Origin of the sequence: Polynucleobacter sp. 78F-HAINBA, assembly GCF_018882325.1 — a bacterium.
GTDB lineage: Bacteria > Pseudomonadota > Gammaproteobacteria > Burkholderiales > Burkholderiaceae > Polynucleobacter.
Genome location: NZ_JACVOQ010000006.1, coordinates 1 through 56,854, shown reverse-complemented (window position 1 = coordinate 56,854; position 56,854 = coordinate 1). Strand labels below are relative to the sequence as shown.

The 56,854-nt window shown below is 47.2% G+C and carries 59 protein-coding genes and 1 pseudogene (1 of these 60 cut by a window edge); 24 read left to right on the top strand and 36 right to left on the bottom strand.

All coding sequences use genetic code 11. The annotated features are described in order from the left end of the window. On the bottom strand, nt 1-343 hold the 5' portion of the coding sequence (locus ICN11_RS07855; protein WP_216229891.1) for a CoxG family protein. 134 nt of this gene lie to the left of the window's left edge; only the first 343 of its 477 coding nucleotides appear in the window; it begins with the start codon at nt 341-343; its stop codon lies off the left edge, out of view. A 105-nt stretch (nt 344-448) separates the two neighbouring features. On the opposite strand from ICN11_RS07855, the gene ICN11_RS07850 reads away from it, so the two are divergent. The 8 genes from ICN11_RS07850 (at nt 449) to ICN11_RS07815 (ending at nt 7,623) form a co-directional block, all read left to right on the top strand. Next, nucleotides 449-1,159, top strand: a complete 711-nt coding sequence (locus ICN11_RS07850; RefSeq protein ID WP_255539915.1) for a TetR/AcrR family transcriptional regulator — start codon at nt 449-451, stop codon at nt 1,157-1,159. A 1-nt stretch (nt 1,160) separates the two neighbouring features. Further along, nucleotides 1,161-1,619: a VOC family protein gene (locus ICN11_RS07845; RefSeq protein WP_216229890.1), complete on the top strand. Its 459-nt coding sequence runs from the start codon at nt 1,161-1,163 to the stop codon at nt 1,617-1,619. A gap of 6 nt (nt 1,620-1,625) precedes the next feature. After that, nucleotides 1,626-2,864, top strand: coding sequence for an FAD binding domain-containing protein (locus tag ICN11_RS07840; RefSeq protein WP_216229889.1), 1,239 nt, complete (start codon nt 1,626-1,628; stop codon nt 2,862-2,864). A gap of 103 nt (nt 2,865-2,967) precedes the next feature. After that, entirely contained in the window at nt 2,968-4,203 is a 1,236-nt protein-coding gene (locus ICN11_RS07835; protein ID WP_255539914.1) for an ABC transporter substrate-binding protein, read from the top strand. A 118-nt stretch (nt 4,204-4,321) separates the two neighbouring features. Next, a complete protein-coding gene (locus tag ICN11_RS07830; RefSeq protein WP_255539913.1) occupies nt 4,322-5,176 on the top strand; it encodes a branched-chain amino acid ABC transporter permease in 855 nt (284 codons plus the stop codon). Between the two features lie 14 nt (nt 5,177-5,190). Next, on the top strand, nt 5,191-6,150 hold the full coding sequence (locus ICN11_RS07825) for a branched-chain amino acid ABC transporter permease (RefSeq protein WP_216229887.1): 960 nt from the start codon (nt 5,191-5,193) through the stop codon (nt 6,148-6,150). Continuing rightward, nucleotides 6,150-6,905 carry an ABC transporter ATP-binding protein gene (locus ICN11_RS07820; protein WP_015421348.1) on the top strand — a complete coding sequence of 252 codons (756 nt, stop codon included), beginning with the start codon at nt 6,150-6,152 and terminating at the stop codon, nt 6,903-6,905. The genes ICN11_RS07825 and ICN11_RS07820 overlap by 1 nt, the downstream gene beginning before the upstream one ends. Nucleotides 6,906-6,918: 13 nt before the next feature. Further along, the gene (locus tag ICN11_RS07815; RefSeq protein ID WP_216229886.1) at nt 6,919-7,623 is read left to right on the top strand and encodes an ABC transporter ATP-binding protein; all 705 of its coding nucleotides are present in this window, start codon (nt 6,919-6,921) and stop codon (nt 7,621-7,623) included. A 17-nt stretch (nt 7,624-7,640) separates the two neighbouring features. Here ICN11_RS07815 and ICN11_RS07810 read toward each other — a convergent pair whose 3' ends face one another. Continuing rightward, entirely contained in the window at nt 7,641-8,135 is a 495-nt protein-coding gene (locus tag ICN11_RS07810; protein ID WP_255539912.1) for a YqaA family protein, read from the bottom strand. Nucleotides 8,136-8,333: 198 nt separating this feature from the next. Here ICN11_RS07810 and ICN11_RS07805 point away from each other — a divergent pair, with 198 nt between their 5' ends. Both ICN11_RS07805 and ICN11_RS07800 read left to right on the top strand, forming a co-directional pair. Beyond that, nucleotides 8,334-9,503, top strand: coding sequence for an acyl-CoA dehydrogenase family protein (locus ICN11_RS07805; RefSeq protein ID WP_216229884.1), 1,170 nt, complete (start codon nt 8,334-8,336; stop codon nt 9,501-9,503). Between the two features lie 42 nt (nt 9,504-9,545). After that, nucleotides 9,546-10,730, top strand: coding sequence for a CaiB/BaiF CoA-transferase family protein (locus ICN11_RS07800; RefSeq protein ID WP_216229883.1), 1,185 nt, complete (start codon nt 9,546-9,548; stop codon nt 10,728-10,730). Here ICN11_RS07800 and cls read toward each other — a convergent pair. The 3 genes from cls to ICN11_RS07785 are packed head-to-tail and all read right to left on the bottom strand — an operon-like array spanning nt 10,727 to nt 13,151. Then, nucleotides 10,727-12,202, bottom strand: coding sequence for a cardiolipin synthase (gene cls / locus ICN11_RS07795; RefSeq protein WP_216229882.1), 1,476 nt, complete (start codon nt 12,200-12,202; stop codon nt 10,727-10,729). The two genes, ICN11_RS07800 and cls, sit on opposite strands and share 4 nt — an antisense overlap. After that, nucleotides 12,199-12,951, bottom strand: coding sequence for an endonuclease/exonuclease/phosphatase family protein (locus tag ICN11_RS07790; RefSeq protein ID WP_216229881.1), 753 nt, complete (start codon nt 12,949-12,951; stop codon nt 12,199-12,201). The genes cls and ICN11_RS07790 overlap by 4 nt, the downstream gene beginning before the upstream one ends. Next, nucleotides 12,951-13,151: a hypothetical protein gene (locus ICN11_RS07785; RefSeq protein WP_215333433.1), complete on the bottom strand. Its 201-nt coding sequence runs from the start codon at nt 13,149-13,151 to the stop codon at nt 12,951-12,953. The genes ICN11_RS07790 and ICN11_RS07785 overlap by 1 nt, the downstream gene beginning before the upstream one ends. A gap of 65 nt (nt 13,152-13,216) precedes the next feature. Between ICN11_RS07785 and ICN11_RS07780 the strand changes: the two genes are divergently transcribed. Further along, nucleotides 13,217-13,912: an ABC transporter permease gene (locus ICN11_RS07780; RefSeq protein WP_216229880.1), complete on the top strand. Its 696-nt coding sequence runs from the start codon at nt 13,217-13,219 to the stop codon at nt 13,910-13,912. Continuing rightward, entirely contained in the window at nt 13,905-14,615 is a 711-nt protein-coding gene (locus ICN11_RS07775) for an ABC transporter ATP-binding protein (protein WP_216229879.1), read from the top strand. The genes ICN11_RS07780 and ICN11_RS07775 overlap by 8 nt, the downstream gene beginning before the upstream one ends. Here the strand turns inward: ICN11_RS07775 and ICN11_RS07770 are convergent, their stop codons facing one another. The 14 genes from ICN11_RS07770 to ICN11_RS07705 form a co-directional block, all read right to left on the bottom strand. Further along, entirely contained in the window at nt 14,616-14,897 is a 282-nt protein-coding gene (locus ICN11_RS07770) for a hypothetical protein (protein ID WP_216229878.1), read from the bottom strand. A 10-nt stretch (nt 14,898-14,907) separates the two neighbouring features. Beyond that, nucleotides 14,908-15,978 carry a formate dehydrogenase subunit gamma gene (locus ICN11_RS07765; RefSeq protein ID WP_216229877.1) on the bottom strand — a complete coding sequence of 357 codons (1,071 nt, stop codon included), beginning with the start codon at nt 15,976-15,978 and terminating at the stop codon, nt 14,908-14,910. Nucleotides 15,979-16,025: 47 nt separating this feature from the next. After that, the gene (locus tag ICN11_RS07760) at nt 16,026-16,262 is read right to left on the bottom strand and encodes a hypothetical protein (RefSeq protein ID WP_216229876.1); all 237 of its coding nucleotides are present in this window, start codon (nt 16,260-16,262) and stop codon (nt 16,026-16,028) included. Then, nucleotides 16,259-16,918, bottom strand: coding sequence for a formate dehydrogenase FDH3 subunit beta (fdh3B, locus tag ICN11_RS07755; RefSeq protein ID WP_216229875.1), 660 nt, complete (start codon nt 16,916-16,918; stop codon nt 16,259-16,261). The genes ICN11_RS07760 and fdh3B overlap by 4 nt, the downstream gene beginning before the upstream one ends. Nucleotides 16,919-16,945: 27 nt before the next feature. Beyond that, on the bottom strand, nt 16,946-19,930 hold the full coding sequence (locus ICN11_RS07750; RefSeq protein WP_216229874.1) for a formate dehydrogenase subunit alpha: 2,985 nt from the start codon (nt 19,928-19,930) through the stop codon (nt 16,946-16,948). A 63-nt stretch (nt 19,931-19,993) separates the two neighbouring features. Next, nucleotides 19,994-20,215, bottom strand: a complete 222-nt coding sequence (locus ICN11_RS07745) for a formate dehydrogenase (RefSeq protein WP_216229873.1) — start codon at nt 20,213-20,215, stop codon at nt 19,994-19,996. Nucleotides 20,216-20,336: 121 nt separating this feature from the next. Further along, entirely contained in the window at nt 20,337-20,981 is a 645-nt protein-coding gene (locus ICN11_RS07740) for a molecular chaperone (RefSeq protein WP_216229872.1), read from the bottom strand. After that, entirely contained in the window at nt 20,978-23,068 is a 2,091-nt protein-coding gene (locus ICN11_RS07735) for a 4Fe-4S binding protein (protein ID WP_216229871.1), read from the bottom strand. The genes ICN11_RS07740 and ICN11_RS07735 overlap by 4 nt, the downstream gene beginning before the upstream one ends. Before the next feature lie 10 nt (nt 23,069-23,078). Beyond that, a complete protein-coding gene (locus ICN11_RS07730) occupies nt 23,079-23,639 on the bottom strand; it encodes a DUF3306 domain-containing protein (protein WP_216229870.1) in 561 nt (186 codons plus the stop codon). After that, nucleotides 23,639-24,160: a DUF3305 domain-containing protein gene (locus ICN11_RS07725; protein ID WP_370623615.1), complete on the bottom strand. Its 522-nt coding sequence runs from the start codon at nt 24,158-24,160 to the stop codon at nt 23,639-23,641. The genes ICN11_RS07730 and ICN11_RS07725 overlap by 1 nt, the downstream gene beginning before the upstream one ends. Nucleotides 24,161-24,184: 24 nt before the next feature. Beyond that, nucleotides 24,185-25,279: an iron-sulfur cluster carrier protein ApbC gene (gene apbC / locus ICN11_RS07720; protein WP_216863166.1), complete on the bottom strand. Its 1,095-nt coding sequence runs from the start codon at nt 25,277-25,279 to the stop codon at nt 24,185-24,187. Between the two features lie 139 nt (nt 25,280-25,418). Further along, a complete protein-coding gene (locus tag ICN11_RS07715) occupies nt 25,419-26,429 on the bottom strand; it encodes an inorganic phosphate transporter (RefSeq protein ID WP_216229868.1) in 1,011 nt (336 codons plus the stop codon). 11 nt (nt 26,430-26,440) lie between these two features. Continuing rightward, nucleotides 26,441-27,088, bottom strand: coding sequence for a DUF47 domain-containing protein (locus ICN11_RS07710; protein ID WP_216180691.1), 648 nt, complete (start codon nt 27,086-27,088; stop codon nt 26,441-26,443). Between the two features lie 67 nt (nt 27,089-27,155). Continuing rightward, nucleotides 27,156-27,350: a heavy-metal-associated domain-containing protein gene (locus ICN11_RS07705; protein ID WP_216229867.1), complete on the bottom strand. Its 195-nt coding sequence runs from the start codon at nt 27,348-27,350 to the stop codon at nt 27,156-27,158. A 73-nt stretch (nt 27,351-27,423) separates the two neighbouring features. Between ICN11_RS07705 and ICN11_RS07700 the strand changes: the two genes are divergently transcribed. Next, nucleotides 27,424-29,712, top strand: a complete 2,289-nt coding sequence (locus tag ICN11_RS07700; RefSeq protein WP_216229866.1) for a cation-translocating P-type ATPase — start codon at nt 27,424-27,426, stop codon at nt 29,710-29,712. Between the two features lies 1 nt (nt 29,713). On the opposite strand, the gene ICN11_RS07695 is transcribed toward ICN11_RS07700, so the two are convergent. Then, on the bottom strand, nt 29,714-30,520 hold the full coding sequence (locus ICN11_RS07695) for a DUF3047 domain-containing protein (RefSeq protein ID WP_216229865.1): 807 nt from the start codon (nt 30,518-30,520) through the stop codon (nt 29,714-29,716). A 47-nt stretch (nt 30,521-30,567) separates the two neighbouring features. Between ICN11_RS07695 and ICN11_RS07690 the strand changes: the two genes are divergently transcribed. Genes ICN11_RS07690 through ICN11_RS07670 form a run of 5 tightly spaced genes read left to right on the top strand, consistent with a single transcriptional unit; the run spans nt 30,568 to nt 36,105 of the window. Next, nucleotides 30,568-32,064 (top strand): glycosyltransferase family 39 protein, encoded by a 1,497-nt coding sequence (locus tag ICN11_RS07690; RefSeq protein WP_216229864.1) that lies wholly within the window; start codon nt 30,568-30,570, stop codon nt 32,062-32,064. 48 nt (nt 32,065-32,112) lie between these two features. Next, a complete protein-coding gene (locus ICN11_RS07685) occupies nt 32,113-33,156 on the top strand; it encodes a lysylphosphatidylglycerol synthase transmembrane domain-containing protein (RefSeq protein WP_216229863.1) in 1,044 nt (347 codons plus the stop codon). 17 nt (nt 33,157-33,173) lie between these two features. After that, nucleotides 33,174-34,433: a glycosyltransferase family 9 protein gene (locus tag ICN11_RS07680; RefSeq protein ID WP_216229862.1), complete on the top strand. Its 1,260-nt coding sequence runs from the start codon at nt 33,174-33,176 to the stop codon at nt 34,431-34,433. A 5-nt stretch (nt 34,434-34,438) separates the two neighbouring features. Then, complete coding sequence (locus tag ICN11_RS07675; protein WP_216229861.1) at nt 34,439-35,236, top strand: phosphatase PAP2 family protein; 798 nt, start codon at nt 34,439-34,441, stop codon at nt 35,234-35,236. Nucleotides 35,237-35,238: 2 nt separating this feature from the next. Continuing rightward, the gene (locus ICN11_RS07670; protein WP_216229860.1) at nt 35,239-36,105 is read left to right on the top strand and encodes a 23S rRNA (adenine(2030)-N(6))-methyltransferase RlmJ; all 867 of its coding nucleotides are present in this window, start codon (nt 35,239-35,241) and stop codon (nt 36,103-36,105) included. 156 nt (nt 36,106-36,261) lie between these two features. Here ICN11_RS07670 and ICN11_RS07665 read toward each other — a convergent pair whose 3' ends face one another. The 14 genes from ICN11_RS07665 to ICN11_RS07600 all read right to left on the bottom strand — a co-directional run bounded on the left by ICN11_RS07665 (nt 36,262) and on the right by ICN11_RS07600 (nt 48,540). Then, nucleotides 36,262-37,032 (bottom strand): DUF3800 domain-containing protein, encoded by a 771-nt coding sequence (locus ICN11_RS07665; protein ID WP_216229859.1) that lies wholly within the window; start codon nt 37,030-37,032, stop codon nt 36,262-36,264. A gap of 141 nt (nt 37,033-37,173) precedes the next feature. Beyond that, entirely contained in the window at nt 37,174-37,809 is a 636-nt protein-coding gene (locus tag ICN11_RS07660; RefSeq protein WP_255539911.1) for a heme-binding protein, read from the bottom strand. 24 nt (nt 37,810-37,833) lie between these two features. After that, nucleotides 37,834-38,772, bottom strand: coding sequence for an LD-carboxypeptidase (locus tag ICN11_RS07655; protein ID WP_216229858.1), 939 nt, complete (start codon nt 38,770-38,772; stop codon nt 37,834-37,836). Further along, on the bottom strand, nt 38,769-39,224 hold the full coding sequence (gene tadA / locus ICN11_RS07650; RefSeq protein WP_216229857.1) for a tRNA adenosine(34) deaminase TadA: 456 nt from the start codon (nt 39,222-39,224) through the stop codon (nt 38,769-38,771). Before tadA ends, ICN11_RS07655 begins: the two co-directional genes overlap by 4 nt. Before the next feature lie 8 nt (nt 39,225-39,232). Then, nucleotides 39,233-39,697, bottom strand: a complete 465-nt coding sequence (gene queD / locus ICN11_RS07645; RefSeq protein ID WP_216229856.1) for a 6-carboxytetrahydropterin synthase QueD — start codon at nt 39,695-39,697, stop codon at nt 39,233-39,235. A 41-nt stretch (nt 39,698-39,738) separates the two neighbouring features. Then, nucleotides 39,739-40,392: a 7-carboxy-7-deazaguanine synthase gene (gene queE, locus ICN11_RS07640; RefSeq protein WP_216229855.1), complete on the bottom strand. Its 654-nt coding sequence runs from the start codon at nt 40,390-40,392 to the stop codon at nt 39,739-39,741. A gap of 28 nt (nt 40,393-40,420) precedes the next feature. Next, a complete protein-coding gene (locus ICN11_RS07635) occupies nt 40,421-41,149 on the bottom strand; it encodes a hypothetical protein (protein WP_216229854.1) in 729 nt (242 codons plus the stop codon). Continuing rightward, on the bottom strand, nt 41,125-41,823 hold the full coding sequence (locus ICN11_RS07630) for a hypothetical protein (protein ID WP_216229853.1): 699 nt from the start codon (nt 41,821-41,823) through the stop codon (nt 41,125-41,127). Before ICN11_RS07630 ends, ICN11_RS07635 begins: the two co-directional genes overlap by 25 nt. Nucleotides 41,824-41,869: 46 nt before the next feature. Next, nucleotides 41,870-43,765 (bottom strand): radical SAM protein, encoded by a 1,896-nt coding sequence (locus ICN11_RS07625; protein WP_216229852.1) that lies wholly within the window; start codon nt 43,763-43,765, stop codon nt 41,870-41,872. Beyond that, nucleotides 43,762-44,586 carry a ferritin-like domain-containing protein gene (locus ICN11_RS07620; protein WP_216229851.1) on the bottom strand — a complete coding sequence of 275 codons (825 nt, stop codon included), beginning with the start codon at nt 44,584-44,586 and terminating at the stop codon, nt 43,762-43,764. The genes ICN11_RS07625 and ICN11_RS07620 overlap by 4 nt, the downstream gene beginning before the upstream one ends. Nucleotides 44,587-44,615: 29 nt before the next feature. Beyond that, nucleotides 44,616-46,223: a glutamine-hydrolyzing GMP synthase gene (gene guaA, locus ICN11_RS07615; protein ID WP_216229850.1), complete on the bottom strand. Its 1,608-nt coding sequence runs from the start codon at nt 46,221-46,223 to the stop codon at nt 44,616-44,618. Between the two features lie 49 nt (nt 46,224-46,272). After that, a complete protein-coding gene (gene guaB, locus ICN11_RS07610) occupies nt 46,273-47,739 on the bottom strand; it encodes an IMP dehydrogenase (RefSeq protein WP_216180643.1) in 1,467 nt (488 codons plus the stop codon). 26 nt (nt 47,740-47,765) lie between these two features. Then, nucleotides 47,766-48,116, bottom strand: coding sequence for an RnfH family protein (locus ICN11_RS07605; protein ID WP_216229849.1), 351 nt, complete (start codon nt 48,114-48,116; stop codon nt 47,766-47,768). Beyond that, nucleotides 48,109-48,540: a type II toxin-antitoxin system RatA family toxin gene (locus ICN11_RS07600; RefSeq protein ID WP_216133814.1), complete on the bottom strand. Its 432-nt coding sequence runs from the start codon at nt 48,538-48,540 to the stop codon at nt 48,109-48,111. Before ICN11_RS07600 ends, ICN11_RS07605 begins: the two co-directional genes overlap by 8 nt. A gap of 26 nt (nt 48,541-48,566) precedes the next feature. Between ICN11_RS07600 and smpB the strand changes: the two genes are divergently transcribed. The 5 genes from smpB (at nt 48,567) to ICN11_RS07575 (ending at nt 53,285) form a co-directional block, all read left to right on the top strand. Beyond that, on the top strand, nt 48,567-49,019 hold the full coding sequence (gene smpB, locus ICN11_RS07595; protein WP_015421400.1) for an SsrA-binding protein SmpB: 453 nt from the start codon (nt 48,567-48,569) through the stop codon (nt 49,017-49,019). 108 nt (nt 49,020-49,127) lie between these two features. Then, on the top strand, nt 49,128-50,540 hold the full coding sequence (locus tag ICN11_RS07590) for a circularly permuted type 2 ATP-grasp protein (protein ID WP_216229848.1): 1,413 nt from the start codon (nt 49,128-49,130) through the stop codon (nt 50,538-50,540). A 15-nt stretch (nt 50,541-50,555) separates the two neighbouring features. Further along, the gene (locus ICN11_RS07585; protein ID WP_216229847.1) at nt 50,556-51,536 is read left to right on the top strand and encodes an alpha-E domain-containing protein; all 981 of its coding nucleotides are present in this window, start codon (nt 50,556-50,558) and stop codon (nt 51,534-51,536) included. 8 nt (nt 51,537-51,544) lie between these two features. Continuing rightward, the gene (locus ICN11_RS07580) at nt 51,545-52,342 is read left to right on the top strand and encodes a transglutaminase family protein (RefSeq protein WP_216229846.1); all 798 of its coding nucleotides are present in this window, start codon (nt 51,545-51,547) and stop codon (nt 52,340-52,342) included. Between the two features lie 61 nt (nt 52,343-52,403). Next, nucleotides 52,404-53,285 (top strand): proteasome-type protease, encoded by an 882-nt coding sequence (locus tag ICN11_RS07575; protein WP_216229845.1) that lies wholly within the window; start codon nt 52,404-52,406, stop codon nt 53,283-53,285. A gap of 80 nt (nt 53,286-53,365) precedes the next feature. Here ICN11_RS07575 and ppsA read toward each other — a convergent pair whose 3' ends face one another. Beyond that, nucleotides 53,366-55,768, bottom strand: coding sequence for a phosphoenolpyruvate synthase (ppsA, locus tag ICN11_RS07570; RefSeq protein ID WP_216229844.1), 2,403 nt, complete (start codon nt 55,766-55,768; stop codon nt 53,366-53,368). Nucleotides 55,769-55,874: 106 nt separating this feature from the next. Between ppsA and ICN11_RS07565 the strand changes: the two genes are divergently transcribed. Then, a complete protein-coding gene (locus tag ICN11_RS07565; protein WP_216229843.1) occupies nt 55,875-56,702 on the top strand; it encodes a pyruvate, water dikinase regulatory protein in 828 nt (275 codons plus the stop codon). A 36-nt stretch (nt 56,703-56,738) separates the two neighbouring features. On the opposite strand, the pseudogene ICN11_RS07560 reads toward ICN11_RS07565, so the two are convergent. Further along, nucleotides 56,739-56,854, bottom strand: a pseudogene (locus tag ICN11_RS07560) (IS30 family transposase); the annotation flags it as partial.

Here is a 56,854-nt window from a genome sequence, read left to right as displayed (position 1 = left end):
CTCCGATAGAGGCCTCTGTCGTATAGGAAATGAGGGTGCCTCCTTCGGCAACCTTTAACTCAACTCGTGAACGGCCTTTTGCAAAGCCAGCAGCGCCGCCCGAACCCTCAAATGCCATCGAACAAGACTGATCGGGAATGACATCGCTCAATAGCAGCTTTCCTGCAAATCTGGCCCTCACAGGACCAATTTTGAACATTACCTTGGCATGAATCTCTTCTGGGGAGACTCTACTAATTTCTTCGCAGCCCGGAATGGACTTTGCGAGGACGTCAATATCGTTCAACCCCTTCCATACATCGGGGATTGGAGCCGCGATGAGTTGCTCGCCATTTAATTCCATTACATCTCCTTGGGGTTTGTACGAATAGAGTCTTATCTACCAATTGTTCAACAATGTACCATTATTTAACTTTTGGTCAATAAGCCCAAATTCGGATAAACCCTGATGACGATGAGTTTTGCTCAAGACCGCAACGCCAGCAACAGCATCGCTACAGAAGTAGCTGCAACTGGCACGCCTGCTCGTCGCAGAATGAGTACGGCAGATCGCAAGCGTCAAATACTAGATCGCGCAATTCAATACTTTGCAAAACATGGGATTGATGGGCAACTCAGAAACCTTACAAAAGGACTAGGTGTAACTCATACCCTGCTCTATCACTACTTCCCTACGAAGGACGCTTTAATCAAAGCGGTCTATGAGGATGTCTTTGAGTCACGCTGGAAGCCTGAATGGGAGCAGCTATTAGACGATAAGCATCTTTCACCAGAAGAGAAATTTAATGCGTTTTATATCGACTACTCGAATACGGTGCTCACCTACGATTTCGTTCGTATCTTGATTTTCTCGGGCTTAAGCGACCACTCAATTAGCGACCGATTCTTTGAGTTATTGCGTGATCGCCTGCTACCTAGGCTGATTCGTGAAACTCGCAAACACTGCGGTCGCAACACCCGCGGTAAGCCCTCGCAACGAGAATTAGAGTTTTTAATGGGTCTGCATGGCGGCATTTTTTACATCGGAATGCGCCGTTGGATTTACGGTCAAGCCATCTACGACTCAGGCAATCCCAACACCGAGCAAGAAATCATTCAAGATCGAATTCGCTCCTACCTTATTTCAGCAAAAACCTTGTTTACTACTGGTACAAAATAACATGTCAAACCTCAGCCTAAATCATTTTTCCATCCGCAGCCTAGAGATTGAAAAGACCACTCAGTTTTACAGCGAAGTGCTTGGCTTAACCGTTGGACCACGCCCAGAGTTTCCATTCCCTGGGGTCTGGCTTTACAACGGCGATGAAAGTGATTGGGCAAATGCAGTACTGCATTTAATTGCGATTGATAAGAATGATCCCAACGGTCTAAAGCAATACCTTGGTGAGCGTGATCCCAGCTCGCTATATGGCTCTGGAGCGGTAGATCACATAGCGTTTTTTGCTAAAGGCTTGGAAGCCAAGCTTGCTCATCTTGATAAATTAGGTATTCCTTGTAGGCAGCGAACAGTACCCGTGCTGCAGCTTCACCAACTCTTTTTAGATGATCCTAACGGCATCGTGATTGAATTGAATTACCCCGCAGCTGAAAAAGCAGCGCTTGATGCTAAGGGTTCATAGGTAAAGATGGCAAAAATTCTCGTCATCGGCGGATCTCTTGGAGGCTTATTTGCAGCCAACATATTGCTCCGCCAAGGTCACGATGTCACCTTACTAGAGAAGGCGATTGGCTCCTTAGATGGTCGAGGCGCTGGAATCGTGACACATGATGCGCTTGCAGATGCCTTACGAGAAGCTGGCATTGCTGTTGATGACAGCTTAGGAGTTGCCGTATCCAAACGAGTTACATTAGGTATTGACGGTGAGAGCTTAGGCGAAATGCCGCTCCCCCAAATCCTGACCTCATGGAGTCGCCTCTACCACCTACTGAAAGAGAATTTTCCTAGCGAACGTTACTTGCAAGGTAAAAATGTAAAAGCGGTGTCTCAAGATTCAAGCAACGTTAAGGTAACTTGCGAGGATGGCAGCACTTATCAAGCTGAATTGCTGATTGCATCAGATGGCATTCGCTCAGCAGTAAGAGCTCAAGTGGCACCAGATATTCAGCCCGAATATGCTGGATACATTGCATGGCGCGGCGTCTGCGATGAAAGCCATCTCTCCAATTACACGCTGAATACGCTCTTCAATTATTTTGGGTTCTGCCTGCCCAACGGCGAACAAATGCTCGGATACCCAGTTGCAGGGCCTGGCAATGACACTAGGCCAGGTAAACGCCGTTATAACTTTGTTTGGTATCGCCCCGCGTCCGAAGATAGCGAACTAGTCAAACTCCTAACTGATGCAGATGGTCACTACTATCCAACCGGCATCCCGCCGCTAAAAGTTTCATGGAAACATATCGCTGAAATGCGCATAGTTGCTCGCAATATTCTAGCTCCGCAGTATGCAGAAATTCTGGAGAAAACTGCTTCACCATTTTTGCAAGCCATTTACGATGTTCGATCAGAGCAAATTGTTTTTGGCAGAATTGCCCTAATGGGTGACGCAGCTTTCGTTGGTCGTCCGCATGTCGGCATGGGTGTTACTAAGGCGGGTGATGAGGCTATGGTGATTGCTCGCCACATTGCTACATTGGGTGCAACCCCCGCCGCACTAGAGGCATATGGCAAGGAACGACTTAAGCTTGGACAGCAGGTTGTTGCAAGAGCGCAATATCTAGGTCGCTACATGCAAGCGCAAGGCAGCAAAGGCAATATGGATTGCAATAGCCTGCGCAGAAATGCAGATACGGTAATGGCTGAGACAGCAATTGATATCAGCACCTTGCTAGCAGAAGGGAAAGCAGTTCCAGAGTCGCATTAAAAACTTGATGTAGTTTTTCGTATTACCAGAAGCATTCAGTTAAGATTTATGTAATAAAAAAAGTAGTCTTATTAATAAACTGTTTTAAATGGAGGAGACAACCATGAAACAAAAAGTAACGAATCAAACCAGAAGAAAAATGTTGATCGGCGGAGCAGCAGCAGCAAGCACTCCACTTTGGATGAACATGGCAAGCGCTCAATCTGACACTATTAAGATTGGTTTTCCAACCCCATTAACAGGCCCCTTCTCTGCAGAGGCACAAGATCAGGTGAAGGCTGCTGAGTTAGCCATTAAAGAATTCAACGATGCTGGTGGCTTTAACGGCAGAAAAGCTGAACTCTTGGTTCGCGACGATAAACTCAACCCAGGTGAAGCAGCTACTCGCACCCTTGAGTTGATTGAAAAAGATAAGGTCAATTTTGTTGTTGGCTCTTTATCAGCCGCAACCCAGCTGTCTATTAACGCTGTATGTAAAGAGCGTAAAGTGCTCTTTAATTCGATTAGCCAGTCTGATGCAATCAATGAAGCTAAAGATTGGAGTGTGTATACATTCCATGAGGCATTAAATCCAACCATGACAGCCGGTGCAGTAGCTCGCTACTCTATCCCTCGTTTTGGCAAGAAAATCGTATTCCTGACGGCTGACTACGCCTATGGCCACGAAATGGTGCGTGCTTTTGAGCGTGCTGGTAAAGAGATGGGCGCAACTACATTGGCGGATATTCGCCATCCACTGGGTGCATCTGACTACTCTGCGTTTTTGCCACGCATCAAAGCATTAAACCCTGACATCTTAGTGCTCTGTAACTTTGGTCGCGACTTAGTGAATGCCGCTAAACAATGTACCGACTTTGGCTTGAAGTCCAGCATGAAAATTGTGACGCCAGTTTTACTCTATACATCACGTCTTGCTGGCGGCCCAGAAGCATTCGAAGGAATTATTGGCGGCACTTCCTACTATTGGGGTCTCGAGGATCGCATTCCAACAGCAAAAACGTTTAACGATGCATTCCGCAAAATGTACAACGGTTCAGTTCCATCTGACTACGGTGCATTGGGTTACGCTGGCGTGAAGAGTGTGCTGGCATCCATTAAGGTTGCGAAGTCTACCGAAACCATGAAAGTGGTTAGCGCAATGGAGAACCTAAAGTACGACTGGTACAAAGGTCCTGAGTACTATCGCAAGTGCGACCACCAGGCCGTACAAACAGTCATCATTGTTGAGTCTAAGTCAAAGAATATGAAGGATAAGTACGATGTCTTTAATATTCTGACGATTGAACCAACTACTGAGAAGAATATGCGTAGTTGCGCGGAGCTAGGCCACAAGGCTTAAATCTGAAATTTCAGGGTGGATCATCTGATTTGCCCTGAACCCCTCCCCCGATGCCTCTGGCTGAAGGGGAGTTTTTCTGAGTACATATATGACCGGTCTTACATTTGAACTTCTCTGCATGCAGCTGCTCACAGGAATTGCCCTGGGCAGTATTTATGCACTCCTAGCCTTGGGCTTGTGCCTTATTTTTGGCATGCTCAATGTCGTGAACTTTGCCCACGGGGCCTTCTTTATGGTTGGCGCTTTCATGGGCGTCTATTTCCTTGGCGTAACAGGGAACTTTTGGTTTAGCTTAGTTCTCACGCCAATTGCCACTGGGGTGCTTGGGTTACTAACTGAGCGATTCCTAGTCCGCCCTCTTTATGGCCGAGGCATTGACTATCCACTACTCCTGACTTTTGGACTGTCTTACGTGTTGATTGAAGCAATGCGCGTCACCTTTGGAATTGAAGGCCTACCATCCGTTACTCCCGATGGACTTAAAGGCACCCTAGATGTCGGCATTGGTTTCTTTCCTAAATATAGACTCTTCCTGATTGCTGCCACAGCTGTGATTATTTTTGCGGTTTGGTTCTTTATTCAAAAGACCCGTTACGGCCTCATTATTAAGGCTGGAGCCGCGGATCAAGAGATTGTCAAAGTACTGGGCGTAGATATCGCCAAAGTATGGCTGATGGTATTTGGCCTTGGTTGTGCGATTGCAGGCCTCTCTGGAATATTGGCCTCGCCTACCCGATCGGTTAACCCAGAAATGGGTATTCCGATTCTGGCGGAATCATTTGTTGTGACGGTAGTTGGTGGTATGGGCTCACCAGTTGGCGCAGTGGTTGCGGGCCTATTGGTTGGCGTGGTCTACAGCATGACCTCCCTATTCTTCCCTGACCTTTCTGAACTTTCTATCTTTGTATTGATGGCAGTAGTGCTCTTAATTCGACCACAGGGTTTATTTGGCAAAGCGGGGGCAATGGGTTAATCCCCTGAATATTTATGAAATCATTTTTCCAACTCATTGCACGTCATCGCGTACTAGCAAGCAGCCTCTTCTTGATGGTCTTTCCCTTCTTCATGCCGTATGAGGCGCTTGCTATCAATATTTTGATATTTGGCCTATTCGCCATGGGATTCAATCTCTTGTTTGGCTACATGGGCCTCTTATCCTTTGGTCATGCGGCTTTTCTTGGTATTGGTAGCTATCTCACCGGCATCGGTATCGTCCACTATGCAATGCCTTGGGGCGCTGCAATTCTAGTAGGCGTAATTGGCGCTGCTATCGGTGGATTGGTTATGGGCTTCCTGGCGATTCGCACCAGAGGCATCTACTTCTCCATGGTCACACTGGCGCTCGGTCAAATTGTTTTTTACGGCTTCTATAAGGCCGAGAGTTTGACTGGCGGGGAAAATGGTTTGCGAGGCGTCCGCGTTGATTCATTCAACATCTTAGGTATGCCAGTAGACTTCCTTAATCCGCTGGTGAAGTACTACATCATTCTCTTCTTTGTGGTCATTGCCATATGGCTGATCTCTCGAATCTTAAACTCACCTCTTGGGGCTGTGATGGAAGCGATTCGTGAGAATGAAAAGCGTGCAGCAGCCTGCGGCTTTGATGTGGCCCGCACAAAACTATTGGTGTTTGTACTGTCAGCGGCGATCTGCGGCTTAGCAGGCTCATTACGCGCTCTACACCTCTCCATTGTTCCCATAGATTCACTCCACTATCTCCAATCCGGACAGGCGGTCATGATGAGTATCTTGGGAGGCATGGGCACCTTCTTTGGACCGTTTGTTGGCGCAGCTGTCATGCTCTATCTAGAGGATGTAGTCACCACTTTCACCAAACACTGGATGGCTGTCATTGGACTGGTATTCATGTTCTTTGTATTGTTCTTCCCTAAAGGAATCTGGGGAACCATCTTGAGCAAGCTAAACCTCAATCAGGATTCGAAATAATGAGTAGCTCAAACCAAACCCCTATCCTTGAGGCTCGCAATGTCAGCAAGAGCTTTGGGAAATTCAAGGCCCTGCAGAATGTATCGACTACATTTATGCCCGGATCCCTTACGGCAATCATTGGCCCTAATGGCGCTGGAAAAAGTACATTCTTTAATGTCCTCAGTGGCGCCTTCCCTCCTTCAAGCGGTCAAATCCTATTCAATGGCAAGGATATTACCGGCATGCAGCAATACGAATTTGCCCGTATAGGCATTTCCAAAAGCTTTCAGATTACCAATGTATTTAAACAACTAACCGTCCATGAAAATGTGCGGGTTGCTGCACAAATGGAAACAGCGCGCTATAACTTTTTGCGTAATGCACAAAGCTACCCAGGACCCATTGAGCTTGCAGACCAACTTTTACGTCGTGTGAACTTAGAGCACTTAAGAAATAAAAAAACAGGTGACTTGGCTCATGGTCAACAGCGCGCACTAGAAATTGCTATGGCCCTTGCCTGCAACCCAAGCCTTCTACTATTAGATGAGCCAACCGCAGGCATGTCTCCTGAAGAGACACTCGTAATGATGGATCTCATTCGCACGCTAGCAAATGAAAGAACGGTTATTTTGGTTGAACATAAGATGAAGCTCATCATGGGCTTATGTAAGCGCATCATCGTGCTACATCATGGCGAGTTTTTGGCCGAGGGAACTCCAGAAGAAATTCAAAATAATGCAGAGGTACGACGTGTGTACCTAGGCCAAGGTTAACGAAGGTTTATATATGTTGCGTGTTGAAAATTTAAATGCTTGGTACGACCGTAGCCATGTTTTGCAAGGCGTCTCTTTGCAAGTAAACAAAGGTGAAATCGTTACCTTGATGGGGCGTAATGGCGCCGGCAAGACCACTACCCTACGCTCTTTAATGGGTCTACTCTCAAAGAGAGAGGGCAAGGCCTCTATTGATGGCACCTCCTTCTTAGATCTTGCGGCACATGAGCGCTACCACCTTGGCCTGGCTTACGTTCCCGAGGATCGACGCATTGTTCCAGGCTTAACCGTTAAAGAAAATTTAGAGTTAGGCGTGATTGCCAAGAAGAGTCATGGTGATATGAGTGCCATGGTCGACGAGATTGCTGAAACCTTTCCCCGTCTCAAGGAGAGGTTGCATCAAGATGGGACATCTATGTCAGGTGGTGAGCAGCAGATGCTAGCAATCGCACGCGCCATGATTGCTAAGCCTAAAGTCATACTTTTGGATGAGCCATCCGAAGGTATCATGCCAGTATTAGTGGAAGAAATGTTTGAGCTCTTTGCAAAACTAAAGCAACAAGGCCTAACAATTCTTTTGGTTGAACAAAATGTCCAGCAAGCGCTCAAGATTTCTGACCGAGCCTACATTCTTGACCAAGGGGAAATTGTTTTTCATGACACAGCTCAGAATCTCTTGAATAACGATGAGATTCAGCAAAAGTACTGCGCTGTTTAATGCTTTGAGTGCTCTTTCTAGATGACATGAAGCCAATGCCCAAATTGGTGCCAAACGCTGCTAGGCACCAGGGTTAAAAGCCAGGTCATAGTCAGATAACGCAGCAGCTTGCCGATACACATATAGATTAAACAAGGCGCCCATGGCAACCTGAGCCATCCAGCAGCTAAACACAGGGGGTCGCCAAAACCAGGTAGCCATGACAAGAGGAGCATCTTAGGACCCCGCTCTTCTAGCCAACGCTGCATTCTGCCGTTAGTGGGTCCTTTTAAGGATTCAAAGCTATTTCGACTCAGTAACCCAAGCCACCAATCGAACATACCACCCAATGTATTGCCGATGGTGGCAACAAGAATAGCGATCCAATATAAGTGAGGATTTACCGAAACGTAACCAAAAAGTATGGGTTCGGAACCGATGGGCAGCAAAGTTGCAGAGATAAAAGCACTAATAAATACTGCCGGCAAACCAACCGATGGCATCCCAAAGAAGTCGAAAAACTGACTCAGCATTTGCTCCATTAAGCAAAGGCTCCAAGCGGGCTAAAAAGTAAGGATGCGACCATTCCTCAAGTATGCCCCAATAGGCATTGAGATCAGCTATATGGGGGAAGCTGGAGTCCTTTTTGAGTTGCCCACACTTTTAGATTCTTGCTTAAACTATAGGGATTCGCATATTCGTTAACCCCTTTTTTATTGATAGAGCGCCAAATGAATCACCCTATCCCCAAGCCAGACCAATACCAAGATATGCGCGAAGCCTTACGCGATCTTTGCGGCAGTTTTGACTCCGCTTATTGGCAAAAGGTGGATCATGAGCGTGCCTACCCCGAAGCGTTTGTCGATGCGATGGCTCAGGCGGGCTGGTTAGCAGCCCTTATCCCGGAAGAATTCGGTGGCTCTGGTCTAGGTCTTGCTGAAGCCTCGGTCATCATGGAGGAAATTAATTTCTCGGGCGGAAATGCAGGCTCTTGTCACGGTCAGATGTACAACATGGGCACCTTATTACGCCATGGCTCTGATGCCCAAAAGAAACTCTATCTTCCCAAAATCGCTACCGGTGAATTACGCCTCCAGACGATGGCAGTCACCGAGCCCACCACTGGCACAGACACCACCAAACTCAAAACAACTGCAGTCAAAAAAGGCGACAAGTATGTCGTGAATGGCCAGAAGGTTTGGATCTCCCGCATTCAGCATTCTGATTTAATGATTTTGCTAGCGCGCACTACACCCCTAGCAGAAGTCAAGAAAAAATCAGAGGGTATGTCGATCTTTATCGTTGATCTTAAAGAAGCGATTGGAAAAGGTATGGCGATCCAGCCGATTGCCAATATGGTCAATCACGAAACCAACGAAGTCTTCTTTGACAACCTAGAAATTCCTGCTGAGAATTTGATCGGCGAAGAAGGTCAAGGATTTAAATACATTCTTGATGGACTCAATGCTGAGCGCACACTCATCGCTGCAGAATGTATTGGTGATGCTTACTGGTTTGTAGACAAAGCACGTCGCTATGCAAATGAGCGAGTGGTATTTGATCGACCGATCGGTAAGAACCAAGGTATTCAATTTCCGATTGCGGATTCTTATATCGAAACAGAAGCGGCTAACCTGATGCGCTTTAAAGCCTGCGAGCTTTTTGATGCCAAGCAAGCTTGTGGCGCTGAATCCAATATGGCTAAGTACCTGGCAGCAAAAGCATCATGGGAGGCTGCTAACGTATGCCTGCAAACCCATGGTGGCTTTGGATTTGCTAATGAATACGATGTTGAGCGTAAGTTCCGAGAAACCCGCCTCTACCAAGTGGCGCCAATCTCAACTAACTTAATTTATTCGTATGTAGCTGAGCATGTCCTAGGACTCCCCCGCTCCTTCTAATTCTTTAGGCCTTTTCATTTATTCAGTTGGGTAAGTAATTACATGAGCATTCGTCCTTTAGATGGCATCACCGTAGTTTCTCTGGAGCATGCTATTGCCGCTCCTTTTTGTACGCGCCAGTTAGCAGATTTAGGTGCACGCGTCATTAAGGTCGAAAGGCCTGGTGCTGGAGACTTTGCCCGCGCATATGATGAGCGTGTTAATGGCATGTCATCGCACTTCACTTGGGTAAATCGCTCCAAGGAAAGTTTGACCCTAGATCTCAAACAAGAATCTGCACTAACAGCACTCAAGACGCTGCTAAAAACAGCTGACGTATTAGTGCAAAACTTGGCGCCTGGTGCGGCTGCACGCATGGGACTGACTGCAGAGCTCCTGCAAAAAGACAACCCAGGTTTGATTTTGTGCGACATCTCAGGCTATGGAAATAATGGGCCTTATCGCGATAAAAAAGCGTATGACTTACTGATTCAAAGTGAGGCTGGGTTCTTATCTGTTACCGGGACCCCAGAAACTCCCAGCAAAGCAGGAAACTCCATTGCCGATATTGCCGCAGGCATGTATGCCTATACCAATGTGCTTGCAGCCTTATTGCAAAGAGGCAAAACTGGCAAGGGATCAACGATCGATGTGTCCATGCTTGAATCACTCGGTGAATGGATGAGCTACCCGCTCTACTATGCCTATGAAGGTGCCACCCCGCCTCCTCGCAATGGCGCATCTCATGCCACGATCTACCCCTACGGACCTTTTAAAGCGGGTGATGGCGGCACCGTCATGTTGGGCCTCCAAAACGACCGTGAATGGGTTTTATTCTGCGAGGTAGCACTCGGGAATCAAGCGCTTGCCAAGGATGAACGTTTTGATAAAAACTTCAAACGCAATGAGAAGCGAGATGAATTACTCTCGATCATTGACGACTGTTTTAGCAAGTTAACTACCGAACAAGTTATTGCAAAATTGGATCAAGCCCAAATTGCTAATGCTCGCCTCAATGATATGCAAGGCCTATGGAATCATGAGCAACTCAAAGCACGGGATCGTTGGGTGCAAGTCGGCTCACCTGCGGGCCCCATTCCAGCTATGCTACCCCCGGGCAGCAATAGTAGCTTCGACTACCGTATGGATGAAATCCCATCTGTGGGTCAGCACACCAATGCCATCCTAGATGAGCTTGGTATTACAGCGAGCGAGATTGAGGCTATGCGCGCGCGAGGGGCAATTTAAAGCAAGGGCGAAGCTAAGTGGGCTGCGTTCTCTAGCAAGACACGCCAGCGTGGTCGCTTGGCCCAGCTTACTGGGTTCACCATATCTGATTGAACTAGGTAGGAGTCAATCAAAGTTTCAAGTTTGGCGCAAAACTCATCGTTGTATACGATTAGGCTAATTTCAAAATTGAGACGCAAGCTGCGTTGATCAAAATTAACTGAACCAAATATTGCTACACGCTTATCTATTAATAAGCTCTTTGTATGCAGTAGGCCGCCATGAAATTCAGCAATGTTGACACCGGCACTCATAAGATCGGCATAGAAGCTGCGGCTACTCCAAGCGACTAATGTGGAATCATTTAATTTTGGAACTATGAGCGTTACATTAACGCCCCGACCCGCTGCTGCCATCAACGCCTGAATCAAACCATCATCCGGGCCAAAGTAAGGCGTAGTGATAGTCAGCTCTTTACGTGCATCCATGATGGCGGATAGCAGTACCTGATACAAGATATCGTCGCGATATACCGGACCAGAGGAAAACTCTTGAGCTAGCGCCCGACCTTCTGTCGGATTTGCGGCTGGCGCCACATCATTGAAGTGCGTAATCTTCGGATTGTCCACGCTCCAGTCAAATGAAAAGGTCAGCTCAAACTGGGATGCAACTGGTCCTTCAATTCGGACCATGGCATCAACCCATTCACCGACCCCCGAGTCTTGCTTAAAGCTGCGTGGATCGACCATGTTCATACTGCCAGTCCATACGATGGCGTTATCAATCACAAATATTTTTCGATGCAGCCGAAGATCGGCACGGCGAAATTGGAAGCGGCCAATTTGAATTGGCAAAGCCTCAGTCACTTCAATTCCAACATCCCTGAAACGCTTCGGCCAAGTCGATTTAAACCAGTCCTTACTACCTAACGAATCCAATAACACTTTACAAGCTACGCCACGCTTAGCGGCTGCAATTAAGGCCTCGCCAACACGATCGGCATCACCACCGAGAGCCCATATATAAAATTCCAAATGAAGTGTTTTTTTAGCTTGGTTAATCTCATCGATAAATAGCTGCAAGATCTTAAGAGAGCTCGTAAACAATTCAATCTGATTGCCAGCAATTACCGGTGAGCCATTATTCGACTCCGCTAATAGACTTAGCGCTCTGCCCTCAATTGGTAGCAACTGCTTATCAGCCTCATAGCGCTGACGCATACTTTCAGTGATGGCTGCATATTCCTTATCCATGCGAATAATTTTTCGGGTCAGCTTGCGACCTACAGGACGCTCACCAATCAAAATATACAAACCAACCCCAAGCAATGGAACGAGCACCACAATCAGAAACCATGCAAGGACAACGCCAACCGGCCTTCTAACCGAGATTAATCTGAATCCAAACAAAAGCACGATGGCGATGTGCAGAAGTGGCACCCAGATCAAGGAAAGGCCAAAGGTAGTTCCCAGTAAGTAATTTAAAAAGCTCATTCGATTTCCAGTTCCGCCGTAATGCCTAGGTGATCAGATAATTTAAGCCATTCATACAAGACTTCTGCAGAATGAATTTTTAGACCTCTTACATAAATCCGATCCATCGGAAGCATTGGCTTCACACTGGGAAAGGTTTTTGCAGGAGAGCCGGTAAGAACCTCAAATACCTCATTGAAGCCAGCCGCTTGCATTGGTGCGCTCACGCGATTGCGCCAATCATTAAAGTCGCCCGCCACAATGGTTGGGCCGCCAGCCGCAAGAGTGTCAATGTAACGAATAATCTCATCCAATTGACGCTCCCGCCCTCTTTCAAATAAAGCCAGGTGTACACAAAAACAATGGATAGGTGTTGGCACGCCCTCTAATTGAGTAATGCTATGAAGCAAACCACGCCGCTCAAATCGATAAGCAGAAATATCGTAGTTTTCACCCTTGTGCAATGGTCTCTTAGAAAGAATGGCATTGCCATGGTGGCCATCGGGATACTCGACATTTTTACCGTAGTGCCAATCATGCCAAAAATCTTCGGACAAAAAATGGGTTAACTCCATCAAGGGCCAATGACCAAATCGCCTGATCCGACCTCGATGCTCCTGTTGGAGCTCTTGCAGAAAAAGTAAGTCAGGATGATGGCTACGCATTTTTTGACGCAGCTCGTAGATGGTAGATTTTCTGTGCAAGGGAGATAAGCCCTTATGCACATTCATCGTCATGACGCTAAAGCGACCCAAATGGACTTGGCTCATTAAAACTGTCCCGCAGCGCGTTGTCGTCTTACACGCGCCAAATAGATTTCACCTTCAACTAAATCCTGGCATTGCATGCACTTATTGCAAATAGAAGCCTGCTCACGCAACTCATCAATGGAGTCGATCGGATGCTCGTCGAGATATTCACGAAGATCGACATCGAGGACCTCATTACAGAGGCAAATGACTTCAGCCATGAGTTAAAAAAGGGAAATTGTTTGCATTTATGCCATTTTGCCACCGCCTTGCTAGAATCGAGCCCATGTTTACGACCTTTCAGGATGCTTTCGGACTGCTTGTGCATTTAGATGCCGGAGTGGTTGGCATCGTGCTGATCTCACTTCAGGTGAGTTTGAGCGCCCTGCTTCTTGGCACCTTGCTTGGCCTACCGATTGGCGCCTTACTAGCTACCGAAGAATTTAAGGGCAAACAGTCAATTACGGTCACCTTAAATACCTTGATGGGCGTTCCAACGGTGATTGTTGGCGTTGTGGTCTACCTTTTACTCTCCCGCACAGGGCCCCTAGGAGTCTGGGGATGGCTTTTTACGCCCAAGGGCATGATCCTGGCCCAGACACTGCTGACAACACCCTTAATTGCAGCCCTAAGCCGCCAAATCCTTGAGGATTCCTGGAGAATTCATCGGGACTCATTTAGAGCGCTTCGACTTCCCAGGCTTTCTGCCCTGAAATGGCTTATTTGGGACTGCCGCTTCTCCCTGACGATTGCGGTCCTGGCGGGATTAGCCAGAGCGATATCTGAGGTGGGCGCCGTCATGATCGTGGGTGGCAATATTGACCGCTCTACTCGCACCATGACCACAGCAATCGCCCTGGAAACTAGCAAAGGGGATCTGCCCCTAGCTCTAGCCCTAGGCATTATTTTGCTCGGCATCGTATTGCTAGCAAACCTATTCACATTTGTAGTTCGCCAAATTGCAGAGCGTCGCTATGGTTAATTCCTCCGAACAATTCCAGCAGTTCATTGAGCTCAAAGGCGTCATTGTCAAAAGTGATGGGCGGATCATATTAGACATTCCTCATGCAGTCATTCCTGCAGATCGCATTTGCGCCTGCATTGGACCTAATGGCGCTGGCAAAACGACCTTTCTGAAATTAATCGATGGTTTGATCAAGCCAGATTCAGGCACCATTACCTTTTCGGATGATCACATGAAGTCATCCTTGGTGTTGCACCATACGCCAATGATTAAGGCCTCAGCAAGAACCAATCTTGCTATGGTGAAGGACTCAGATTCTTCTATTGGCTCAATCCAAATTGATGAAGTCATTGAGCAGATTGGCTTAAGCCATCTCGCCAACAGCCCCGCCCACAAACTCTCGGCAGGTGAAAGGCAAAAGCTTTGCTTGGGAAGAGCCATTTTGCAAAAGCCGAAGTTGGTTTTGCTGGATGAACCTACAGCGAATCTCGATCCGAATACAACCGAGCAAGTTGAAGAAATTATTCGTCAATTTAAGCTGCAAGGCTCAGATGTAATCTTCACATCCCATCAGCTTGCACAAGTGCAAAGGTTGGCGGAATACATCATCTTTATTGATCAGGGCCAGATAAAAGAAAAAGGACCCGTAGGTCCTTTCTTTGCTGATCCTCAGACTCAAGCAGCTAAACGCTACTTACATCAAGAGTTACTTTCAGGCTAATTACTTTGCTGCTGGCGCAGGAGCTGCAACTGCTGCCACTGGCGCCACGAATGGTGGTGGAGCTACACAGGCTGCTGGAGCTGGAGTACCAGAAACTCTGAACTTATCAGCTACCTTATTCTGGGCCTGACAAAGCTGATAAGCCCCAACCTTACCAGAATACGCGGTCTTTGCCTTTGCAAGATCGGCTGCTGCCTGAGCCTCAGGTGTCAAGGGAGGCAGGGCAGCGAATGCAGCTGCACTTGCAAATGAACAGAGTGTGAAAGCGATGATTTTTTTCATGGCTTTGTCCTTATTTATTAATCTTGTTGTACCAAATTTCATGGTGTTCTTTAGCCCAGGTTGCATCAACGTAGCCAGTCTTCATGCCGTCAATCGAACCTTGCATGCCAACTGTACCGATGTAGATGTGACCCATTGCCATCGCTGTCATCAAGATAGCAGCAGAGCTATGAATGATGTTGGCCAACTGCATAGTACCGCGCAAGTATTGGATGTCCATGAATGGCACGATCATGTCGAGCACAAATCCTGAGGCAGAAATAATCAAGCCTAGGAATACCATGCCAAACCAGAACCAGAACTTCTCACCAAAGTTAAAGAAACCAGCTGGCACATGCTTACCGGAGAAGATCCCACCGAAAGACATTAACCAAGCCATATCGCCCTCTCCAAAAATGTTCTTACGAACAAAGAGGAGGAAGAAAATCACAATGCTGAGGGTGAACAATGGTCCTGTGAAGTTATGAATATTCTTACAAACCATTAAGAATGATCCGTAAGCTACGCCACCCATCAGAGGAAGTGCAAAGTACTTACCGTAAAGAATCATTAGGCCAGTGAATGCCAGACCAATAAAGCTAAATGCCATAGTCCAATGAGTCAGACGATCAAAGGCATTAAAACGCTTAATCTTAGTGCCAGACAAGGGCTCATGTAATTTGATTGGACCTTTTAGGGTATACATCGCGATTACACCAAAGAAAGCTAGCGCTAAAAGCCAACCGCCGTAGACAGTAATCACACCATTACGAATCACACGCCACTGTTGACCAGCGCGCTGAATCAATACGCTCGCCTCTTTGTCTGGAATACTGACATAGTTATACGGATCGCTATTGGCCGTACCCCAAATAGATTGACTAGCCGGAGGTGCGGTATTCGCTGGGCGAGATTGCGCTTCGCTACCTTTTGATAAATCGCTTGGATTGGCCGGCACATACAAGGGATGGTCAACGCCACTAGGCGAAGGAAGCGGAACCAGTGGAGCGCGCTCCGCAAAGCTCAAGCTACTCGCAAGACTGAGTGACAATCCAGCCGCCACCACCAAAGTGCGTAGAACTTTAGAGAATGATCGATTCATACAAATGTCCTTAAACGTTTTCGTTCTATTTATTGTTGTTTAACTGATCACTTAGCGCGTGAATACTCAGATTGCTTCTGATTGCGCTTATTAATCGCCTCCATCCAACTAGCTTGATCGCCCGGAGTCCAACCCTTTGTCATGAATCCATTGTCAGCGCCCATATAAGGAGCTACATCAGGACGCTTTGCAGCCTTCGCTGCAATTTCCGGGGGCTCTGAGCAGGCAAGCAAGAAAGTGCCGGCTGCCAAACATAAACCGAGAGTTTTGAAATTCAATTTCATGACTTTGCTCCTGGAATTTTGTCAGCAGGCGTTGGTTTAGGTGCAGGAGATCCTGAGGGACCATAAGCCGTCGACCAACCGAAGATATCTTTACTTGGATATCGACCATTTGCTTCGCGTACTGATACACGTTTAGCGTAAATAGAAGAAATCACTTCGTCATCGCCACCGATCAATGCCTTGGTTGAACACATCTCAGCGCATAAAGGCAACTTACCTTCAGCCAAGCGGTTACGGCCATATTTCTCAAACTCGGCAACGCTACCGTTAGCTTCTGGTCCGCCGCTACAGAATGTGCACTTGTCCATCTTGCTGCGGGAGCCAAAGGCGCCTTTGCTCAGGAACTGAGGAGCACCAAATGGGCAAGCAAAAGAGCAGTAGCCACAACCGATACAAATATCTTTATCGTGCAGCACGACACCTTCATCGGTACGGTAGAAGCAATCCACTGGGCAAACAGCCATACAAGGCGCATCTGAGCAGTGCATACAAGCAACTGATACAGATTTCTCTTGACCAATTACACCGTCGTTCACCGTTACAACTCGGCGACGTGTAATACCCCAAGGCACTTCGTTATCGTTCTTACAAGCTGTGACACAGCCGTTGCACTCAATGCATCGTTCTGTATCGCAGATAAATTTCATTCTTGCCATGATGTTCTCCTGACTTTATTTTTTAACTTAGGCAAATTTTTCGATTTGACACATGGTGGTTTTGGTTTCTTGCATCATCGTTACCATGTCGTAGCCGTAGGTCGTCGCAGTATTTACCGCTTCACCTTGAACTACTGGGGCAGCGCCCTCTGGGTAATATTTGCGCAAGTCATTACCTTGCCACCAACCGGCAAAGTGGAATGGTACGAATGCAGTACCTTGATCAACGCGTGGGGTTACCAATGCACGCACTTTGATCTTGGCGCCTGTTGGTGACTTAACCCATACGTAGTCCCAATTCTTAATGCCACGATCTTCTGCGGCCTTAGGATTGATCTCCACAAAGTTTTCTTGTTGCAACTCAGCCAACCATGGGTTGGAACGAGTTTCGTCTCCTCCACCTTCGTACTCAACCAAACGACCAGAGGTCAGAATGATTGGGAACTTCTCGTAGAGCTTCTCATTCAAGTTCTTATCCTGAACTGTTTTATAGAGAGTCGGCAAGCGCCAGAAATTCTTCTTATCCGCAGCTGTTGGGTATTTACGCATCATTGGCGCATTGGTACTGTAGAGCGCCTCGCGGTGAGTCGGAATGGCATCAGGGAAGTTCCACACAACTGCACGCGCTTTGGCATTACCAAATGGATGGCAGCCGTTTTTCATTACTACGCGTTGGATACCACCAGATAAGTCGGTCTTCCAGTTTTTACCTTCTGCAAGCTTTTGCTCTTCCTCAGTCAACTGATTCCACCAGCCGAGTTTTTTCACGAGTACGTGATCAAATTCTGGATAGCCAGTGGTAATTGCTGAACCTTTGGAATAAGAACCATCTTCTGCCAACAAATTCTTACCGTCTTTCTCCACACCAAAGTTGGCACGGAAATTACCGCCGCCTTCCATAACGCTCTTGCTAGTGTCATAGAGGTTGGGCGAGCCTGGATGCTTAATCGCAGCAGTGCCGTAGCAAGGCCAAGGCAAACCGTAGTAATCACCCGTTGTATCGTAACCAGTTACTGGATCAACACCACCGCGTGACTTCAATGTCTTCGGATCAAATACGCCAGCCATTCTCATGTGAGCCTTCAAGCGCTCAGGAGTTTGACCGGTATAACCAATTGTCCATACCGAACGATTAATCTCGCGCAAGATGGATTCAATTTCAGGCTCTCTCCACTGCTTGCCCGCAAATTTTGAGCTCAACATCTTGTAATTCACTGACAATTCTTGACCGAAACCGAGGCGGTCAGCAAATGCTTGCATGATCACATGGTCAGGAACGGACTCAAATAGTGGATCAATCACCTTCTCGCGCCACTGCAATGAGCGGTTTGAGGCAGTAACTGAACCTGTTGTTTCAAATTGAGTTGTAGCTGGCAATAAGTAAACATTGCGATTTTTGTTTACTGTCTGACCTTCAGCAGGCGGCATTGCTGCCATAGCTGCTGTAGCACTTGGGTAAGGATCAACCACAACCAACAAATCCAACTTATCCATCGCGCGCTTCATATCAAGACCGCGAGTTTGTGAGTTTGGTGCATGACCCCAGAAGAACAAACCTTTGACATTGGTTTGCTGATCAATCATGTCACTCTTCTCGAGTACCGCATCAACCCAACGAGAAACCGTAGTACCAGACTTCTCCATCATGTCTGGTGCGTAACGACCTTTGATCCACTCATAGTCAACACCCCATACGCTTGCAAAGTGTTTCCATGAACCTGCTGCAAGGCCATAGTAGCCAGGCAATGAGTCTGGGTTAGGACCAACGTCAGTTGCACCTTGCACGTTATCGTGACCACGGAAAATGTTTGCGCCACCACCGGACTTACCGATGTTGCCTAAAGCCAATTGCAAGATGCAAGATGCACGAACCATGGCATTGCCAATGGTGTGCTGTGTTTGACCCATACACCAGACCAAAGTGCTTGGACGATTCTTCGCCATTGTTTCAGCAACCTTGTACATCTGCGCTTCTGGAACTCCACAAGCCTCTTCAACATTCTTTGGAGTCCACTTCTCCATCACTTCTTTGCGGATCTCATCCATGCCGTATACGCGGTCATTGATGTATTTCTTATCTTCCCAGCCATTGTTGAAGATGTGATACAGAACACCGAACAAGAATGGGATATCTGTACCAGAGCGAATGCGAACATACTGATCAGACTTGGCTGCAGTACGGGTATAGCGCGGGTCAACCACGATCACCTTGCAACCGTTTTCTTTTGCATGCAACAAGCTGAGCATGGACACTGGATGCGCTTCTGCAGCGTTAGAGCCAATGTACAAAGCTGCCTTGGCATTCATCATGTCGTTGTAGCTATTGGTCATCGCACCATAGCCCCAAGTGTTTGCAACGCCGGCAACTGTAGTGGAGTGACAAATACGAGCTTGATGGTCTGTGTTGTTGGTTCCAAAGAAAGAAACCCACTTACGCAATAAATAGGACTGTTCGTTGTTGTGCTTTGAGGAGCCAATAAAGAAAAGTGAATCTGGGCTGTACTTGCTACGCAAATCTTTCATCTGCGCAGTGATTTCAGTTAAAGCCTGGTCCCAAGAAATTCTTTGGTACTTGCCATCAACCAATTTCATTGGGTAGCGAAGACGGAAATCTCCATGTCCATGCTCACGCAGAGATGCGCCTTTGGCACAGTAAGCACCCAAGTTAATCGGGGAATCAAATGCGGAGTCTTGACGAACCCAAACACCATTCTCAACAGTAGCGTCAGTTGCGCAACCTACGGAGCAGTGAGTACAAATCGTTCTCTTCACTTCAATCTTGCCCTTGCCGTCAAGCATTGCCTTGCTAGGCTCGGCAACCGCCTTTTGCACCAAGCTGAGTTGGCTTGCCGCAATACCAGCACCAACACCAACGCCAGAGCGCTTAAGGAAGGTACGACGATCCATCGTTGGCACTGCAGACTGCAGTCCACGTGACAAGCTACCGATGAGGCGTGAGGCAGGTGTAGAGCGGCCGCTCTGTGGGGTATTGGATTTACGAGTCAGACTCATATGTTGTCCCTGAGAAAATATTTTTATTTAATTATTTGGAAACGACTTCATTCACAACTGGGTTTAAAGCATCGTGGTTTCGTAGTACTTACGAATGTGCGCAGACAACTGATAACCGTCATCCTTGCCTTGAACAGTGCTGCCAATTTCCTGAATCACTGCCTTACCAATGGATGTTTGCGAAGCAACAGCAACGGCACCAACTGTGGCACCCGCTCCGATGAAAAACTTTCTACGTGAAGGCTTGTTTCCCTCATTTACTGCAGTTGCGGATTTAGTAGTCATCGCATGCTCCCATTTAGTGCAAATTGATATTGAACAAGTGTAATTGGTAATTGGTAATTGCATTTTTTGCATATTTGGAATTTTTATTTTCCTAAGGGTATTCATCTGGTGCAGCGCAACATTAAATCATGTCAAAACTCTGCCCTTCAATCGCGAGAAACTCTCGAGTTAATGCAGCTACTGGATGGTAAAGATGCATATCTGGAATGCCCTCTATTGCATCGCACAATTCGTCATACCAAGGACGGATATGATCATTGAAAAAAGCACGTTGGTTGGTGAGGTTGGAGACCTCGACATCATCCCCTGCTATGAGGTAGCGCATCACTTCGCATAGCGCCGATAAATGATCCTCAGTTTCCGTAACCTCCTCGGCCGACTCCAAGCCGAAGGTATCTAATGCCCGACGAATATCAACCAAAGGTTTTTCATTTAAATGGCCCGCCATATAAAAGGAGCCATTGAGAATGACATTGGGACGCCCCACGCTGATGAAGTTGCGGTCAAATTCCTCATGCCATGCTTTGGCAGAGTTGTTCTTGGCAACCTCTACTACGCTATTCCATACCTTAGCCAACGGCGCATCATCAAACTGGCTTTCCTGATCATCTGGAATAGAGGCAGCTATTTGATCCAATAACTCCTGATCTGGCGGCTGATGAAAAAACCTAGCAATCAAGCCGTATAGATCAGCTCTAGCCAAATCCTCTGGCAGACCCACATCTCCAACCTCAGTTGAGGCACCTTCTTTTATCTGCTCACTCATATTTCTTTTTTCACCATATCGACAACGCGACAATCGCCACACATCTTTAGTCTATCCAGTCCAGCTCCAGCAAAGGCGCCATGGGCACCTAGCTTTACCAGCATCAAATCCACCATCTTCGCCGTTCCAAAGACCTTGCCACAACTAATGCAATGGAAAGGCTTAGTTTCATTGAGCTCCACCTTTTGCTTACGCTCTTCAATGGTCTGCAAACGGGGCGCTAATGACAGAGCTTGCTCTGGGCAAGTTTGAACGCAGATGCCGCACTGAACGCACTGCTTCTCAATGAAGGAAAGTTTGGGCTCATCCAAGTTATCCAGCAAAGCACCTTCAGGACAGCTGCCCACACAAGACATGCAGAGTGTGCAGGCATCTTTGTTGATATTGAGACCGCCTAAGAATGAGGGCTTTGGCAATGCAGCGCCACCTGCTGGAAGCGGTGCTTTAGCTTGCTTTTGGAAGTGCTCCAAAACCATCTCAATGGTTTCGCGCTTTTGATTGCCCAAACCAAAACTGGCAGGCGAACAAATTGCTTGCAGAGCACCGCGCTGACGCAGCTTGCCCATAGCCTGGGATGCAGGCTGCAAATCATCAGCGGATGAGAGTTGTATTAGCGAAAGTCTGGCATCAAACCCATAGGCTGCCAAAATTGCATTACCCAAATCAACTTGCGTTTCTAGTGCGGCGCGATAAGCGGGATCCTCATCGCCAGTGAGCAACATAATAACTTCACCAAAACCATAGGCGATTGCACCCAACCATAAATCCAGGCCAGTGGAAGCAATATGCTCGATTCCATAAGGCAATACGAAAGATGGCAATCCCTCAAACTGCTTTGGTCTTAAATGGGCCAAGCGCCCTAGAGAATCTATAGCCTGAGTTCCGGCCTTCAGTGTATGCAAGAGCAAAGCAGGCGCTTGCACCTGTTTGATCTTGGCGCTCTCGGCAGTAAATACATTCGCGAGAGTTTTAATCTCTTTACCCTGATGGCTGACGCTTGGATAGTTGTAGCGCATCGCACCTGATGGGCAAACTGTTGAGCAAGCTCCACAACCCATACATAAATTAGGATTCACTTCTACAGTGCCCTGCCCACTCTTAAACAAAGAGGAGATGGCGCCCGTAGAACAGACGTCGATACAAGCACTGCACCCTACTTTGCCATTACGGCCATGCGCGCAAATCTTTTCGGCATAGGAAAAGTATTTAGGTTTTTCAAATTCACCAACTAAGTCCAATAATTGATTTGCTACCAAAGCTTGCTCAAGCGGATCTTTTCCGGGAGCAAAATAACCTTGTGGTGTTTGACTCATGCGCATCTTCGGATCAGCGCGCAGATCCATAATCAAGTCAAACTCAGCATTACGCTGACGCTCTACTCGATCAAAATTAATCGCACCAATACCAGCGCAGGCGGTAACACAAGCGCGGTGGGATTTACATTTATCCAAGTCAATCTGGAATGAATCATCAATTGCACCTTCTGGGCAAACCTCAACACAGGCACCACAACGAGTGCACATCTCCGGATCGATTGGGTTTTGCAAATTCCAGTCGACTGAAAATTTACCGAGATAACCGTCTAACTTCAGGGCTTCGCCTGTATAGATCGGGAAGTTTCTTGCAATCGGCAAGGCGCCCGACTCTGTACATAAAACAGATACGTCGAGAGAGTCGCTGAGTTTTTCAGCCCAAGGCAAAGCTTGGTCTCCAGGGCCAACAATCAGTAAGCGACCTTGGCTTTCATAATTCACGACTGGTACAGGCTCTGCCTCCGGCATATCAGCTAAGGCAAGCAATGCAGCGATCTTCGGTGTGGAGGTTTTAGCCTCTTGAGTCCAACCAGCCACTTCTCGAATATTGACAAAACGTAATGGTGCCACCAAAGGCTTTTCGGATTGCTCAGCCAACTCACCAAATAAAGCGCGCTCTTGAGTGCAGGCAATGACAATAGAGTCACTGCCATCAAATGCCTTAATGACTGAGCCAATTTCCTGCCTACATAAGGAAGTATGCATAGTGACACCAAGGGCCTTTGAATCCAAAGGCATGGTTCCGTTGCAATTACAGACTAATTTTTGACTCATTGATTTCTTCTTAACTGGTTTTCTTATCCACGGGCACGAGGTCTTTATCTCCCGCTTCCTGAATAGGTGCTGGTGTGGATGTTAAATCAGTCTGTGGACTTAGGGGTAAAGCCTGCTCTTCCGGTTTAGATTCTTTATTAGCGGCAGTTTGGGCGCTCGGAGCCTCATCGTCACTATCCTTGCGGAAAATGTTGAGCATGTCGGATTGCACCATGCGCTTGAGCATTTCGAGTGGAATTGGATCCGGCTTAGAGTAATCATCAATATAGATATCTAGACCATCCATTACATTGAAGTGCGGATCGGAGAACATCTTTTTCATGGCCGCCTGCTGAACTGCAGGATCTACGTCTGGCTTCATAAAAGCGGAGAAGTCAGGAGCAAATCGATCGATCTTCTCTACATCTTCTAATGTTGCCGAGGGCGTATGCTCTTTAGCATCAGCAGACCCCTGTTTTGATTCAGTAGGGGTTGTTAACTCAGGCTTGGTCTGCTCGACTACTTTTTTCTCGGGCTCTAGGCTCTCCCCAGACTTCAGACGCGACCAACGATTTAGAAATCCGCCTGCCATTAATCCTCCGCCCCGCGATTGGCACCCTTGAATGATTCAGGGCGATGACGCTTCTTAGGTTCGGGGCGATAGTTCTCATTCACAAATTCTTGGAGCCAAGAAGCGTGCTCTGCAGACAAGGGGACGTTATCAACCGATTCACCACCATCCAATAAACGCCCCGCTTCGTTATAGCTTACACAAATACGATGTGGAACTGCAATGGTTGCTTCAGATTTAGCTAACTCGATAGATTGAGCATCCACATAGCGCTCAACATCCTCCTCTAGGCGCCACATCACAAACCAACAAGGTTGTGTGGCAGAGAGATTTAGGTAGTAGCCTTCACCCTCATCCGGGAAAAGATTGAGCTCATAGCCAGTAAACAACCAAGACTCGCCTTGATCATCGCGCCCTAGAAACTGACCAACAATTTTGTTCTCTGCGCTGACTGCGTTAGTAAATTGCCCGAAGTCTGGCATTACCTCCTGAGGCGCCCACCGATAGGAAATCCAGGGGTTATCAACAAACTGCTTACGCATGAGCACTGCAAAACGCATAAGGCCTCAGGTGTTTTGAACCACGATGTTGGGGAACTTACTACTCATATCTTTTGAAAGCGCCGCCACCTTAATGGCAACCCGTCTTGCAATCGTTTTATAAATTGCACTGATAGCGCCATCGGGGTCAGCTACTACTGTTGGACGACCGGCATCAGCTTGCTCACGAATTGATAAATTCAGCGGTAAGTCACCCAAGAAATCAACGCCGTATTCTTTACACATCTTTTGGCCACCGCCGGTACCGAACACATGCTCCTCATGACCGCAACTTGGACAGACATAGGTGCTCATATTTTCGATGATGCCCACGATCGGCACACCAACCTTCTCAAACATTTTTAAACCCTTACGCGCATCCAGTAAGGCTATATCTTGCGGGGTAGTCACAATGACTGCGCCAGTAACGGGCACCTTTTGGGCCAGTGTTAACTGAATATCACCAGTACCAGGAGGCATATCCACAATCAGGTAATCGAGATCGCGCCAACGGGTTTGACGCAGTAATTGCTCTAAAGCAGACGTCACCATCGGGCCACGCCACACCATTGGCGCATCGTCATCGATCAAGAAACCAATTGAGCTTGCCTGAAGGCCGTGACCTTCCATTGGCTCCATCGTGTTTTCTTCAATGGATTCCGGTCTGCCGGTGATGCCTAGCATCATCGGTTGACTCGGGCCATAAATATCTGCATCCAACATACCGACCTGCGCACCTTCAGCCGCTAAAGCTAAAGCTAGGTTGACTGCAGTAGTGGACTTTCCGACCCCGCCCTTACCGCTAGCAACGGCAATAATATTTTTTACATTGGGCAATAACTTGACGCCGCGTTGTACGGCATGCGCAACGATTTGACTGCTGACATTGACGCTCACATTTTTAACCTCAGGCAATTCGCGGAGCACAGCAATAACGGATTTACGAATAACATCAAACTGACTTTTCGCTGGATAACCCAAAACAATATCTAGGCTAATATCGCCGCCATCTACCCTTAGATTTTTGACGCTCTTTGCCGATACAAAATCGATTTGTGTATTTGGGTCAATTAAACCCTTTAATGCTGCTTGCACAGCTTCTACAGTAAGCGCCACCGACATCTCCTAAGAAGAACAATCCCGCAAGGGAATCTCAATACGATCTACTGAGATTAACTACAAATAATGGAATAGTGGGTAGATTAACCGCACATGCAAAAAATTGCTTAAAACGAGATTTTGAAAATCCCGTTGAACCGACTTAAAAAATGAGGAGGCTAAGGTAGTAAACCGCCATAGACATCAAGGCAGTAGCAGGAATAGTAAAAATCCAGGCCCAAACGATATTGCCAGCAACCCCCCAACGAACGGCGCTAGCGCGTTGAGTTGAGCCAACGCCAACAATAGCCCCAGTAATTGTGTGGGTAGTCGATACTGGAACCCCAAGAGCCGTTGCCATGAATAGAGTGATTGCCCCGCCTGTCTCAGCACAGAAACCGCCGACAGGTTTGAGTTTGGTGAGTTTCTGACCCATGGTTTTCACAATCCGCCAACCACCAAACATCGTACCCATCGCAATAGCGATGTAGCAAGAAATAATCGTCCAAGTAGGCGGCATACTCGCACCCGCTTCTGCATAACCAGTAATGATCAGTAAGAGCCAAATAATGCCGATGGTCTTCTGGGCATCATTACCGCCATGACCTAAGCTGTATGCACTTGCGGAAACTAACTGTAAGCGTCTAAACCAACGATCTGTTTTTGAGAGGTTGGCGTTGCGACAGACCCAGGCCACCAACAACATCATTAAGGAGCCGAGCAAGAATCCCACCATTGGTGAAATGAAGATAAACGACACGGTCTTGATAATTCCTGACCACACCAAACCATCAACACCAGCCTTAGGCAAAGCTGCCCCAACGAGACCGCCAATCAGAGCATGGGAAGAGCTTGAAGGAATACCGTAGTACCAAGTAACCACATTCCAGATGATGGCTCCCACCAGGGCCCCAAAGATCACGTGCAAATCTACTGCAGCAGGATGAACAATCCCCTTACCTACAGTAGCGGCAACACTGAGATGGAAAATGAAGATTGCCAGAAAGTTAAAGAAGGCGGCGAATACAACTGCCTGCTGAGGCTTGAGCACCCCAGTAGATACAACGGTAGCAATCGAGTTGGCAGCATCATGAAATCCATTCATGAAATCGAATGCCAACGCTAGCGCTACTAAAAGCGCCACTACCCAAAATGCGACTTCTATTGAGGCCAACTTATTTAACCTTAAGAATTTTCAAGAACGATGCCTTCAACTAAATTGGCAACGTCTTCACATTTATCGGTAACTTCTTCCAGCAACTCATAAATACGCTGTAGCTTGATCAGCTCGCGCACTTCGATATCTTCTCTGAATAGTTTAGTGATCGCAGTGGAGAGCAAGCGGTCTGCGCCAGACTCCAAGTGATCAATCTCATCACAGGTCTTTAACGCTGCTTTAGCAACTTCAGGGTCTGAAATATCTTTGAGCATACCTACAGCGTTTTTCATACCAATACAACATTGGTTGCAGAGCTCAGCCATATGAAGCATCTCATCGGTCATCTGCTTAACGTTGTAGAGGTGCATTGCTTCGGTGCCGTTCTGAATCAAATCAGCAACGTCATCCATTGTGTTGATTAGGTCAAAAATCTGATCACGATCAATCGGGGTAATGAAGGTCTTATGGAGGCGACGGTGCACTTCTTTCACCACATCATCGCAAGCATGTTCTGCGCTATCAACCTCTTGCGTATATTTCGCACGCAATGCTTCATCGTTGTAATGCTCGATGAATTTGAGAAAAGATTCAGAAGCTGAGACGATATGCGCAGCATGTTCGTTGAACAATTCAAAGAAATTGCCATCGTGAGGCATTAACTTACTGAAGAACATAATTCACGATCCTTTAAAAACGAAAAGCTGCGAGAGTTAATAAGCTAGCCTCATTCTAAACAATGCCTTAATTCGATACGGGAAATCCAGCTTCTGTTATAAGCTCAGCGGCCAATTCGGGGGAAAGCGTTGTTTCAAGCGTCACCAGCTGGGTCGCCAAGTCCGCCTGAACCTGAGCCTGAGGATCTTGAGCTTGTACCGCTCGCGTTACGGCATTGATACAGCCACCACAAGTCATTCCTGATACCTTAAGCGTAAACATAGCTACTCCTTAAAAACTGTCAAAATACGATTGTTGATGGCCTTTTTTCACCTTACGGTAGATTATCTTCTACATGACCCCCACAGAATCCAGTAATTCAGAGTTTTTTACCCTCGATATCGGCGGAATGACCTGCGCATCCTGCGTCAGCCGAGTTGAAAAGGCTTTGGATAAGATTCCGGGAGTTGAGGCAGCCACCGTCAATTTAGCTACCGAGCAGGCAAGGGTTCGGGTGAGGCCTGGCTCTTCCAGCCTAGCCGAGATCATTGCGCTGGTTAAAAAGACGGGTTACGAGGCCAAAGAGAGTTCGGCTCGAGGTAATTTGGAGCAGAAAAATGCCAAGTCATTTTGGGCTGCCGACGGCTTGGGTCGTGTTGTCCTCAGTTTCTTGCTTTCCGCCCCCCTCTTCTTGCCCATGTTCTTGATGCCTTTTGGCATGCATTGGTCTTTATCGGGCTGGTGGCAGCTGGCTTTAGCAACGCCAGTGCAATTTATCTTGGGCTGGCGCTTCTATAAGGCAGGCTTCAAATCTTTGATGGCTGGCGCCGGCAATATGGATCTACTGGTAGCAATTGGTACTAGTGCCGCCTACGGACTCAGCCTCTACATCTTGCTCACTTCAAGTCATGCGCATGAACTCTACTTTGAGGGATCAGCAGTCATTATTTGTATGGTCTTGTTGGGCAAATGGCTGGAGGCGCGTGCCAAGCAACAAACCAGTGAAGCCATTCGCGCCCTACAAAAGCTCTGGCCAGAACATGCAAAAGTTTTAAGTGCTGATGTTGATCCTCACATGACTATAGGCATCGGCACAGATCAATACCGCGATCTACCTTTAGATCAAGTGCTTCCAGGCGATCGGGTGTTAGTGCTCCCCGGTGAACGCATTCCGGTTGATGGCGTCATTGTGTTTGGCGCTAGCCATGTTGATGAATCGCTACTCACTGGTGAGAGCGAGCCCGTTAAGAAAGCGTTGGACTCCAAAGTGATTGGAGGCGCTTTAAATGGTGAAGGAGTCCTAGTGGTGATGGCGCAAGCTGTTGGTATTGAAAGCGTGCTCTCACAAATTATTAATTTAGTAGAAGAAGCGCAAACTCAAAAGGCACCGATTCAAAAGTTGGTTGATCGAGTGAGCGCCATCTTTGTTCCTACCGTGATTATTCTTGCGCTCATCACCGGCATCGGCAACTGGCTTTACCTAGATTCCGTGTCCATCGCCATCTTGCGCGCCGTATCTGTTCTAGTGATTGCCTGCCCTTGCGCACTTGGCCTGGCCACTCCAGCGGCAATCATGGCGGGCACTGGCATAGCCGCACGCTTTGGCATTCTGATTAAGGATCCACAAGTATTGGAGTTAGCACACCGACTCGATGTCGTTGCCTTTGATAAGACCGGGACATTAACCATTGGCAAGCCACGCATGCTTGCCCTACTTCCCTTTGATCAATCATTTACCGACGAGGATCAAATCCTTGCCACTGCTGCGGGCTTGCAGTTAGGGAGTGAACATCCTTTAGCTAAAGCCTTGCTGGATGCCGCAAAAGCAAAAGGTGTCGCACCCATTGCCACTTCATCCAGCAAAGGATTGCCGGGTATTGGTATTGAAGGTATACCAAGTGCCGGCCCCTTTGCCGGTAAGACGCTGCGCTTGCAGAGCGTAGCTTCTCTCGAGGGAAGCTCTCAGTACGAGATTGTTTTGCAAAAAGCGCAGGCTTGTTTTGAGCAAGGCCAAACTGTTTCCGTTTTAATGAATGCAAGTGGCGAAGGCAGTGAAGCGTCATCACCAATAGCTGTGATTGCCTTTGGAGATGAGCTTAAGCCAAATGCCCAATCAGCGGTCGATGCACTTCATGCACTGCATATTCGGACAGTGATGCTATCTGGCGATAATTTAGCAGCAGCTACCCGAGTAGGGAAAACAATCGGCATTGATGAAGTCTTTGCTCAAATCATGCCGAGTAACAAAGCTGAACTTATTCAGAAGTTACAAATTGACTCCGAAGGTCGAAAACATTTCGTAGCGATGGTTGGCGATGGCGTCAACGATGCTCCTGCTCTAGCAATGGCAGATGTTGGTATGGCGATGTCTACGGGTACCGATGTAGCAATGCAAGCTGCTGGCATTACCTTAATGCGCGGCGACCCCACTTTAGTTGCGGATGCAATTGATATCTCCAAAAAGACTTGGGACAAGATTCGCCAAAATTTATTTTGGGCGTTTGCATTTAATACGATTGGTATCCCGATGGCAGCCTTGGGTTACCTATCTCCCATGCTAGCTGGCAGTGCAATGGCACTTTCTAGCTTCTGCGTCTTGAGTAATACCCTACTTCTCAAGCGTTGGCACCCTAAGCACTCTTAAGTTATTTGGGGTTCTTGCGCACCAACTCAATGTCGCCGTAGAGCGCGCGGGTTTCTGATTTGGTGTTATCAGTATCAGTCAACAATGCAATGCCAATAACATTGCCTGGCGCCTCTCCATAGGCCAACTTGTAGTCCGCAGCTAAATCTCGTTCGTGCTTGCGCCACTCACCTAAGCTATCCCAACCTGAGTCAACCACAATCATCTTTACGCGAGAGGTGTGCGCATTGTTTAACACCGTGTTGACTGAATTTTTTCCTGACCAGATATACATCACCGTGGCATACGGCATCTCTTGACCGCTAATTAAGTTGGCCATCTCAAAGGTGAGTTTTTCTTTTAAAGGAAGTTTAGATTTATTGCCATCAAAGGCGACCAAGATGCGAAGCGGTGCATCGTCACTCTGACTATCTGCATTGTCCGCTTGCGGCATTGCACCAACCGCCTTCCATTCCCACTGAAGCCATAAGTTTTGTGCAGAGCGCGGTTGAAGCTTTACCGCAAGACCAGAAGCCGAGGTTTTGGAATTCGCGGCCAGCACCGTACGGCCTTGGTATTTCTCAAGACGGTAAACCGTGTTCTTCTTATAGGGCGCAATGCGATAGAAATGCCAACCATCTGGCATGCCATCTCGTGGCTTCTCCGCAGAGAATTTTGGCAAGTCCTCTTGTGCGGGTAACTGATCAGCATTAAATGCTTGACCCGCTTCATTCTCGATCGAGTTCCCAGTAAAGCCGGCACAGCCTACCAATAAGCTGGCTATAGCAGTCAATAGCAGCAGGGATCGAAAGCGGTTTTTTGTAAACATCTCTTGAATTGTCCCAAAGAATGAGGTGCTAAGTCTAAAATCGGGTGATGCGTCATCAATCACCCTCTAGCTGGGCCGCTATCAGCATCTGCATTGCTGCGGTGGTGCATTTTGCCCTCGGCTTTTCAATTGAGTTCTCTGTGGATGAAGCCCATTACGCTTTATATGCAAAGCACCTTGCTTGGAGTTACTTTGATCACCCACCACTAGTGGGCTGGATACAGTGGCCACTAGTTACCCTAACCTCTTCCGAAGGGATCATTCGTCTCATTCCGGAATTGCTATGGACTCTATCTGCTTTCTTGGTATACCGAGTCACGCTAGAAATTCATCGCCTCATTCAGGGGCGTAATACAGGCTACTTAACCACCACCCTTCCATCAGCCAAGCTGTGTGGGTACATGGCCGTTTTAGCAATCATTGCAGCACCACTGCCCCATGTTTTAGCAATTGGTCTTTTGCCTGATACCCTTCTTGCCCCTTTAAGCCTTGGCTTGATGTTGATGGCTTTGCGTTGGACCAGAAAAGATCACTTCTCCATTGCGGACTGGGCCATCACCGGCTTGTTGTTGGGCTTGGCGGGACTTAGCAAATACACCGCTGCATTTACTGCGTTTGCCTTACTGTTTGTTTTCTTAGCTTCACCCAAAAAGGCCTGGATCTCCAAAGTGGGTTTCTGGATGGCTGCAGCCATTGCCTTGCTCGTGATTAGTCCAGTCCTGTATTGGAACTGGGTCAATGATTGGATCTCATTCAAATATCAAATTGCCCATGGCGGTGGTGGCGCCTGGGCATGGCGCAGAGTTGCCGCTTTTGTGGGCATTCAAATTGCGTGCTTTGGGCCACTATTGCTTTTAGGTAGCTATACATTTCTGAAGAATTGCCTCTACTCGCAGAAGCTCGTTCTCACTGCTTTATTCAGCTTCTTTGCGATCCCCTTCATCATTTTCGCTGCACTATCTGGTGGCGGCAGCCTTCCCCACTGGACTACACCAGCTTGGTTTTGTCTGGCACCATTTGCCGGCATTGGTTTAGCCAAGGCCTGGGCTATGCAGCAACGCATGGCAATACGCATACTGCTTGTTGGGCAGATACTGATTTGCTTGCTAGGGTTTGGGTATGTTTTAGCTGGAGGAGTTAATACTGCTGCCATCAAATCCAATCCGATTGCCGATCTCTATGGCTGGAAAGTTGCCGGCCAGAAAGCATCTGAATTGGCAGTAGCGACTAAAGCAAACGGAATTGCGGTACAAAACTGGACTTTGGGTAGTCGTGCCGCTTGGTATGCGCAACCACTTCCAGTCTTTGTACTCGATCAACGGCAGGACCAATTTGACCTCTGGTTTGGGCAATTGCCAGCTGGTGCAAGCGTATTGCTAATCAACTGGTCAGGCATGGCTTTTGAGCCGCCAATTGGAGGTAATCTGGCCTTTGAGGCATGCGAGCCCTTAGATAGCCTAGAAATCATCCGCTTTGGGCAGGTTTTGTCCAAATTTGACTACAGCCTTTGCCGTAACTGGCAGGATGCTGGGGTAGCGCGTTAATTCCCCAAATTCAAGACCTTAGGGTCTCAAGGCATTATCCTTACGCCTATGAGTTCACAACCCCAAACCACCCCAAAAGCCACATCTGGGTGGAAAGCAATTCTCAAGCGGGCTTGGCCCACGATTCGCATTTTGCTGTCGGTCGCCCTCCTTTGGAAAGCCACCAGCGGAATTGATTGGCATGCACTCCTAGATTCTGAAATTCAGATGCAGCCTTGGTGGTTTTTGGCAGCCGGCTTAATGATGCTCTCAGCATTTATTTGCGGTGGATTGCGCTGGGGATTCTTAATGCGCAAAGTCGGGTTTCAGGGAAGCCTCATCAATTTTGTAGCGCTCTACTTTGCTGGCGGACTGATCAATCAAGGATTACCGAGTACGCTTGGTGGTGATAGCTATCGCGCTATTACTGCGACCCATTTAAATAGCAGTGGCAAATTAACTGAAGCAAAAGAGCTTGATGAAGAACTTCATCACTCTGTTGACTTGGAGCATGCCACTCCCAAACTACGTTTGAGTTTTTCCATGGTTCTAGTAGATCGCCTACTTGGCTTGGCTGGAAACAATTTACTCGGCGGTCTAGGACTCATTTTGGGTGGCGCTACTTTAGCCGCCTGGGGAACAGACCTGGGTTATGCCGTCACCGGCATCATGATTTTGGCGGGTTTATTGCTTGCTGCCATTTTGGCTTGGGGTCCTAGCTGCAATCTCTTGCAAAAGTTATTGGATCGCCTGCAAATGAATCACGCTTTACCTGGCATTAAGTTGGCCTTTTCTTGGCCTATGAATGTGGCTCAAGCTGCATTTGCGATCGGCATTCATTCCCTCACTATTTTGACCCTGCTCTTCTGCCTCAAGGCTTATGGAGTAGACGCTCCGATTGAAGCCCTCATGATTGGCTTGCCTGCATTAAGTCTCTTGCTAATGTTGCCAATCAGCATCTCTGGCTGGGGCTTACGCGAGGCCACACTCTCTTCTGTACTGGCATTGTGGGGCGTAAGTCCTTCCATGACAGTATTAGCTTCCATTAGCTATGGTGCCATTACTGTTTTATCAGTACTACCCGGCGCTTACTTTTTATTAAAACGGAAATAATTCTTTTAGAGTCCACTATGAGTATTAGCGTCAACACCATGCGCGCCATCGACCACTGGGTTGGTGTGCCACTCTGCGCAGTAGCAAGTCCAATAGTCGCTCTGATTGATGGCGTCAAAAATATCTTCAGTCGCGGCCCAGATACGCCACGCAAACTACTCTTCATTGAGTTATCAGAAATGGGTAGCGCAATCTTAGTTGACCCAGCCATGAGAAATGCGCAGGCTCGTGGCGCTGAATTATTTTTCCTGATCTTTAAGAGTAATCGTGCCAGCCTTACCCTATTAAATACAGTCAAGCCAGAAAACATTTTTACGATTGACTCTTCAAGCTTGGGCGGACTTATTAAAGATACCGTCAAATTTTTACTAGTAGCCCGTAAGCATCGCATCGACACTGTTATTGACTTGGAATTGTTCTCCCGCTTCACCGCCCTACTGACCGGCCTCTGTGGCGCACGTCGCCGTGTGGGTTATCACATCTTTCATGGTGAAGGTTTGTGGCGTGGATTTATGCTGACCCGCATGGTGCATTACAACCCGCATATCCACATTACCAAGAATTTTCTTTCTCTCATCCATGCGGCATTTGCCAAAGAGATTGAAGTGCCATTCAGCAAAATTCATATTGCAGATTCAGAAGTTCGCTTAGAGCAAGCGGTGATTGATCCCGCAGCGCTAAACAAAGTACGTGAACGTATTGAAAAGCTTGCCGCAGATGCTGGTATTGAATTTAAGCAAGGTCAGCAACGCCTCATTTTGGTAAATCCGAATGCAAGTGATTTATTACCACAAAGACGTTGGGCACAGCAGCGTTTCTCTGAGCTTATTCAAGGGCTGAATCAGCTTTATCCAAACGATCTGATTTTGATCACTGGCTCCCCAGCTGAATTTGAGTATGTTGAAAAAGTACGCGCAGTTGCTAATGTTAAAAATGCTTTGAACTTTGCTGGTCAAGTGAGCTTCGCAGAACTACCGCCCCTCTACACGCTATCTGATGTGATGGTGACTAACGATTCAGGGCCAGGTCACTTCTCAGCAGTTACTCCATTGCGCACCGTTGTCCTATTCGGACCAGAAACTCCGGCGCTCTACGGCTCTGTTGGTAAGTCGATTTCGATTACAGCTAACTTGGCGTGCTCTCCATGTGTCAGCGCGGCCAATCATCGCAAGACACCATGCCATGACAATGTCTGCATGCAAGCAATTACCGTTCCTCAGGTGCTCGAGAAAATGGTGCATCAATTGAATGAAGCTGATCAAGAGCGAGCACATTAATTCGCATGACTGAGCAGCGCAAATCAGCTTTAGCAGTTACCTCTCTTTGGGTGTGGTTTATCCCTCTTCTACCACTTGGTCTGGCAATTGCCATTTACCTTGGTGAACTACAAACTCCGACGTTTTTATTCATCAATCGCTACACCCAAATTCTGCCGGATACTCTTTGGGCTTGGCTCACTTTCATTGGCAATGGCTGGGGAATCTTTGCTCTGTGTTTTCCGCTTTTATTGCTTGCACCTCGATTGCTGAGCGCCGGACTTTTGGCCTCCCTAATTGGCGGCACGATTAGTCAGATTATCAAACCTTTTTTAGCCCTCCCTCGTCCTGCTGGAGTGCTGGCCTTAGAAGATTTTTATCGCATCGGCGAGCCTTTATTGCATAGGGCAATGCCATCAGGACACACACTCACTGCTTTTGCAGTAGTTTCCGGAATCTACTTTGCTAGTGATCGAGAAAAAAGAAGCTCTTTATGGTGGATCTTTATCATTGCAAGCTTTGCCGGCATCTCTCGCAATGCGCTTGGCGCTCACTGGCTTACAGATGTTTTAGCCGGTTGCGCCATTGGAATTTGGTCAGGCATGCTTGGGGCAATATTGGCCGGATTAATTCCAGATGCGCAGCTAGCACCCAATAAGATCGGGTCTCGCTTGCTGGCTCTCGGTGGCCTTGCGACGATCTATGTGCTTCTGACCCAAACCCTAGACTCGGAACTCAATCAATCTTTGCAATATGCTTGTGCAGCATTAATTAGCATCACCCTGGCTTTATTTATTAAAGCGCAAAAACCTAGAGGCATATAAAGATGTTTAGTTATCGCCATGCTTTTCATGCTGGCAGCCATGCCGATATTCTGAAGCATCTCGTAATGATTCATTTAGTTGAGTATCTTCAAGAAAAACCAGGCGCCCTCACGATTGTTGATACTCATGCTGGCGCTGGGATTTACAGCTTGATAGATGGCTTTGCTACGGTTAGCAAAGAAGCGGATCAAGGTATTTATCGCTTAGCCAAATTTGCAGAGGCTAATCCTGTTAGCCCTGGCATTGCTAATTATCTAGAATTCATTCAGGCAGAGAACGCCGCGAATGAAATCACCATCTACCCAGGATCCCCATTTATCTTGGCTCGATTGCTGAGATCGTCAGACCGTTTGAAGCTTTTTGAGCTTCACCCTAAAGAGATTGATATCTTGCGCCACAATATCAGCGAGCTCAAGCAATCAAAGCAAATAGATATCTATGCAGAGGATAGCTTTGCCAGATTAAAGGGCTTGATGCCGCCACCTAGCCGGCGTGGACTTGTTTTAATTGACCCCTCTTACGAAGATAAGCAAGACTATCGCTATCTTGAAACTGCAATGGAAGAAGCTCTGCACCGCTTCGCTACTGGTTGTTATGCAATTTGGTACCCATGCCTCTCTAGAAGAGAATCAGCATCCCTACCGGATCACATGAAGAAGATTGCGGCGGCACATAAACGGTCTTGGTTACAAGTTGAGCTACGGGTTGAGAATGCCCCTAAGGAACGCCGACTTCAGGCTAGCGGCATGTTCATCATCAATCCACCCTGGACCCTAGAAAAACAGTTGGCTGAAAGCCTGCCCACTCTTGTCAAAGCGCTTGGCCAAGATAGTGGTGCTGGGTTTGTACTAAAGAATTTTGAGGTTTAATTTACTTTATGCCCTCTTAGCAAAAACCCCACACTCAAATTTATTGCAGTCAATAAGTAAGGTGGTTCAGCTCTAAACATGTATAATTTAGGCAAGGACTGGGGATTCTCGGTCGACATTGGCTCCGGTTTTTCCGGGGCTTTTTGTTTTATTGGCCTAAGGAAATTTCCTCAAACCCCATCGATCAATGTCACCATTCCTCTTAAGTAATTTTCCTTTCAACACATCCACCGCTCTATTGGATTGATTGGGGTTAAGAATACGCATACCAATAGGTCTAGCCACAAGATCAGCGATTTGAAGTCCAGTTGAATTTGATTTTTTATCTGCGAAGATAATTTGAAAGCTGAATTTTTCACGGTGGCGATTATCACCATTACAAATACGTCGAAACTCAAGCTCCAGATCCCTGTCTTCATTATTACCCCGCTTCTCCACGACAAAATGTAAGGCTGGATTGGCGCATACTGCCGACCCTACTGAACTTACCCACTCCCCCTCTTGAATTAAAAAATCCCTAACTCCTTCTAGGCCCGCATCTAAACCAAGGTGATATAGATTTACAGAATTTAAATACTGATTTTTGCACTCATTTTTATTGATAACGATGCAAATTAAATTAAAAGGAAGATCTTTAATGATCTCCGTGAGTTCATCTAGGAAAACTTGCTTTAAAGAAGGTTTCTTAAGAAATGAAAAATGACCAGCATCCCTTCTAATCTCGCGTTCGTGCAAAATAACTTGATCATGTCCAAAGTGTTTAAACTTAAATTTCTGGATAGCCGGTGTAATGATCGTCATATATTCTGCTTTCTTTGCAATCAAAAAAGCCAAAACAAATATCGGGTAATTGGGATCAATATTAATCATGGATGGAGAGCCACTCTCGTCCACAAAGACTAAATACTCACTTAAGCTGATGCTCATCTAAACCCCTGTGCAAGAGGGAATTTTAAATGATTTAGTACGTCAATTAATTTCTTAAAAACTATAAGGAAATAGAATTAAATTCTAAAATTACTATCAATTTATCTATTTAAGACAAAAAATTAATGAGTGTAATTTGGGTTAATCGCTCGCCTGAATCATCACTTCATTGCGACGCATAAAGGGTAGCGTCCAAGGCGGGTTGTAGCGTGCAAACTGAGGCTCACCGACAGGCTTTAGATTCTTGCTCTTCATCCAATCGCGTAGTGCTTGAGTTTTTTCCTGAACCTTCTCTTCGTTATAAAAACCAGAGAAAGTAATCACCGCCTTTTTCTCTGCAGGCACCTCTCTTATTTTGACCTGCGGATTTAATGGCTTTGGCAAGCTAGCCAAGGTGTACTCTGCAGGCATCACAAACGATACCGTCCATTGATTGCCTGCACCCTCAGAAGACTTGCTACTCTCGATCCCTACGGGAGCTGTCATGGCAATCTTGGCACTCTTATTTTGATCGCTAGATTCAATTCCAACAGGTGCGGTCATCGCTATCTTTTCGGATACCTGGTTTTTCCCAAAGATGTACGCTGCGATCAAACGAAAGCCTTGATTCGAGGCGACATCCAAATCCCCATCCACCTTAACTTCTGCAACTATGAGTGGAGCGTAAGCACGCAATTCAAATGGCTCGGATTTCTCCAGGAGGACATACTTCGGCTCTTCAGTTGCCATTACAGTACTCGCAATCAATATGCTGGTGAGGAATGCTAAAACTCGCAAGAAGAAATTCCTAATATGAAGTGTTTACCACTGGGACTGAATGGTAAATCCTGACGCATCGCATTGAATGTGCGCTTGCGCACCCACCGGTAAGGTGAGTTTCTCAGCTTGATGACCAAACGGCAGTCCGGTTAACACGGCGATATTGCCAGGAAGACGTTTGCTAACGGCCTCAATTGCACTTTCCAAGGTGTAACCGCGATCATTGTCGTAAAGACGATAGGCGGAGAATCCCCCCAAGAGAATGGCGCTTTGATTTTCTAATATCCCAGCATCCAGCAATTGCATGAGCATGCGCTCGATTCGATAGGGATGCTCATTGACATCCTCTAGAAACAGAATTCCACCCTGGGCTTGTTCTTGCGTAGGCAAGTAAGGCGTACCAACCAGCCCTGCCAGGACAGTGAGGTTTCCACCCCAAAGCACTCCTGATGCCTTACCCGCGGCAGACTTACTTAAGAAGGGTTGCGCAGCCTGAATAGTGCAATCTAATTTGCGCTCATTGATCGCTTTTTGAAAATGCGCCCACATGAATGCATTGGGGGTAGCATTCTGCTCGCCCTGGCAAGCAAAATCAAAGTTGAGCATGGGGCCAGCCAAAGTTACTGAACCAGTCTTTGCCAAAAGGCCTAACTGGAAGACTGTGAAATCGCTATGCCCACAAATCTGTAGACCATTCTGAATAGCTTTAGCAATCCCACTCCACTGAATGTCCGGCAGCAAGCGATGTAATCCGTAGCCACCACGCATCGCTACGACCGTCTTATCAGGAGACAAGGTAGCGAGTTGATTGATTTCAGTTAAACGTTCTGTATCCGAGCCGGCAAAACGTTGCTCAACTCGGTCTACGCATTCTGTATTGAGAACTTCAATACCCTGCTTCTGAAGCCACTCGATTCCAGCTAATGGGCTACTAGCATCTAGGCTCGCCCCTGAAGGAGCAATCAAATGAATTTTCTTCAACGCCGTTCCTTAAAAAAATCACGTAGTACCTGACCACACTCTTCGCCCATGATGCCACCCTCAACCTGAGTCTGGTGATTAATCTGTTTTTCTGAGAATACATTGAGCACGCTACCGGCAGCGCCAGTTTTAGGATCGGCTGCACCGAATACTACGCGTTCAACCCTGGCATGCAGCATCGCTCCAGCACACATAGTGCAAGGCTCTAATGTGACATAAAGAGTAGTGCCTGGCAGGCGGTAATTAGATTCACTCTGGGCTGCAGCACGCAATGCCATCATCTCGGCATGGGCGCTAGGATCGCTATTAGTAATTGGTCGATTAAAACCGGTGGAGATAACTTGACCATCGCGCACCAGTACGGCACCAACTGGGACTTCACCGGCGGCGGCAGCGAGCTTAGCTTGACTCAAAGCTTGCTGCATAAATTGGCGATCAAGCTCTGCTTGCATATTACTTCTTAGGGATGTGAAACGTCAGCCCAACAATTGGGTGTTTCATAAAGACGAATCGATGCGAGCTTGAGTCGGCCATCAAAGGCTTTTTCAAAAACAGGCTGCAATACTCTAAAGGCTGCGCTAGCCAAGTTCTCAACGGTAGGGACATGCTCCATCACTACGGTCTTGTGATTTGGAATGGAGTTTAAATACTCAACTAATCCAGCATCTTCTTTAGCTACCAAAAACGCATGATCCCAAGGCTCCACTACATATTGATTGGTGAGTCGCTTGATATCCCCAAAATCTAAGACCATGCCATCGTCTGCCTTGCCAGGATGATCTGCAATCACGCCCGTCAAAGTGACCTCAATCGCGTAGCGATGGCCATGCAAATGACGACACTGCCCATCATGGTTCGGAATACGATGCCCTGAGTCAAACTCCAGGCGGCGGGTAATGGAAATGGCTTCTTGCTTGGTGGTCATGATTACTTTTCTGAATACTTAAATATTGCTTCGTAACACTACTATCGAATACCGATCATTTTATGGGCCTGAACACTCAAGCGCCATAAAGGCCGTTTTTGACATAGACGAACAGCTAATGCGAGGTTTTCATGAAGGTCTGGACCATCCATAGCCTGCAAGAAGCGATTGCGGTAATCCATCTTCTCAAATCTGGCCAGTAGAGTTTCTAAGGGGTTATGACCTACCTGAGGAATCACCACTTTAATCTCATCGGCCTGCAGCACAATCAGCTCTGAGCCAGCCTTTGGACTGACACATACCCAGTCAACACCCTTGGGAACTTTAATTGTCCCGTTAGTCTCAATAGCAACAGTGAAGCCTTTGGCATGTAAAGCATCGATTAAAGCAGTGTCGAGCTGTAGCAATGGTTCACCACCAGTGAAAACAACATAACGCTGTTGAGGCCCAGCGGAGGTGCTATTCCACACCTCTTCTATGGTGTCAGCCAATAGCGAAGCAGTTTCAAACTTGCCGCCGCCAGCACCATCACTACCAACAAAGTCAGTATCGCAAAATTGGCAGACTGCAGTAGCGCGATCTTCTTCCCGGCCACTCCACAGATTGCAACCCGCAAAGCGACAAAATACAGCCGCACGACCTGCGTGGGCGCCCTCACCCTGCAGGGTTGGAAAGAGTTCTTTTACGGTATACATAGCTATGTCCTGATTTTAAGCGCTTTGCTTACTTCCAGGACACAAGCTCCCATTCTAGGTAGTCTTCCCAGAGGGCATTACTCCAAAACATACCAGCCCATAGATAGCGTCCATAGCCACGCCGAATAACCCAACGACCAATTTCCGGGGAAAACCAAACGTCCTCTTGACGATAGTTGGCCACTCGAGAAAAGTCATTACTTGTAAAAAAAGGTGCTTCGTTTTGATACTTTAAGACTGGAAATTGACCAGCAGGTACGCTGACGCCCTCCCAACCTAAAGCGGATATATTTAAACCCCAGTAATAGTCGTTGTCAGGATAGCCAACTACTTGATAACGATCGCGATAGAAACCAGACCATCCAGGGACAAGTTGCTCAGGCCACAAGGGGATTGGCTGCAAAAATTTTTGAGGTGGGTTCCAATGCGGATCCTGTAAGACATAACCCCAAGGTTGCTGAATTTCATCGGGAAGTTGCCCTGCTTTTAGACCGCTTCGCTCAATCCGAATCTGAGGCCCAACAGATACGACCTTCTCCGTAACAATGTCCACCAATTCTTGGTTAAATACATTGCGAACGTTATAGACCCACTGTTGCCCTACTTGTGGCGCCCTCACCTTAGGAGGGTTAATCGGTTGCGGCAAAGGGGTCGAGGCTGGATAAGGTTGCGCAGCAATACAAGCCACCAATAAAGCTGGCGATAGCAACACAAATAGCCTACGCACAACGTTTATTTGTAAGAGCTGAGTTGCCATTGATAACTGCCCTCTAAAATCACTGCGCCAATCTGCCCCTGAATTTGATAAGAACCAGAGGCTTCGCGAGCAACCCAGCGACCAATCTGCGGAGCAAACCAAACTGTTTCTTTACGAATGCAATCAACCTTGTTGGGATCATCACTCTCATAATTAATCAGGGTCTGAAAATGTAGCGCTACAAACTCTCCAGCAGGAACGGTAATTCTTTCCCAGCCCTGTACGCTCATATATTCTTGCCAGTTCATACGCGAGTCTGAGTAGCCAGCAACGCTGTACTTAGTATTGAACTGTTTTGCCCAGGTGGTAGATAGTTGCTCAGGCCAAAGCGGCAATGATGGACTGAAGTTCAGTAAGCGCGACCACTGGGTATCTGTAGAAACCATCCCCCATGAAGTCTGGATTTCACTAGGTAAGCGAGCGCCATCTGCAGTCATGCGATCAATCACAATTGATGAGCCAATATTAGAAACGCGCTCAGTAATCACATCCAAAGTTTTGCCATCAAAGATATTTTGCTTGATATAGGTCCACTCTTGGCCAATTTGTGGAGGGCGAACCACAGGCAGTGGTTTAGGCTGGGCAACTGGGATGCCATGCTCATAAGAGAGTCCACCACAAGCAACTGGAGCTAAGGCGGCTGACACGATAAAAGTGCGGCGAGATAAATTCATATTGCTACCCATAGTGAATTAATGAAGCAAGGGAGATTGCTCAAGTTTATATACACCTTAATGCTTTAGCTATTTTATTCCGCCCCACCGAGGTTTTTGGAGTACCCGCCACATCAAACCACTTGTGGGTGTCTTCCTCAAAGCCAACGCCATGCATAAAGTTGTAAATTGCCTTCTTCAGCCCAATACCGAGTAGATCGTGATCCACTCCAGCAGGGTCAATAAAGGCAACATCATTCTTAGCAAAACTAATGGGGGGTAATGGCACGAGTTCAATTCCATAGGCTTCCGGATCAAGCCCTACCGGAGAATGCGCAGTGCAAGTAAATCGATGAAAGAAGCCGCTCTGAATGCAGCCGTTTTCAAAGAGCTGACGAACATACTCCAGGGAGTCGACAGTCTCTTGAACAGTTTGCGTTGGGAAACCATACATGAGATAGGCATGCACCAAGATGCCGGCATCCGAGAATCCTTTAGTCACTTGAGCCACCTGCTCAACTGAAACACCTTTTTTCATCAGATCAAGAAGTCTGTCAGAGGCTACCTCTAGGCCACCGGACATTGCAATGCAACCGCTTTGCGCCAACAATTCACATAGCTCTGGCGTGAAGGTTTTTTCGAAGCGAATATTGCCCCACCAAGAAATTATCACCTTACGACGTATTAATTCCTCAGCAAGTGCTTTCAAGATTTTGGGTGGCGCTGCCTCATCCACAAAATGAAATCCCGTCTGACCGGTCTCGGCAACGATTGCTTCGATGCGATCAACCAATAGACCAGCTGAAGCAGTTTCATAACGAGAGATGTAATCCAAGCTGACATCGCAAAAGCTACACTTTTTCCAATAGCAACCGTGAGCAACGGTAAGCTTATTCCAACGCCCATCACTCCACAGGCGGTGCATGGGATTGAGCATATCCAGCAAAGATAAATAGGAGTTAAGTGGTAAGCCATCCCAGGTAGCAGTGCCAACATCCTCAAACGGAACATCAGGCTCTTGCCAATTAATGTAACGAACCTCATTACTATCATTCCGGATAAAGCTACGCACCAATCTTTCCGAAGAGCGCTTGCCATTCAAATGCTCAAGCAGAGCAAGCAATGGTCTCTCACCCGAGTCTAGAGTGATGTAGTCTACAAAATCAAATATGCGTGGATCGGTGAGCTCACGTAACTCCGTATTCACGTAGCCACCACCAAGGCCAATCTTGATATTGGGGTAATGTTGCTTGATGGTTTGGGCAATTCGTAATGCGGCATACATAGCCCCAGGGAATGGCACTGAGAGCAATACCAAGCCAGGCTGATGCTTTTCAATGGAAGACTTTGTTAGCTCTTGTAAATGTAAATCCATTAGCGTTGGACTTGCTGCCAAGGCATCTGCCAAAGGCGTAAAGGTAGGTTGGCTACCCGCCAAGGATTCCGCATATCGAACAAACTCAAAACGCTCATCTACCGCATCACTCAGGACATCGGATAGATCATTGAGATAGAGGGTAGCTAAATGACGCGCCCGATCCTGAGAACCCAGCGCACCAAATGCCCAGGCTAATGAGTCAGCCCCCTCTTCATCATCATAAGAATCTAAGGATGCGAAACGTGGACCTTCAGGCAGCAAAGTACGACTGTTGATGCGATGAGCAAGAGTACTATCGCGTCCTTGTAGAAATGCAATCACCAAAGCTATGGTGCTTTGATAATCTGCAAAATAATCTAGAAAGAAGTTGACACTCGCACTGCGATTTTCTTCAGGAGCCTTCAACGCCTGATCTTTGATCTCCAGTAAACCCTGTGGAGTAAAGAAACCCAGGACCAGGGCTAATGCCAAATCTTCTTGAACCGCATCAAAGCCACGTGAGCGCAGAAAGCCAGTGAGATAGGCTGTTGATGGATACGGCGTATTCAGCTGCGTCATCGGTGGAATGAGACTCAGAATCTTCATGCCACTTGCACCCGCTTCTCACTAAGCGATTCCAGCAATTCCAATTCCTCAGAAGTAAAACCAGCTTGCTCACGGGCATCCAAATTAAACGGCCCTCTCAAGGTGGGTGCACGGTACTTCTCGGCCAGTTCTCGATAAGTCGCAATTGGAGATAAGCCGTCATTAGCGCATAAGAAATTAAACCAGCGATTACCAACAAGTACATGGCCAATCTCATCATGGAGAATGATTTCCAGAATCTCTACAGCGCGATCATCTTTGATTTGCTTGAACCGATCCCGAATCTCAGGAACCGCATCAAGACCTCTGGCTTCCATGGTTCTGGGAACTAGAGCCATTCGGGCAATTACTGAATCAGTCGTTCTCTCAACCATCTCCCACAAACTATTGTGAGCCGGGAAATCACCATAACTAAATCCAAAGGACTGTAAATGAGCATTGATCAAGCCGAAATGGTATGCCTCCTCTTTGGCAACCCTAAGCCAGTCTTCGTAATATGCCTTTGGCATATTCGGAAAACGCCAGATCGCATCGAGCGCTAAATTCATGGCATTAAATTCAATATGGGCCAAGGAGTGCCAGAGGATAGCCCTGCCTTCAACCGTATCCATTTTTCTTTTAGGAACAAACTTGGGTGCCACTAACTCTGGTTTAGCGGGTCGCCCTGGTAGCCAATGATTTTGACTACCAAGACTGCCAGAAGGATTTAGAGCAATGCGTCCAGCCTGATACTCATCGAACAAGTTGGCCAACTGGCTAACCTTGGATTGCACATCGGTATTTGCCAGTATTGCGAGGGAAGTTTCTCGTAACTCAAGCATGGTTATGGGTAAAGGCGAACTTAAGTCGCCTATTCCCACTCGATAGTTGCCGGAGGTTTTCCGCTAATGTCGTAGACCACGCGATTAATGCCACGCACTTCATTGATGATGCGATTCGATACCTTGCCCAGTAAATCATGCGGCAAGTGGGCCCAGTGCGCAGTCATGAAGTCTTGAGTTTGAACTGCTCTAAGAGCAACAACGTATTCATAGGTTCTACCGTCACCCATAACGCCTACAGATTTCACTGGCAAGAACACTGCAAAGGCTTGGCTAGTGAGGTCATACCAAGATTTTTGACTTACTTCATCAATCGTATTGCGCAACTCTTCAATGAAGATGGCATCAGCGCGCTGCAAAAGACTTGCAAATTCATCTTTGACTTCACCCAAGATACGCACTCCAAGACCTGGACCTGGGAATGGATGGCGATACACCATCTCGCGTGGCAAACCTAGGGCTACGCCGAGTTCGCGGACTTCATCTTTAAATAACTCACGCAATGGCTCAAGCAGTTTGAGGTGCATATCTTCAGGTAAGCCACCCACATTGTGGTGACTCTTAATCGTATGCGCACCCTTTTTACCCTTACCAGCAGACTCAATGACGTCTGGATAAATAGTTCCTTGAGCAAGCCACTTCGCATTTTTAATCTTGCCAGACTCAGCTTGGAAGATCTCAACAAATTCTTTACCAATAATTTTGCGCTTGGCTTCTGGGTCAGCAACACCAGCAAGCTCAGACATAAACTTCTCTTTGGCATCAACTCGAATGACTTTGACACCGAGGTTGCGGGCAAACATTTCCATCACCATGTCGCCTTCGTTTAAACGAAGCAAGCCATGATCAACAAATACGCAGGTGAGTTGCTCACCAATCGCGCGATGGATTAATGCCGCTGCTACGCTAGAGTCAACGCCACCAGATAAACCAAGAATGACTTCTTCGTCACCAACTTGCTTACGAATATGGTCCACCGCTTCGCTAATGTAGTCACCCATCACCCAGTCTGGCTTGCACTTGCAGATCTCATGCACAAAGCGAGCCAAGATGGCTTCACCTTGCAAGGTGTGCGTTACTTCAGGATGGAATTGGAATGCATAAAAACGACGGTCTTCGTCAGCCATACCGGCAATTGGACAAGACTCTGTTGAAGCCATTAACTTAAATGCTGGTGGCAAAGTCGTTACAGAGTCGCCGTGACTCATCCACACTTTCAGAATGCCGTGGCCTTCACTAGTGGAAAAATCCTGAATGCCTTTGAGCAAATTGGTATGGCCATGGGCACGCACTTCAGAGTAACCAAACTCACGAGCTTTACCCAAGGATTCAGCAGAAGCAACAGCTCCGCCAAGTTGGGTTGCCATGGTTTGCATGCCGTAGCAAATGCCCAAAACAGGAACACCCAATTCAAAAACGATTTGTGGTGCGCGAGGACTTCCCTCTTCAGTAACCGAGCTTGGTCCACCAGAAAGAATAATTCCCTTACCACCCTGCTCCTGAATGAATTTGCGAATGAACTCTGGATCGCAATCGTAAGGATGGATTTCAGAGTAGACGCGGGCATCACGGACGCGTCTAGCAATTAATTGGGTGACTTGTGAACCAAAGTCGAGAATCAGTATTTTGTCGTGCACGAAAAAACCAGTCTTTAATTCAGCCTTAAATTCAGCTTTTGTTTACTTATTAATCAATGTGGTAATTCGGGGCTTCCTTAGTGATCTTCACATCATGAACGTGTGACTCGCGTACACCCGCTGAAGTGATTTCCACAAAATTCGCTTTCTCATGAAGTTCATCAATCGTCTTGCATCCAAGATAGCCCATTGAAGAACGAATACCACCAGTCAGTTGATGCAAGATGGCAAGGACACTACCTTTGTAAGGCACTTGACCTTCAATACCTTCAGGCACCAGCTTCTCTGCATTTGCAGCGCTGATATCACTCTGGAAATAACGATCAGCAGAACCATCCGCCATCGCGCCCAAAGAACCCATGCCGCGATAGCTCTTGTATGAACGACCTTGATACAAGAAGACTTCGCCTGGAGCTTCTTCAGTACCGGCAAACATACCACCCATCATGACTGAGCTTGCGCCAGCAGCCAAGGCTTTAGCAACGTCACCGGAGTAACGCACACCACCGTCCGCAATTAACGGAATGCCTGTGCCTTTGAGTGCAGCAGCCACATTCACAATCGCACTAATCTGAGGAACGCCTACACCAGCGACAATACGGGTTGTGCAAATGGAGCCTGGGCCAATACCGACTTTCACACCATCAGCACCATGATCAGCCAATGCTCTAGCAGCATCGCCAGTAGCAATGTTTCCACCAATCACTTGTACGTGAGGGTAATTTTTCTTAACCCACTTAACGCGGTCTAATACACCTTGGCTGTGGCCATGAGCGGTATCCACCACAATCACATCGACGCCTGCACGAACCAGAAGTTCAATGCGTTCATCGTTATCAGGACCTACACCAACAGCAGCACCAACGCGCAACTTACCTTCGCTATCTTTACAAGCATTTGGGTGCTCAGTGGCTTTCAAGATATCTTTAACGGTAATTAAGCCGCGCAATTCAAACTTGTCGTTAACAACCAGCACACGCTCTAAGCGATGCTGACTCATCAAACGCTTTGCCTCTTCTAGGGAGCAACCTTCTTTAACTGTAATCAAGCGTTCACGCGGAGTCATCTTCGTTTTTACCGGCGCATCCAAGTCTTCCTCAAAGCGCAAGTCGCGGTTGGTAATAATGCCCACCACTTCTTTGCCAGTCAGAACTGGGAAACCAGAAAAACCATGTTCACGCGAAAGCTGAATAACTTGGCGTAGCGTGACATCAGGACCGACCGTAATCGGATCGCGCAGAATTCCGGATTCGTAACGTTTGACCTTAGCCACTTCCCTAGCCTGCTCGGCAGGCTTGAGATTTTTATGAACAATACCAATGCCACCTTCACTAGCCATGGCGATTGCCAAGCGGCCTTCAGTGACGGTATCCATAGCTGCGGACACCAACGGTGTGTTTAGTGAAATATCTCGAGTTAACTTACTTGCCAAGCTGGCATCTCGAGGGAGTACCGAAGAATAAGCCGGTACGAGGAGCACATCGTCAAAAGTGAGTGCTTTTTGAATGAGTCGCATGCAAAACCCCTAGTCGCAAAAACAGATTATAGCCTCCTAGCCTTTCTTTTAGCTGCGGCAGCCTGGAATTTGGCATCTTGGTTCTGGTTTGCCTTCTTGCGGCGGACAGCTTTAGGGTCCACCAAGAGCGGTGAATACAACTCCAGACGGTCTCCCTCATAAATAGGACTATCCCAGTCTTTACGCTTGCCAAAGACGCCAAAACAGCCTTTTCTGGCCAGAATGGGATCTTCAGGGCCCTGGGCTATTCCACTTTTAATAAGCGCCAAGCCCACCGTGGGAGTGTCAGAGGGTGATAAATACAGGGTAAAGGGGGTGAGCTGAGGCTCACCCAAGCGGGCATCGCAAATCCAAATCTGCATGGACTGGTTAGCCATAAAGGTCTTCGGCTCGCTTTACGAAGCAATCCACAAAGGTGCCAGCAATATGCCCAAATACCGGCCCAATGATCTTATCCAGGATGACACTCTTAAACTCCCAATGGAGCTTGAACTCCACCTTACAAGCATCTTCCTTAAGGGGGATAAAGTTCCATTGCCCAGAAAAATGCTTGAATGGGCCATCCACAAAGACCATATCAATGGTTTCAGGGCGGTGATTGATGTTTCGGGTATGAAAGTACTGATTAATACCCTTGAAATGGATATTAATTTTGGCATCCAAAACCGTCTCGGTTTGCTCAAAAATTTCCACCCCACCGCACCAGGGCAGGAACTCGGGGTAGCGCGCAACGTCGGTGACTAAGCCATACATGCGGTCGGCTGATTGGCCAATTAAAACGGTCTTGTAGACGTCTGCCATAATCGATCTTGAGAAGCTAAATAAATATGAGTATCGTCGATAACAAAAAAGCCTTCTTCGATTATTTTATCGAGGAACGGTTCGAGGCAGGACTGGTTCTGGAAGGCTGGGAAGTAAAAGCCATCCGCGCTGGTCGAGTCCACATTAAAGAAGCGTATGTCGTCATCCGTCGGGCGGAGCTATTCCTGATCGGCTGTCACATCACCCCGCTACTATCAGCTTCAACCCATATCGTCCCAGACAGCACTCGCACCCGCAAACTCCTCCTCAATGCGATTGAGATTAAAAAGCTCATCGGTAAAGTAGAGCAAAAAGGCTACACCCTTGTTCCGCTAAATCTGCATTTCTCGAAAGGAAATGTGAAATGCGAGATTGGGCTAGCCCGAGGCAAGAAGCAGCATGACAAGCGTGCGGCCACTAAAGAGCGCGAATGGGAAGTTCAAAAGGGGCGCATTGCTAGGGGCGACCTCAACGCCTAAGTCCTGGAGCATGTTTCTCAGGCATTAATGCACCAATCAAGTGCATTGAAGCACCAAGCTGCCTCATCCCACAAAATGTAGTCAAACCAAAGGCATTAGTTTGTAACTATGAAATTGCCTTTTGACGAAATGCTCGACGCCAGCGGAAAAGCGCGTCCCCATTACCAAGTTTTCCATAACTGGCTTAAACAGCAGAGTGACACCCTCATGGGTCTCAAGCGCGCTGAGGCTGACTTAATCTTCCGACGAGTCGGCATTACCTTTGCTGTCTATGGAGATGATCTTGGAGCGGAGAGGACAATTCCCTTTGATCAGGTGCCCCGTATCTTTACCGCCAAAGAATGGGAACAGCTTGAGGCCGGTCTGCGTCAGCGGGTAAAAGCACTCAATAGATTCATTTACGACGTCTACCACGAAGAAGAAATCATCAAAGCCGGAATCATTCCTGCCGAACAAATCTACAACAACGCGCAATATCGCCCAGAGATGCGTAACGTTAACGTGCCGCGAGATATTTATGCACAGATCGCCGGGATTGATATCGTACGCGCTGGCGAAGGCGAGTTCTACGTTCTAGAAGATAACCTGCGTGTTCCATCTGGCGTGTCTTATATGGTTGAGGATCGCAAGATGATGATGCGACTCTTCCCAGACTTATTTCAAAAATATCGGGTTGCACCAGTCGAGCACTATCCTGATTTTTTATTGGAATGCTTGAAGTCCGTCAAACCCGATGACGTCAAGAAGCCCAACGTTGTAGTGCTCACTCCAGGCATGTATAACTCTGCGTATTTTGAACACAGCTATTTAGCCCAGCAAATGGGCGTTGAATTGGTGGAAGGTAAAGATTTATTTGTGAAGAACGAACAAGTCTTTATGCGCACTACCCAAGGACCTGAGCGAGTCGATGTCATTTACCGTCGCGTCGATGATGACTTTTTAGATCCCCTTGCGTTTCGTTCTGATTCAACTTTAGGTGTTGCTGGATTACTCTCTGCACATCGCGCAGGCAATGTGACTTTAGCCAATGCCATTGGTACTGGCATCGCTGATGACAAGTCAATCTACCCATATGTCCCTGACATGATTGAGTTCTACCTAGGCGAGAAACCAATTCTCAATAATGTGCCAACCTTCCAATGTCGTAAACCGGATGACCTTGCATACACATTAGCTAATTTAGACAAGTTGGTAGTGAAGTTAACCCATGGTGCCGGCGGCTACGGTATGCTGGTTGGACCAGCCTCAACCAAAGCAGAGATTGAAGAATTTCGCTGCCATCTAATTGCCAATCCGGATAAATACATTGCACAGCCAACGCTTGCACTCTCCACTTGCCCAACTTTTGTTGAGTCCGGCGTTGCGCCACGCCACATTGATTTGCGGCCATTTGTTTTATCAGGAAAAACAATCAAGATGGTTCCAGGTGGCCTTACTCGTGTTGCCCTCAAAGAAGGCTCTTTAGTGGTGAACTCCTCACAGGGTGGCGGCACTAAAGATACCTGGGTTCTAGAAGAATAAAAGGGATAAGTAAATATGTTGAGTCGTACCGCTGATTGCCTTTACTGGATGGCCCGCTACACAGAGCGCGCAGAAAATACTGCCCGCATGCTAGATGTAAACCACCAAACATCACTCCTTCCTCAGCCCTCAGAGTTTTTAGAGCAAAGCTGGAAGAAGTTACTCACTATCTCTAAGTTAGAGGAATCTTTCCTGCAGAAGTACGATGCCGTTACTCGCGAGAATGTCTTGGACTTCATGATTTATGAAACCAGCAACCCATCTAGTATCGTTTCCTGCTTATTTGCTGCCCGTGAGAATGCTCGAGTCATTCGCGGTCGAATTACCTCAGAAGCCTGGGAGACCCAAAATACTACCTGGCTCGAATTACAACGCATTCTAGAGGCTCGAAATCAAGCAGACCCGAGTCGACTGCTGGAGTGGGTCAAGCATCGCTGCCATCTATTCAGAGGCGTGATGCATGGCACCATGCTTAAGAACGAGGCTTTCTACTTCATGAATGTGGGTACGCTTTTAGAGCGAGCCGATAACACCGCTCGTATTTTAGAAACTAAGTACGAAGACCAAGCGACGCTCAAAGTATTGCGCACAGATAAAAAAGTGGATGCTGATGGGGCGGATGGTGATTTCTTTGACTTCTATCACTGGGCTGCCCTCCTTCGTTCAGTCTCCGCCTTTGAAATCTATCGTCAAATCTATTCTGATCAAGTGACTCCTAAGCAAGTCGCCGAACTCTTGATTTTCAACAAGCAAATGCCGCGCTCCCTAGTTAGCTGTGTGAACGAACTCATTCCATTAATTTCAGAAGTGAAGAATCAGCAATCCAAAGAAATTGAACGCCTGCTTGGTAAGCTCAAGGCAAGCTTAGATTATTCCGATATTGATGAAGTCTTTTCTCAAGGATTAGAAGAGTTTATTGAAGAATTCTTAGAGCGCATCAATCATATTGCTGATGAATTCAGCAATGCCTACCTCATACCATTAGCAGTAGCTTAAAGATCCCTATGCACCTCAAGATTCGTCATCGCACAGAATATCGCTATGAAACGCCGGTACGCTACTCCATTCAAGAGTTACGCCTCACACCACCGGATGTAGCTGGCCAAACAATTGACAAGTGGAAAGTGAGTACGCCGATTAAGGCAAGCACCTCACTCGATGCATTTGGAAACCTGTACAGCGTTTTTGTTCAAGAGAGTGCATACACCTCGATGATGATTGAGGCTGAGGGTGATGTTCATACTCAAGATGCCTTTGAGTTTATTGATGATCCCAAGGCAGTATCCCCTTACCACTTGCTCCAACAAACGAATTTAACTGAACCTACAGCTGAAATGCTGGAGTTCTTCTCGACATCACTTCCAAATAAAAACTCGGTTGATGAGGTCATGAGATTGGCGGCGGCAGTACAAAGCGCCATCCTATACTTCCCTGGACAAACCAATTTCGCCACTACTGCCGCCCAATCTTTCGCCATGAAATCAGGGGTTTGCCAAGATCATGCGCACATTATGTTAGGCCTATGTCGCGCCTCAAATATTCCAGCACGATATGTCAGTGGTTATTTCTTTGCAGAAGACTCCCCCAATCTTGCGAGTCATGCTTGGATTGATTTCTGCGCAGACATTGATAAAAAACTCTGGTTAAGCATCGATATCACCAATGCTTGTTTTACTGATGCTCGCCATATTCGGCTGGCAATCGGCAGAGATTACTATTCCGCAGCACCTGTTAAAGGCGTTCGCTCAGGTGGCGGTGGCGAAGAATTAGCAGCCAACATCTCCATTACCCAGCTTGCCTAGATTAGCCCCCAATAAAGTTAAGTAAGAGATAATTCAAGGAAATAATTAAAGGGGCTGCAGGATGACGTATTGCGTTGGGCTTTGCCTAAAAGATGGCTTGGTATTCTTATCAGATACTCGCACCAATGCGGGTGTTGATCAAATTGGTACTTTCAGAAAGATGTCTTTATTCCAAAAGGATAAAGATCGCTTTTTCACCCTCATGAGTGCTGGCAATCTCGCCATCACTCAGGCCGTGAAAGAGATCCTATTGCAAGGCCAGCTCCTGAACGGAAAAAATCTGTGGAATGTGGAAAGCACTCATGATGCAGCTGTCGTCATTGGTGATGCCATCAAGCAGGTTTACGATCGAGATCACAAGGCGCTAGAAAAAGCAGGCATTGATTTCAATTGCAACCTGATCTTTGGTGGACAGATTAAGGGTGAGCGCCCTCGACTTTTCAATATCTACTCAGCTGGCAATTTTATCGAGGCCACGCCCGAAACTTGTTACTTCCAGATCGGGGAATCTAAATACGGTAAGCCAATCTTAGATAGAGTGATCAGTTTTGATACGCCACTCAACTTAGCTACCAAGTGCGCCCTCATCTCGATGGATTCAACACTTAACAGCAACATCTCTGTTGGCCTACCTCTAGATCTACTGGTTTATGAAAAGAATTCATTGCAAGCTAGTAAACTGGTTACGATGGATGAGTCCAACCCCTACTTCCAAATGATTCATCAGCTCTGGGGCGAGAAATTACGCTCCGCATTTAACTCCATTGCGGAGCCAAGCTGGTCGGGAGCAACCCCTTCTCGCTCAATTGCATCTCCTGCCAAGAAGATGGGGGCGGTACCCATTCATCGCAATAGCAAAGCTGTTAAGAAAGTAGTCGCACCGGTTAAGACGGTAGTTAAAGCTAGCCCAAAGAAAAAGGTTGTTACGAAATCCAAGCGCTAGTTCGGTTAAGCGCCATAAAACAAAAGGCCTAGATCTCTCTAGGCCTTTTTCACATCTTGCTAGTGATTAGCAGGAACAAATTAAGCTTCTTTCTTACCCAACATTTCCCAAGTAGCTACTACGCTATCCGGATTGAGAGAGATTGAAGTGATGCCCTTAGCAACCAACCAACGTGCAAAGTCTGGGTGGTCTGATGGGCCTTGACCGCAAATACCAACGTATTTGTTTTGTTTGCGGCAAGCCTCAATTGAACGAGCAATCATGAACTCAACCGCAGGGTCGCGCTCATCAAAGTCAATCGCCAACAATTCCATACCGGAGTCACGATCTAAGCCCAAGGTTAGCTGGGTCATATCGTTTGAGCCGATTGAGAATCCATCGAAATGCTCGAGGAATTGATCCGCCAAAATTGCATTGGAAGGAATCTCGCACATCATGATCAGGCGCAAGCCTTTTTCACCACGCTTGAGACCGAACTTCGCCATCATGTCGATCACGCGCTCAGCTTGTTTGATAGTGCGTACAAATGGCACCATGATCTCAACGTTATCCAAACCCATATCTTCACGAACACGCTTCATCGCAGCGCACTCTAAGGCAAAGGCCTCACCGAAATCCTCTGATACATAGCGGGATGCGCCACGGAAACCCAACATTGGATTCTCTTCATCCGGCTCATAGCGTGAACCGCCGATGAGCTTCTTGTACTCGTTTGACTTAAAGTCAGACAAGCGAACGATCACCGGTTTTGGATAGAAAGCAGCCGCAATCGTTGCCACACCCTCAACCAATTTATCTTCGTAGAACTGACGTGGGCTTGCATAACCGCGAGCAACACTTTCTACAGCGCGCTTGAGATCAGGATCAATATTTGGGTACTCCAACACAGCGCGTGGATGCACACCAATGTAGTTGTTGATGATGAACTCGAGACGAGCTAAACCAACACCAGCATTTGGGATCTGGCAGAAATCAAATGCCAACTGAGGATTACCAATATTCATGGTGATCTTGACTGGAATCTCTGGCAATACGCCACGAGAAACTTCAGTTACTTCAGTCTCGATCAAGCCATCATAAATATGACCTTCATCGCCTTCTGCACAAGACACTGTCACCATCATGCCGTCTTGCAAATGCTCCGTTGCATCACCACAACCGACAACTGCAGGAACGCCCAACTCACGAGCAATGATCGCCGCGTGACATGTACGACCACCACGGTTAGTCACAATCGCGGAAGCGCGCTTCATTACCGGCTCCCAGTTAGGGTCAGTCATATCAGCAACTAAGACATCGCCTGGCTGTACGCGATCCATCTCGCTTGGGTCACGAATCACACGAACGGGGCCAGCACCAATCTTTTGACCAATCGCACGACCTTTAGCAAGAACCTTGGATGTACCCTTGAGCTTGTAACGCATCTCCACTTGACCAGCAGCTTGACTCTTCACTGTCTCTGGACGTGCTTGCAGGATGTAAATACGGCCATCTTGACCATCTTTACCCCACTCGATATCCATTGGACGACCGTAATGCTTCTCGATAATCACGGCATATTTAGCTAACTCGGTAATGTCGGCATCTTCCAATGAAAAACGATTACGTTTCTCTGGAGCAACATCTACAGTCATTACCTTCTCAGCAGAACCTGCTGGGGCGAATTGCATCTGAATCAACTTAGAGCCTAAAGAGCGACGAATAATCGCTTTCTTATCTTGAGCTAAAGTTGTTTTGAACACATAGAACTCATCCGGGTTGACTGCGCCCTGCACCACTGTTTCACCCAGGCCATAGCTTGAAGTGATGAACACGACATCTTCAAAGCCAGATTCAGTATCCAGAGTAAACATCACACCAGCTGCACCCAAGTCAGAGCGAACCATGCGCTGAATACCAGCAGATAGGGCTACTTCGGCATGGGCAAAGCCCTTATGAACGCGGTAAGAAATCGCGCGATCGTTATACAAAGAAGCAAAAACTTCACGAATCTTTTTCAGAACATCGTCAATGCCTTCAACGTTCAAGAAAGTTTCTTGCTGTCCAGCAAATGAAGCATCAGGCAAATCTTCCGCGGTTGCAGAGGAGCGCACTGCAAAAGAGCCTTTGCCCGAATCATCTAATTTTTTAAACGCTGTACGAATTTCTTCATCAAGGCGTGCTTGAAATGGTGCGGTCTCAATCCACCCACGAATTTCTTTACCGGCTTCAGCTAGAGCACGAACATCATCAATATTGAGATTTTCCAAACGCTTCTGAATGCGTTCGGTCAAATTGTTGTGCTCTAAGAAATCACGAAACGCCAATGATGTAGTTGCAAACCCCGTCGGTACACGAACACCCGTGGAAGACAACTGAGAAATCATTTCACCCAATGAGGCATTCTTACCGCCGACTGACTCAACATCAGTCATTCGGAGTTGCTCAAAAGGCAAAACATAGGCATTTGCTACATCGCTACTTTGGTGCTGTTGGTTGGACATAAAATACTCTCTAAAGATAAGGAAACTGGTCGAGCGGCCGAATAAAATACGGCATACTTCATTAACTACATATTGTAATGCTGACCACGACTTTTAGGCCAACCTCATGTCTACCCAAACCCGCATTGTTTTTATCGTTTCTGATGGCACCGGAATTACCGCTGAGAACTTCAGCCAGTCGATTTTGGCCCAATTTGAGGCCACTTTTAAGCACATTCGAGTGCCTTTTGTGGATAGCCCTGAAAAAGCCCATGACGCCGTTTCTAGCATCAATCAGGCAGCCTCTAAATATGGGGTTCAGCCCATCGTTTTCACCACTTTGGTGAATCCCGAGCTCAACAAGATTGTCGGCAAGGCTAATGGCTTGATTCTGGATATGTTCCAGACTTTCGTGGCACCTTTAGAGCAAGCGCTAGGGGTCAAATCGACCCATGCTATGAACCGCCTGCACCACAATGCAGATACCGAGGCCTACAAAAACCGTATTGAAGCCATTAACTATTCCCTGGCCCATGATGATGGACAGTCAAACCGGAACCTTGCTGAAGCCGATGTCATTCTGGTTGGGATATCTCGAGTAGGTAAAACGCCAACTAGCCTCTACTTGGCAATGCAATATGGCATGAAAGCGGCCAACTATCCTCTGATACCTGAAGATTTTGAACGTGGGCAGTTGCCAAAGGATTTAATCCCCTACCGCAACAAGATCTTTGGCTTGATGATTGATGCTGAACGTTTATCAGAGATTCGCAATGAACGACGTCCAGGTAGCAACTATGCGAAGCTAGAAAACTGTCGCTACGAGATTAATGAAGCCACTGCCATGATGAAAAAAGAATCTATTCCTTGGGTGGCAACAACCAGTAAATCGATTGAAGAGATTGCAACTACTGTATTGCAATCCATTAAATCGGATAAAACAATACTAGGTTAGAAAAGTATTCTTCAAGGTCTGCTTTCGACCTTGATTTCAACCCGTCAACGCAACAGATTGAGCAAAACGTTCTGCCGGTGTTTGATAGTTTAGTGTTTTTCTAGGGCGTTCATTTAATTGTCTTGCTACAGCATTGAGTTTTGCTTGTGAGT

Coding starts and splice junctions, on each gene's coding strand:
- ICN11_RS07850 (WP_255539915.1), top strand. CDS start 449: ATGACGATGAGTTTTGCTCAAGACCGCAACGCCAGCAACAGCATCGCT.
- ICN11_RS07845 (WP_216229890.1), top strand. CDS start 1,161: ATGTCAAACCTCAGCCTAAATCATTTTTCCATCCGCAGCCTAGAGATT.
- ICN11_RS07840 (WP_216229889.1), top strand. CDS start 1,626: ATGGCAAAAATTCTCGTCATCGGCGGATCTCTTGGAGGCTTATTTGCA.
- ICN11_RS07835 (WP_255539914.1), top strand. CDS start 2,968: ATGAAACAAAAAGTAACGAATCAAACCAGAAGAAAAATGTTGATCGGC.
- ICN11_RS07830 (WP_255539913.1), top strand. CDS start 4,322: ATGCAGCTGCTCACAGGAATTGCCCTGGGCAGTATTTATGCACTCCTA.
- ICN11_RS07825 (WP_216229887.1), top strand. CDS start 5,191: ATGAAATCATTTTTCCAACTCATTGCACGTCATCGCGTACTAGCAAGC.
- ICN11_RS07820 (WP_015421348.1), top strand. CDS start 6,150: ATGAGTAGCTCAAACCAAACCCCTATCCTTGAGGCTCGCAATGTCAGC.
- ICN11_RS07815 (WP_216229886.1), top strand. CDS start 6,919: ATGTTGCGTGTTGAAAATTTAAATGCTTGGTACGACCGTAGCCATGTT.
- ICN11_RS07810 (WP_255539912.1), bottom strand. CDS start 8,135: ATGCTGAGTCAGTTTTTCGACTTCTTTGGGATGCCATCGGTTGGTTTG.
- ICN11_RS07805 (WP_216229884.1), top strand. CDS start 8,334: ATGAATCACCCTATCCCCAAGCCAGACCAATACCAAGATATGCGCGAA.
- ICN11_RS07800 (WP_216229883.1), top strand. CDS start 9,546: ATGAGCATTCGTCCTTTAGATGGCATCACCGTAGTTTCTCTGGAGCAT.
- cls (WP_216229882.1), bottom strand. CDS start 12,202: ATGAGCTTTTTAAATTACTTACTGGGAACTACCTTTGGCCTTTCCTTG.
- ICN11_RS07790 (WP_216229881.1), bottom strand. CDS start 12,951: ATGAGCCAAGTCCATTTGGGTCGCTTTAGCGTCATGACGATGAATGTG.
- ICN11_RS07785 (WP_215333433.1), bottom strand. CDS start 13,151: ATGGCTGAAGTCATTTGCCTCTGTAATGAGGTCCTCGATGTCGATCTT.
- ICN11_RS07780 (WP_216229880.1), top strand. CDS start 13,217: ATGTTTACGACCTTTCAGGATGCTTTCGGACTGCTTGTGCATTTAGAT.
- ICN11_RS07775 (WP_216229879.1), top strand. CDS start 13,905: ATGGTTAATTCCTCCGAACAATTCCAGCAGTTCATTGAGCTCAAAGGC.
- ICN11_RS07770 (WP_216229878.1), bottom strand. CDS start 14,897: ATGAAAAAAATCATCGCTTTCACACTCTGTTCATTTGCAAGTGCAGCT.
- ICN11_RS07765 (WP_216229877.1), bottom strand. CDS start 15,978: ATGAATCGATCATTCTCTAAAGTTCTACGCACTTTGGTGGTGGCGGCT.
- ICN11_RS07760 (WP_216229876.1), bottom strand. CDS start 16,262: ATGAAATTGAATTTCAAAACTCTCGGTTTATGTTTGGCAGCCGGCACT.
- fdh3B (WP_216229875.1), bottom strand. CDS start 16,918: ATGGCAAGAATGAAATTTATCTGCGATACAGAACGATGCATTGAGTGC.
- ICN11_RS07750 (WP_216229874.1), bottom strand. CDS start 19,930: ATGAGTCTGACTCGTAAATCCAATACCCCACAGAGCGGCCGCTCTACA.
- ICN11_RS07745 (WP_216229873.1), bottom strand. CDS start 20,215: ATGACTACTAAATCCGCAACTGCAGTAAATGAGGGAAACAAGCCTTCA.
- ICN11_RS07740 (WP_216229872.1), bottom strand. CDS start 20,981: ATGAGTGAGCAGATAAAAGAAGGTGCCTCAACTGAGGTTGGAGATGTG.
- ICN11_RS07735 (WP_216229871.1), bottom strand. CDS start 23,068: ATGAGTCAAAAATTAGTCTGTAATTGCAACGGAACCATGCCTTTGGAT.
- ICN11_RS07730 (WP_216229870.1), bottom strand. CDS start 23,639: ATGGCAGGCGGATTTCTAAATCGTTGGTCGCGTCTGAAGTCTGGGGAG.
- ICN11_RS07725 (WP_370623615.1), bottom strand. CDS start 24,160: ATGCGTAAGCAGTTTGTTGATAACCCCTGGATTTCCTATCGGTGGGCG.
- apbC (WP_216863166.1), bottom strand. CDS start 25,279: ATGTCGGTGGCGCTTACTGTAGAAGCTGTGCAAGCAGCATTAAAGGGT.
- ICN11_RS07710 (WP_216180691.1), bottom strand. CDS start 27,088: ATGTTCTTCAGTAAGTTAATGCCTCACGATGGCAATTTCTTTGAATTG.
- ICN11_RS07705 (WP_216229867.1), bottom strand. CDS start 27,350: ATGTTTACGCTTAAGGTATCAGGAATGACTTGTGGTGGCTGTATCAAT.
- ICN11_RS07700 (WP_216229866.1), top strand. CDS start 27,424: ATGACCCCCACAGAATCCAGTAATTCAGAGTTTTTTACCCTCGATATC.
- ICN11_RS07695 (WP_216229865.1), bottom strand. CDS start 30,520: ATGTTTACAAAAAACCGCTTTCGATCCCTGCTGCTATTGACTGCTATA.
- ICN11_RS07690 (WP_216229864.1), top strand. CDS start 30,568: ATGCGTCATCAATCACCCTCTAGCTGGGCCGCTATCAGCATCTGCATT.
- ICN11_RS07685 (WP_216229863.1), top strand. CDS start 32,113: ATGAGTTCACAACCCCAAACCACCCCAAAAGCCACATCTGGGTGGAAA.
- ICN11_RS07680 (WP_216229862.1), top strand. CDS start 33,174: ATGAGTATTAGCGTCAACACCATGCGCGCCATCGACCACTGGGTTGGT.
- ICN11_RS07675 (WP_216229861.1), top strand. CDS start 34,439: ATGACTGAGCAGCGCAAATCAGCTTTAGCAGTTACCTCTCTTTGGGTG.
- ICN11_RS07670 (WP_216229860.1), top strand. CDS start 35,239: ATGTTTAGTTATCGCCATGCTTTTCATGCTGGCAGCCATGCCGATATT.
- ICN11_RS07665 (WP_216229859.1), bottom strand. CDS start 37,032: ATGAGCATCAGCTTAAGTGAGTATTTAGTCTTTGTGGACGAGAGTGGC.
- tadA (WP_216229857.1), bottom strand. CDS start 39,224: ATGCAAGCAGAGCTTGATCGCCAATTTATGCAGCAAGCTTTGAGTCAA.
- queD (WP_216229856.1), bottom strand. CDS start 39,697: ATGACCACCAAGCAAGAAGCCATTTCCATTACCCGCCGCCTGGAGTTT.
- queE (WP_216229855.1), bottom strand. CDS start 40,392: ATGTATACCGTAAAAGAACTCTTTCCAACCCTGCAGGGTGAGGGCGCC.
- ICN11_RS07635 (WP_216229854.1), bottom strand. CDS start 41,149: ATGGCAACTCAGCTCTTACAAATAAACGTTGTGCGTAGGCTATTTGTG.
- ICN11_RS07630 (WP_216229853.1), bottom strand. CDS start 41,823: ATGAATTTATCTCGCCGCACTTTTATCGTGTCAGCCGCCTTAGCTCCA.
- ICN11_RS07625 (WP_216229852.1), bottom strand. CDS start 43,765: ATGAAGATTCTGAGTCTCATTCCACCGATGACGCAGCTGAATACGCCG.
- ICN11_RS07620 (WP_216229851.1), bottom strand. CDS start 44,586: ATGCTTGAGTTACGAGAAACTTCCCTCGCAATACTGGCAAATACCGAT.
- guaB (WP_216180643.1), bottom strand. CDS start 47,739: ATGCGACTCATTCAAAAAGCACTCACTTTTGACGATGTGCTCCTCGTA.
- ICN11_RS07605 (WP_216229849.1), bottom strand. CDS start 48,116: ATGGCTAACCAGTCCATGCAGATTTGGATTTGCGATGCCCGCTTGGGT.
- ICN11_RS07600 (WP_216133814.1), bottom strand. CDS start 48,540: ATGGCAGACGTCTACAAGACCGTTTTAATTGGCCAATCAGCCGACCGC.
- smpB (WP_015421400.1), top strand. CDS start 48,567: ATGAGTATCGTCGATAACAAAAAAGCCTTCTTCGATTATTTTATCGAG.
- ICN11_RS07590 (WP_216229848.1), top strand. CDS start 49,128: ATGAAATTGCCTTTTGACGAAATGCTCGACGCCAGCGGAAAAGCGCGT.
- ICN11_RS07585 (WP_216229847.1), top strand. CDS start 50,556: ATGTTGAGTCGTACCGCTGATTGCCTTTACTGGATGGCCCGCTACACA.
- ICN11_RS07580 (WP_216229846.1), top strand. CDS start 51,545: ATGCACCTCAAGATTCGTCATCGCACAGAATATCGCTATGAAACGCCG.
- ICN11_RS07575 (WP_216229845.1), top strand. CDS start 52,404: ATGACGTATTGCGTTGGGCTTTGCCTAAAAGATGGCTTGGTATTCTTA.
- ppsA (WP_216229844.1), bottom strand. CDS start 55,768: ATGTCCAACCAACAGCACCAAAGTAGCGATGTAGCAAATGCCTATGTT.
- ICN11_RS07565 (WP_216229843.1), top strand. CDS start 55,875: ATGTCTACCCAAACCCGCATTGTTTTTATCGTTTCTGATGGCACCGGA.